The 57,296-nt window shown below is 55.4% G+C and carries 50 protein-coding genes (2 of these 50 running past the window's edge); 26 read left to right on the forward strand and 24 right to left on the reverse strand.

All coding sequences use genetic code 11. The annotated features are described in order from the left end of the window. The 4 genes from LOS15_RS16365 to LOS15_RS16380 form a co-directional block, all read left to right on the forward strand. A protein-coding gene (locus tag LOS15_RS16365) for an aspartate aminotransferase family protein (protein WP_263067117.1) crosses the window boundary here: on the forward strand, positions 1-480 show its end. 897 nt of this gene lie to the left of the window's left edge; the window shows 480 of its 1,377 coding nt (coding positions 898-1,377); its start codon lies beyond the left edge, outside the window; it ends in the stop codon at positions 478-480. After that, a complete protein-coding gene (locus LOS15_RS16370) occupies positions 480-1,979 on the forward strand; it encodes an aldehyde dehydrogenase (protein WP_263067118.1) in 1,500 nt (499 codons plus the stop codon). The genes LOS15_RS16365 and LOS15_RS16370 overlap by 1 nt, the downstream gene beginning before the upstream one ends. A 242-nt stretch (positions 1,980-2,221) precedes the next feature. Further along, positions 2,222-3,673 (forward strand): Na+/H+ antiporter NhaC, encoded by a 1,452-nt coding sequence (gene nhaC / locus LOS15_RS16375; RefSeq protein ID WP_263067120.1) that lies wholly within the window; start codon positions 2,222-2,224, stop codon positions 3,671-3,673. Between the two features lie 166 nt (positions 3,674-3,839). Continuing rightward, complete coding sequence (locus LOS15_RS16380; RefSeq protein ID WP_009722911.1) at positions 3,840-4,391, forward strand: cupin domain-containing protein; 552 nt, start codon at positions 3,840-3,842, stop codon at positions 4,389-4,391. Positions 4,392-4,524: 133 nt separating this feature from the next. On the opposite strand, the gene LOS15_RS16385 is transcribed toward LOS15_RS16380, so the two are convergent. Next, positions 4,525-5,220, reverse strand: a complete 696-nt coding sequence (locus tag LOS15_RS16385; RefSeq protein ID WP_263067122.1) for a lysozyme-like domain containing protein — start codon at positions 5,218-5,220, stop codon at positions 4,525-4,527. 89 nt (positions 5,221-5,309) lie between these two features. After that, a complete protein-coding gene (locus tag LOS15_RS16390) occupies positions 5,310-6,728 on the reverse strand; it encodes a PLP-dependent aminotransferase family protein (RefSeq protein ID WP_263067124.1) in 1,419 nt (472 codons plus the stop codon). A gap of 145 nt (positions 6,729-6,873) precedes the next feature. On the opposite strand from LOS15_RS16390, the gene LOS15_RS16395 reads away from it, so the two are divergent. From LOS15_RS16395 to LOS15_RS16405, 3 genes are all read left to right on the forward strand, one after another. Next, entirely contained in the window at positions 6,874-8,325 is a 1,452-nt protein-coding gene (locus LOS15_RS16395; protein ID WP_263069765.1) for an NAD-dependent succinate-semialdehyde dehydrogenase, read from the forward strand. 11 nt (positions 8,326-8,336) lie between these two features. Continuing rightward, complete coding sequence (gene gabT / locus LOS15_RS16400; RefSeq protein WP_263069766.1) at positions 8,337-9,608, forward strand: 4-aminobutyrate--2-oxoglutarate transaminase; 1,272 nt, start codon at positions 8,337-8,339, stop codon at positions 9,606-9,608. Positions 9,609-10,045: 437 nt separating this feature from the next. Continuing rightward, positions 10,046-10,747 (forward strand): hypothetical protein, encoded by a 702-nt coding sequence (locus tag LOS15_RS16405; protein ID WP_263067125.1) that lies wholly within the window; start codon positions 10,046-10,048, stop codon positions 10,745-10,747. A 301-nt stretch (positions 10,748-11,048) separates the two neighbouring features. On the opposite strand, the gene LOS15_RS16410 is transcribed toward LOS15_RS16405, so the two are convergent. Next, positions 11,049-12,629, reverse strand: a complete 1,581-nt coding sequence (locus LOS15_RS16410) for a cryptochrome/deoxyribodipyrimidine photo-lyase family protein (RefSeq protein WP_263067126.1) — start codon at positions 12,627-12,629, stop codon at positions 11,049-11,051. 112 nt (positions 12,630-12,741) lie between these two features. On the opposite strand from LOS15_RS16410, the gene LOS15_RS16415 reads away from it, so the two are divergent. After that, on the forward strand, positions 12,742-13,044 hold the full coding sequence (locus tag LOS15_RS16415) for an antibiotic biosynthesis monooxygenase family protein (RefSeq protein ID WP_062363117.1): 303 nt from the start codon (positions 12,742-12,744) through the stop codon (positions 13,042-13,044). A gap of 18 nt (positions 13,045-13,062) precedes the next feature. On the opposite strand, the gene menA is transcribed toward LOS15_RS16415, so the two are convergent. Together menA and LOS15_RS16425 are read right to left on the reverse strand one after the other, a co-directional pair. Next, positions 13,063-13,989 carry a 1,4-dihydroxy-2-naphthoate octaprenyltransferase gene (gene menA, locus LOS15_RS16420; protein WP_263067127.1) on the reverse strand — a complete coding sequence of 309 codons (927 nt, stop codon included), beginning with the start codon at positions 13,987-13,989 and terminating at the stop codon, positions 13,063-13,065. Between the two features lie 93 nt (positions 13,990-14,082). Continuing rightward, positions 14,083-15,552, reverse strand: coding sequence for an anion permease (locus LOS15_RS16425; RefSeq protein ID WP_263067129.1), 1,470 nt, complete (start codon positions 15,550-15,552; stop codon positions 14,083-14,085). A gap of 258 nt (positions 15,553-15,810) precedes the next feature. On the opposite strand from LOS15_RS16425, the gene frdA reads away from it, so the two are divergent. From frdA to frdD, 4 genes are read left to right on the forward strand one after another with little or no spacing between them, the layout of a single operon-like run. Then, positions 15,811-17,598: a fumarate reductase (quinol) flavoprotein subunit gene (gene frdA / locus LOS15_RS16430; protein ID WP_263067130.1), complete on the forward strand. Its 1,788-nt coding sequence runs from the start codon at positions 15,811-15,813 to the stop codon at positions 17,596-17,598. Further along, positions 17,595-18,362, forward strand: coding sequence for a succinate dehydrogenase/fumarate reductase iron-sulfur subunit (locus tag LOS15_RS16435; RefSeq protein ID WP_263067131.1), 768 nt, complete (start codon positions 17,595-17,597; stop codon positions 18,360-18,362). Before frdA ends, LOS15_RS16435 begins: the two co-directional genes overlap by 4 nt. Positions 18,363-18,376: 14 nt before the next feature. Continuing rightward, positions 18,377-18,772, forward strand: a complete 396-nt coding sequence (locus tag LOS15_RS16440) for a fumarate reductase subunit C (RefSeq protein WP_263067133.1) — start codon at positions 18,377-18,379, stop codon at positions 18,770-18,772. 2 nt (positions 18,773-18,774) lie between these two features. Next, on the forward strand, positions 18,775-19,170 hold the full coding sequence (gene frdD, locus LOS15_RS16445; RefSeq protein ID WP_263067134.1) for a fumarate reductase subunit FrdD: 396 nt from the start codon (positions 18,775-18,777) through the stop codon (positions 19,168-19,170). Positions 19,171-19,281: 111 nt separating this feature from the next. Here the strand turns inward: frdD and LOS15_RS16450 are convergent, their stop codons facing one another. Beyond that, positions 19,282-20,559, reverse strand: coding sequence for a Zn-dependent hydrolase (locus LOS15_RS16450; RefSeq protein ID WP_263067135.1), 1,278 nt, complete (start codon positions 20,557-20,559; stop codon positions 19,282-19,284). A gap of 194 nt (positions 20,560-20,753) precedes the next feature. Here LOS15_RS16450 and LOS15_RS16455 point away from each other — a divergent pair, with 194 nt between their 5' ends. The 3 genes from LOS15_RS16455 to LOS15_RS16465 all read left to right on the forward strand — a co-directional run bounded on the left by LOS15_RS16455 (position 20,754) and on the right by LOS15_RS16465 (position 24,389). Further along, positions 20,754-22,127, forward strand: a complete 1,374-nt coding sequence (locus tag LOS15_RS16455; RefSeq protein WP_317629616.1) for an aspartate aminotransferase family protein — start codon at positions 20,754-20,756, stop codon at positions 22,125-22,127. A 30-nt stretch (positions 22,128-22,157) separates the two neighbouring features. Next, positions 22,158-23,654: a CoA-acylating methylmalonate-semialdehyde dehydrogenase gene (locus LOS15_RS16460; protein WP_263069769.1), complete on the forward strand. Its 1,497-nt coding sequence runs from the start codon at positions 22,158-22,160 to the stop codon at positions 23,652-23,654. 114 nt (positions 23,655-23,768) lie between these two features. Continuing rightward, positions 23,769-24,389: a TetR/AcrR family transcriptional regulator gene (locus tag LOS15_RS16465; protein WP_263067137.1), complete on the forward strand. Its 621-nt coding sequence runs from the start codon at positions 23,769-23,771 to the stop codon at positions 24,387-24,389. 7 nt (positions 24,390-24,396) lie between these two features. On the opposite strand, the gene LOS15_RS16470 is transcribed toward LOS15_RS16465, so the two are convergent. Beyond that, on the reverse strand, positions 24,397-24,855 hold the full coding sequence (locus LOS15_RS16470) for an Lrp/AsnC family transcriptional regulator (RefSeq protein ID WP_263067138.1): 459 nt from the start codon (positions 24,853-24,855) through the stop codon (positions 24,397-24,399). Between the two features lie 127 nt (positions 24,856-24,982). Here LOS15_RS16470 and LOS15_RS16475 point away from each other — a divergent pair, with 127 nt between their 5' ends. After that, the gene (locus tag LOS15_RS16475; protein ID WP_263067140.1) at positions 24,983-25,951 is read left to right on the forward strand and encodes a hypothetical protein; all 969 of its coding nucleotides are present in this window, start codon (positions 24,983-24,985) and stop codon (positions 25,949-25,951) included. Here LOS15_RS16475 and LOS15_RS16480 read toward each other — a convergent pair. Both LOS15_RS16480 and LOS15_RS16485 read right to left on the reverse strand, forming a co-directional pair. Beyond that, positions 25,936-26,811 carry a PhzF family phenazine biosynthesis protein gene (locus LOS15_RS16480; protein WP_263067142.1) on the reverse strand — a complete coding sequence of 292 codons (876 nt, stop codon included), beginning with the start codon at positions 26,809-26,811 and terminating at the stop codon, positions 25,936-25,938. The genes LOS15_RS16475 and LOS15_RS16480 overlap by 16 nt on opposite strands. Then, a complete protein-coding gene (locus tag LOS15_RS16485) occupies positions 26,798-26,998 on the reverse strand; it encodes a DUF1127 domain-containing protein (RefSeq protein ID WP_263067144.1) in 201 nt (66 codons plus the stop codon). Before LOS15_RS16485 ends, LOS15_RS16480 begins: the two co-directional genes overlap by 14 nt. 214 nt (positions 26,999-27,212) lie before the next feature. Between LOS15_RS16485 and LOS15_RS16490 the strand changes: the two genes are divergently transcribed. Further along, on the forward strand, positions 27,213-28,652 hold the full coding sequence (locus LOS15_RS16490) for a PLP-dependent aminotransferase family protein (RefSeq protein WP_263067145.1): 1,440 nt from the start codon (positions 27,213-27,215) through the stop codon (positions 28,650-28,652). Here LOS15_RS16490 and LOS15_RS16495 read toward each other — a convergent pair. Together LOS15_RS16495 and LOS15_RS16500 are read right to left on the reverse strand one after the other, a co-directional pair. Next, entirely contained in the window at positions 28,642-29,352 is a 711-nt protein-coding gene (locus LOS15_RS16495; protein WP_263067147.1) for an anti-sigma factor domain-containing protein, read from the reverse strand. The two genes, LOS15_RS16490 and LOS15_RS16495, sit on opposite strands and share 11 nt — an antisense overlap. Next, the gene (locus tag LOS15_RS16500) at positions 29,331-29,894 is read right to left on the reverse strand and encodes an RNA polymerase sigma factor (protein WP_263067149.1); all 564 of its coding nucleotides are present in this window, start codon (positions 29,892-29,894) and stop codon (positions 29,331-29,333) included. The genes LOS15_RS16495 and LOS15_RS16500 overlap by 22 nt, the downstream gene beginning before the upstream one ends. Before the next feature lie 180 nt (positions 29,895-30,074). Here LOS15_RS16500 and LOS15_RS16505 point away from each other — a divergent pair, with 180 nt between their 5' ends. Further along, a complete protein-coding gene (locus LOS15_RS16505) occupies positions 30,075-30,626 on the forward strand; it encodes a fasciclin domain-containing protein (RefSeq protein ID WP_263067150.1) in 552 nt (183 codons plus the stop codon). A 292-nt stretch (positions 30,627-30,918) separates the two neighbouring features. On the opposite strand, the gene pcsA is transcribed toward LOS15_RS16505, so the two are convergent. Continuing rightward, positions 30,919-31,572, reverse strand: coding sequence for a phosphatidylcholine synthase (gene pcsA / locus LOS15_RS16510; protein ID WP_263067151.1), 654 nt, complete (start codon positions 31,570-31,572; stop codon positions 30,919-30,921). A gap of 230 nt (positions 31,573-31,802) precedes the next feature. Here pcsA and LOS15_RS16515 point away from each other — a divergent pair, with 230 nt between their 5' ends. Then, entirely contained in the window at positions 31,803-32,252 is a 450-nt protein-coding gene (locus LOS15_RS16515) for a GNAT family N-acetyltransferase (protein WP_263067152.1), read from the forward strand. Between the two features lie 19 nt (positions 32,253-32,271). Here LOS15_RS16515 and codA read toward each other — a convergent pair whose 3' ends face one another. Then, on the reverse strand, positions 32,272-33,519 hold the full coding sequence (gene codA / locus LOS15_RS16520; protein WP_263067153.1) for a cytosine deaminase: 1,248 nt from the start codon (positions 33,517-33,519) through the stop codon (positions 32,272-32,274). A 79-nt stretch (positions 33,520-33,598) separates the two neighbouring features. Then, positions 33,599-34,222, reverse strand: a complete 624-nt coding sequence (locus LOS15_RS16525; RefSeq protein ID WP_263067155.1) for a TetR family transcriptional regulator — start codon at positions 34,220-34,222, stop codon at positions 33,599-33,601. A 147-nt stretch (positions 34,223-34,369) separates the two neighbouring features. Between LOS15_RS16525 and LOS15_RS16530 the strand changes: the two genes are divergently transcribed. Together LOS15_RS16530 and LOS15_RS16535 are read left to right on the forward strand one after the other, a co-directional pair. After that, on the forward strand, positions 34,370-35,467 hold the full coding sequence (locus LOS15_RS16530) for an efflux RND transporter periplasmic adaptor subunit (protein ID WP_263067156.1): 1,098 nt from the start codon (positions 34,370-34,372) through the stop codon (positions 35,465-35,467). Position 35,468: 1 nt separating this feature from the next. Next, complete coding sequence (locus LOS15_RS16535) at positions 35,469-38,513, forward strand: efflux RND transporter permease subunit (RefSeq protein ID WP_263067157.1); 3,045 nt, start codon at positions 35,469-35,471, stop codon at positions 38,511-38,513. Between the two features lie 105 nt (positions 38,514-38,618). On the opposite strand, the gene preA is transcribed toward LOS15_RS16535, so the two are convergent. Genes preA through LOS15_RS16555 form a run of 4 tightly spaced genes read right to left on the reverse strand, consistent with a single transcriptional unit; the run spans position 38,619 to position 43,708 of the window. Next, a complete protein-coding gene (gene preA, locus LOS15_RS16540; RefSeq protein WP_263067158.1) occupies positions 38,619-39,953 on the reverse strand; it encodes an NAD-dependent dihydropyrimidine dehydrogenase subunit PreA in 1,335 nt (444 codons plus the stop codon). Then, positions 39,950-41,329, reverse strand: a complete 1,380-nt coding sequence (locus LOS15_RS16545; protein WP_263067159.1) for an NAD(P)-dependent oxidoreductase — start codon at positions 41,327-41,329, stop codon at positions 39,950-39,952. Before LOS15_RS16545 ends, preA begins: the two co-directional genes overlap by 4 nt. A 39-nt stretch (positions 41,330-41,368) precedes the next feature. Next, positions 41,369-42,808, reverse strand: coding sequence for a dihydropyrimidinase (gene hydA / locus LOS15_RS16550; RefSeq protein WP_009100170.1), 1,440 nt, complete (start codon positions 42,806-42,808; stop codon positions 41,369-41,371). A gap of 33 nt (positions 42,809-42,841) precedes the next feature. Then, complete coding sequence (locus LOS15_RS16555) at positions 42,842-43,708, reverse strand: nitrilase-related carbon-nitrogen hydrolase (protein WP_263067162.1); 867 nt, start codon at positions 43,706-43,708, stop codon at positions 42,842-42,844. Between the two features lie 624 nt (positions 43,709-44,332). On the opposite strand from LOS15_RS16555, the gene LOS15_RS16560 reads away from it, so the two are divergent. Then, on the forward strand, positions 44,333-45,841 hold the full coding sequence (locus LOS15_RS16560) for an NCS1 family nucleobase:cation symporter-1 (RefSeq protein ID WP_263067164.1): 1,509 nt from the start codon (positions 44,333-44,335) through the stop codon (positions 45,839-45,841). 91 nt (positions 45,842-45,932) lie between these two features. On the opposite strand, the gene LOS15_RS16565 is transcribed toward LOS15_RS16560, so the two are convergent. Continuing rightward, positions 45,933-46,850: a LysR family transcriptional regulator gene (locus tag LOS15_RS16565; RefSeq protein ID WP_263067166.1), complete on the reverse strand. Its 918-nt coding sequence runs from the start codon at positions 46,848-46,850 to the stop codon at positions 45,933-45,935. A 303-nt stretch (positions 46,851-47,153) separates the two neighbouring features. Between LOS15_RS16565 and LOS15_RS16570 the strand changes: the two genes are divergently transcribed. Further along, the gene (locus LOS15_RS16570) at positions 47,154-50,147 is read left to right on the forward strand and encodes an EAL domain-containing protein (protein ID WP_263069771.1); all 2,994 of its coding nucleotides are present in this window, start codon (positions 47,154-47,156) and stop codon (positions 50,145-50,147) included. On the opposite strand, the gene LOS15_RS16575 is transcribed toward LOS15_RS16570, so the two are convergent. From LOS15_RS16575 to LOS15_RS16595, 5 genes are read right to left on the reverse strand one after another with little or no spacing between them, the layout of a single operon-like run. Then, positions 50,115-51,125, reverse strand: coding sequence for a CobW family GTP-binding protein (locus tag LOS15_RS16575; RefSeq protein ID WP_263067168.1), 1,011 nt, complete (start codon positions 51,123-51,125; stop codon positions 50,115-50,117). The genes LOS15_RS16570 and LOS15_RS16575 overlap by 33 nt on opposite strands. Positions 51,126-51,128: 3 nt before the next feature. Beyond that, entirely contained in the window at positions 51,129-52,136 is a 1,008-nt protein-coding gene (gene moaA / locus LOS15_RS16580) for a GTP 3',8-cyclase MoaA (RefSeq protein ID WP_263067170.1), read from the reverse strand. Then, the gene (gene glp / locus LOS15_RS16585; RefSeq protein ID WP_263067172.1) at positions 52,133-53,404 is read right to left on the reverse strand and encodes a gephyrin-like molybdotransferase Glp; all 1,272 of its coding nucleotides are present in this window, start codon (positions 53,402-53,404) and stop codon (positions 52,133-52,135) included. The genes moaA and glp overlap by 4 nt, the downstream gene beginning before the upstream one ends. Continuing rightward, complete coding sequence (gene mobA / locus LOS15_RS16590) at positions 53,401-54,024, reverse strand: molybdenum cofactor guanylyltransferase MobA (RefSeq protein WP_263067173.1); 624 nt, start codon at positions 54,022-54,024, stop codon at positions 53,401-53,403. Before mobA ends, glp begins: the two co-directional genes overlap by 4 nt. Then, entirely contained in the window at positions 54,021-54,878 is an 858-nt protein-coding gene (locus LOS15_RS16595) for a formate dehydrogenase accessory sulfurtransferase FdhD (protein WP_263067174.1), read from the reverse strand. Before LOS15_RS16595 ends, mobA begins: the two co-directional genes overlap by 4 nt. Before the next feature lie 197 nt (positions 54,879-55,075). Here LOS15_RS16595 and LOS15_RS16600 point away from each other — a divergent pair, with 197 nt between their 5' ends. The 3 genes from LOS15_RS16600 to LOS15_RS16610 form a co-directional block, all read left to right on the forward strand. Further along, positions 55,076-55,516, forward strand: a complete 441-nt coding sequence (locus LOS15_RS16600; RefSeq protein WP_263067175.1) for a DUF3305 domain-containing protein — start codon at positions 55,076-55,078, stop codon at positions 55,514-55,516. Next, on the forward strand, positions 55,513-56,130 hold the full coding sequence (locus LOS15_RS16605; protein WP_263067176.1) for a DUF3306 domain-containing protein: 618 nt from the start codon (positions 55,513-55,515) through the stop codon (positions 56,128-56,130). The genes LOS15_RS16600 and LOS15_RS16605 overlap by 4 nt, the downstream gene beginning before the upstream one ends. 186 nt (positions 56,131-56,316) lie before the next feature. Then, positions 56,317-57,296, forward strand: the 5' portion of a protein-coding gene (locus tag LOS15_RS16610; RefSeq protein ID WP_263067177.1) for a 4Fe-4S binding protein. The gene runs 745 nt beyond the window's last position; 980 of the gene's 1,725 nt are visible here — the first part of the coding sequence; it begins with the start codon at positions 56,317-56,319; its stop codon lies beyond the right edge, outside the window.

Genomic DNA, 57,296 nt, shown 5'->3' on the forward strand with positions numbered 1-57,296 from the left:
GATCGCATGGCCGATACGCTGATTGAAGACGGCGGTGAGTTCTTCCATGGCTTTACTTACTCTGGTCACCCGGTCTGTGCGGCTGTTGCGCTTAAAAACCTCGAATTGCTGGAAAGTGAACGGGTAGTCGAGAAAGTCCGCGATGAATTGGGGCCCTATCTAGCTAAGCGTTGGCAGGAACTGGCTGAGCATCCGCTGGTGGGTGAAGCCCGTTCGTTGGGCTTGATTGGGGCGCTAGAACTCGTCGCCGACAAGAACACCGGTGAACGCTTCGATAAGTCTCTTTCCGCTGGCAATTTATGTCGTGATTTGTGCTTTGAAAGTGGTCTGGTGATGCGCTCGGTTGGCGACACCATGGTGATGTCTCCGCCGCTAATTATCACCCGCGATGAAATTGATGAATTGGTCAACAAGGCGCGCTTGGCGCTGGATAAAACCGCTGAAAAGCTGGCGATAACACACCCCATGGAGAGTGCATAATGGCGGCAGATACACCGAAAACCCTAGCCGACTGGCAATCAAAAGCAGCGTCACTGAGCTTTGAAACGCGCGCTTTTATTAATGGTGAGTTTGTTACTGCCGCCAATGGCAGCACACTGACTAGCATCAATCCTGCTACCGGCAATGTGCTTGCCGAGGTGGCCAGCTGCGATGCGCAAGATGCAGAGCGCGCAACGCAAGCGGCCCGGGCAACCTTTGAAAGTGGTGTCTGGTCACGTTGTCACCCGAGCAAACGTAAGCGAGTACTGCTGCGCCTAGCTGATTTGGTAGAGACACACCGCGATGAATTAGCGCTACTGGATACGTTGGACATGGGTAAGCCGATTTCCAGCGCGCTAGGTGATTTGGCCGGCACCGTTGCCTGCCTGCGCTATCAGGCGGAATGTATCGACAAGCTTTACGGTGAAGTGGCACCCACTGGCGATCGTGCGTTGGGACTGGTATTGCGCGAACCAATGGGCGTTATCGCTGCCATTGTGCCGTGGAATTTCCCACTAATGATGACGTCGTGGAAGATTGCCCCGGCACTGGCGGCGGGCAACAGCGTCATTCTCAAGCCGTCTGAAAAATCACCTTTGTCAGCGCTGCGCTTGGCACACCTTGCCCAGGAAGCGGGTATTCCCGATGGTGTTTTTCAGGTGCTGCCAGGTTACGGCCATACGGTGGGCAAGGCGCTGGCGCTTTCCATGCAGGTCGATGGTCTGGCGTTTACCGGCTCCACTGGCGTGGGTAAACAGCTGATGCAGTACGCGGGACAATCCAACTTGAAACGCGTGTTTCTGGAGTGTGGCGGCAAAAGCCCCAACATCGTTTTCGCCGACTGCCAGCACCTTGATGCCGTCGCCCAAAGCGCTGCGGAAGCTATTTTCCACAACCAAGGCGAAGTCTGTATTGCTGGTTCGCGTCTGCTGGTGGAAAACAGTATTCGCAAAGATTTTGTGGCCCGCGTGGTGAAAGCGGCTGAGCATATGCAGCCTGGAGACCCGCTCGATCCAGCTAGTTTCATGGGCGCTATGGTGGATGAAGCGCAGTACCAACGCGTACTGGAGTATATCCGCCGAGGTGAGAGCGAAGGTGCCACGTTGGCGCTGGGGGGGGAAGCCAGCAATTCCAATGGGTATTTCCTATCGCCTACGGTCTTCGATGATGTGACGCCTGAGATGCGCATTGGCCGTGAAGAAATATTTGGCCCTGTGCTGAGTGTGTTTGGGTTCGACAGCGAAGAACAGGCAATTTCGCTGGCCAATGACAGCGACTACGGCCTTGCTGCGGGAGTTTGGAGCCACGATATTGATCGCATTATGCGGGTATCACGACGTCTACAATCCGGCCAAGTATATGTGAATAACTGGGCGGGTATCGATCAGACAGTGCCTTTTGGCGGCGTGAAACAATCAGGCAATGGGCGCGATAAATCGCTTCATGCGCAGGAGAAATACTGTGAAGTGAAGACGGTGTGGATGTCGCTTAGCCCTTAAAAAACGCCTGTTTGTGACAATCGCAATACGTTAATTAATTACCACAACGGATTTTTATTCAAAGCGCCAGGCGCCGCTGTAACAGCAGCGGCACCTGGTAACGGCCAACCTGTGCCTGAAAACCGTATCAGAAAGATAATAACCAGCTCTGTAATGGTCTCAGCGATGACCAGTGCAACGGTTTTTGAAACGGTTACATCACTGTTAATACCAACAACAAGCAAACGCTAAGTGAGGACATTATGTCGACCGACGCCATTAATAAAGAAGACCAGGAAACACCGTGGCCAAGTTTAAGCGCGACCATGATACCCATTGTATTTATGGCGGCATCATTGGGCGTATTCATTGGTTACTTCGAAACGGATCCGCACTTGCCGCTTTTTTTGAGTGCGATTGTCGCGACGGTAGTGGCAATTGCGTCGGGCAGCCGCTGGAAACAGCTTGAAGCGGGTATCATGCGCTCTATTGGTCTGACGACTCAGGCGATTGTCATTCTGATCATTATCGGCACCATTATTGGCTATTGGATAGCCGGTGGGATTGTGCCCACGATGATTTATTATGGTCTGAGTATACTGGCGCCGGACTACTTTTTGGTTGCGGCGTGCTTGATTTGCTGTTTGGTATCGTTAGCTGGCGGCAATGCCTGGACCGCAGCAGGTACTATCGGTATCGCCTTGATGGGCGTCGGTGAAGGGTTAGGCCTTAACCCCGCAATGGTCGCGGGAGCCGTAATCTCCGGCGTGTATTTTGGCGACAAAATTTCTCCGCTTTCCGAAACCACCAACATGGCACCCGGTGTGGTTGGTGTTGATCTGTTTGAACACATTCGCTATATGCTCTACACCACGGTGCCTGCGCTTGCGGTGGCACTGGTGCTATACACCATTATTGGCCTGAACATGACGCCTTCCGGTGATGGCGCAGCACAAGTTGCCGAGTTGCAACAAAGCCTAAAAGAGCTGTTCATCATCAGCCCTTGGCTGCTGCTGGTACCAGCGGCGGTTATCGTGATGATGATTAAGAAAATACCCGCCATTCCTGCGCTTTCTGTAGGCTCGCTGATGGGGATTATCTGTGCGATTTTGTTTCAGGGTGTCCCACTAGGCGATAGCTTTACTATTTTCGTGGAAGGCTACGCGGTCGACACTGGAAACGTGACGGTGGACGAGCTGCTGACCAACGGCGGCGTTAGCGCCATGATGTGGACAGTTTCTTTGATCATTATCGCCATGAGTTTTGGCGGAATTCTTGAGTCCGCTGGGTTCTTTCGCACTATCGTGGAAAGCCTGCTCAAATTGGCCAAGACCACGGGCAGCCTCATCGCGACCACAGTGGCAACGGCGATGACAGCTAATGTCGTGGGGTGCGATCAATATCTCAGCATCATTCTGCCTGCCCGTATGTATGCCAAAGAGTACCAGCGTCGTTCGCTGAAACTGAAAAACTTGTCTCGCACGGTAGAAGATGCCGGCACCATGACATCGCCATTGGTGCCCTGGAATACGTGCGGCGCCTTTATGTTTGCAACCTTAGGGGTTAGCGCCTTTAGTTATGCGCCTTATGCTTTCCTGGCACTGCTAAGTCCGATGTTCGCGATTCTTTATGGCTTTACCGGCTTTCGTATTGCCTATGAAGACGAGCCACAGGCGGGCCTAAACACAGAGCTAGCGGTAGCCAGGAGCGCTTGAAAGGAGCAAGAAGACTGGCCTTGATTAAGACGATTACTTTTTTTCAAAACACCGCATTAATTGAGAGATTGCCCCACAGCCGTGGGGTTTTTTTTGCGCTATTATGTGCCCGTCAATAGACCGTCAACGTAATTAAACTCAGTTATTGATAGGGAGTGAAAAAAGGATGTCGGATGACGTGGGTGCGAGCTTGCGCTCTTTGCGCAAGCAGCGAGGGATTTCGCAGCGTGAACTGGCAAAGTTGTGTGGGGTTACCCATTCAAGTCTTTCGCTAATAGAGCAAGGAAAGGTTAGCCCATCAGTCAGTTCTCTGAAGAAAATCCTAAACGCATTCTCTATGAGCGTCGGTGATTTTTTTACGATGGACCTTGATAGTCAGGAGCAAATTTTCTATTCGGCGGATGACTTGGTGGATATCGCATCCGGCGATATTTCCTTCAAGCTTGTTGGGGCAAATCGGCCTAACCGTGCGCTGGCGTTTATGGTTGAGCGTTATTTGCCGGGCGCTGACACGGGGCAAGCCATGATTACTCACTACGGTGAAGAGGCTGGCTTTGTCGTGGAAGGTGAGATCGAAATCATTGTGGGCAGCACTGCCAGACGCTTAGGGCCTGGAGAGTCGTATTATTTCAAGACAAGCGTTCCACATCGATTCCGAAATATTGGGGATGCCCCCTGTAAAATAATTAGTTGCGCTACGCCCGGCAAGGCGTTCTGACATCCTTGGCATGGCTATCGATAGTTGAGCAAAACTAGGCTGCCCGCCATGCCAAACACGCCAGAAAGCATTAATGTTCAACACACGCCGTTCACTAACGCCATGCCGCTCACTCGCGCCATGGTTGGAGCCCTTAGCTACGGCAAAACGGCCAGACCTGATAAAACCTGCGGCACTGAAACTCTGCTTCACAGCTATTGAGCTGTGCTTGATAGCGGTTTGCGCGTGCGGCCACTTGACTGCCTGCGCGTAAAACGTGGGATTTATTGCGATAGGTGCCCCGTTGGTAGCCGCCTGCACCCTCATGATAGGCGTAGTAAAGGTGCTCAGGATTACTCAGCGAAATGCCCGTTTGGGCGCGGGTCCGGGTGTTGTACCAGCCGATAAAATCGGTGGCATGTTTCATATGGGTGCGCCGGGCAAAGGTACTGCCTGCCTGATCGCGATATTCGCCCCAAACCGGGTCTTGGGCCTGGGCGTAGCCTTTCGCCGATGAAGGGCGCGGGCCCGGAATAAAGCCTAAGTAGCGCTTGCGGTCTGGGCGTACATGGCTGCGAAACGAAGACTCCTGCTGAATAAAGGACATTTGTGTAGCAATCGGTGTGCCCCATTTCTCTTCTGATTCTCGGGCATAGTCATACCAGCTCGGCTGTTCACGAAAGATTTCACAAATATTGCTTTGGTCCTGCGGTGGGTTAGGCGCAAAGGTTGCGCAGCCGGAAATAAAGAGTACGGCGCAGAGGGCCACCCATAGGCGAAGTGTCGGGAAAGCGATGGAGGGATTCACCATAAAACGCTTAACGATAAAGTTATCAACAGGGCGACGCATAGTAATGTCCTTGTGAATATTTTTTGGTGAATACGCTGTTCTGACGAACTATAAAGCTTGACGCTTAATGCTCACTTCGCCTATCCCACTTAACGAAGTAGGACCTCTAAGCAGCGGCGAAGCCGCTGTGCCTCATGCACTAATGTTGCTCCCGAGAGCATGCCCACGCCCATCACTAATCCTGTCCGCGGGTCTGTTTCAGTGCACACAGGGCTGAGCGGCCGAACAATTAAGTGCTCTTTGAGCAGTGCCTGAGCAAGCGCCACATCATTAACCCCTGATTCAAACTCAACGCACAAGCTGATCGCGCTCGTCGGAGGTGACACATTCCTTACCTTGGGTAGTGAGCTAAGCTGGCCGTGTAGTACCTGCTGACGGCCTAAATAGTCACGCTGAATGCGCCGACACCAAGCATCTAAGTCACCATCAAAAATAAACTGCGCCAATACGGCTTGGTCAAGCATTCGTCCTTCGCGAAATAATTCGCTGCGCAGGCGGTTCATTGGGCCTGCCAAGTGGCGTGGCACTACCAAATAGCCAAGCCGTAGGCCGGGAAACATCATCTTAGAGAAAGAGCCTACCAGCAAATGGCGTTCTGAGTGTGGATCAAACAGTAGGTTGGCGTGGTCGTCGCGGGTGAATTCGTAATCGTCTTCAACAATGTAGGTGGGCGATAACGCATCACAGAACTGCTGCTTATGAGCTGCGCGTGTGGGTACGCTGAGCGGGTAATGGTGAGAGCCGGTCAAGTAAGCGAATGCAACGTTGTTAGTTAGCGGCGGCAAAACATGTCCGCTATCGGGAAACCAAGGCAGCATCTCGATAGTAAGCCCAGTTGCAGTAAATATGTTGCGCGCCCCCCAATAGCAGGGTGACTCCATCGCGACGGTATCGCCCACATCGGCCAATGCCATGGCACACAGCTCAATACCGTTGTGGGTGCCATCGGTAATAATGATCTGCTCAATATCACAGTTTATGTTGCGCCAACGTGCCAGAAACTCGCGGATGGCACGCTTCAGCGGGCCGTAGCCGCCGGTGGAGTAAGAGAGCAACAAGGCATTTTGCGGCACGGTAACGCTGGCATAAAGCTGGCGCCACTTGCGCATAGGAAACTGGGCGATATCCGGTATGCCGGGCACAAAGGCACCGCTTTGAACGGTGCTCGCCCCTGGCCAGCGGAGCACTTGCTGAGTGCGTTTGGAAAGCTGGATGCTGGGCGATGTGGGCGCAATAGAAGCCTCTGCTTTGCAGCTCCACGTGCCCTTGCCATGAAACGTGGCCAGCAGCCCTTCATCAATAAGCGATGCAATCGCACGGGACAGTGTGTGTCGAGCAACGCCCAGCGTTAACGCCAACTGCCGGTGTGACGGCAGGCGAGTTTGGTTAGGCCACTCCTGGGTGATTGCTTGCCTCAAGGCTTGCTCTAGACGCACTTGTTTACTCAAGCGCTCAGGTTGCTGCGCATAGCGTTTTACGAGCTGTTGTAACACGTCCTGGCAATCCATTCGTATCCTCTTACCGTCACGATGCTCCCCGTTTAGCTAGTAAAACAGAAAAGTGGTCTGGTTGAACGCAAAAGTGGTGCATTCGTCTGTGACCCTATTATTGATAGCGTGGGTGGCATGCTGAATATCAGACAAAGGTGAGATGATGAGCTTTATCGAACAGTGGTTGCACGATGCCGTACCGGCCCTGGTGGGCGGTGAATGGCGCAAAGGCCAGCAGACCTTTGCCATCGATAACCCCGCCACCGGCGAAACCATTGCCCACGTCGCGGATTTAAGCGCCGACGACACCCGCGACGCCGTGGCCGCCGCGTATGAAGCCGGTGCCGCGTGGCGTGCCACCCCGGTCAAACAGCGCTCAGCGCTGCTGCGCCGCTGGTTTGAGCTGATCAATGAGCACGCCGACGACCTAGCCCGCCTGATGACCCTAGAGCAGGGCAAACCGCTGGCAGAAGCCAAAGGTGAAGTGACCTACGGCGCCTCGTTCATCGAATTCTTCGCCGAAGAAGCCAAGCGTATGGCAGGGGAAACCCTGCCCAGCCACGGCGCGGATAAGCGCCTGCTGGTACTGCGCGAACCGGTCGGCGTGGTGGCCGCCATTACCCCGTGGAACTTCCCGCTGGCGATGATTACCCGCAAGTGCGCCCCGGCCCTGGCCGCTGGCTGCACCGTGGTGATTAAACCCGCTGAAGCCACGCCGCTCACCGCGCTGGCCGCCGCTTATTTAGCGCTGGAAGCGGGCCTGCCCGCAGGCACCATTAACGTGGTTACCGCTTCCAAGCCCGCCGCCGTGGGCGAGGTGCTGACCACCGACCCTCGGGTGCGCAAGGTGTCGTTTACCGGTTCTACCCCGGTGGGCAAACACCTACTGGCCCAGTGCGCCAGCACGGTGAAGAAAACCGCCATGGAGCTGGGTGGCAACGCGCCGTTCATCGTGTTTGATGACGCCGATGTAGACGCCGCCGTGAACGGGGCCATCGCCTCCAAATTCCGCAACGCCGGGCAAACCTGCGTGTGCACCAACCGCTTCCTGGTGCAGGACGGCATTTACGATGCCTTCGTCGCCAAGCTCACCGAACGTGTGAACGCATTGAAGGTAGGCGACGGCTTGGCCGACGGCAGCATCATCGGCCCGCTGATCAACCAAGCCGCCGTGGATAAAGTGCAGCGCCACATCGACGACGCGGTGAACAAAGGCGCGCGCCTACTGTGTGGCGGCCAGCCCCACGCGGCGGGTGATCGCTTCTTTACCCCCACGGTGCTGGCGGATGTGACCACCGAAATGGCCGTGGCTGATGAAGAGACTTTCGGCCCGGTCGCGCCGGTGTTCCGCTTCCAGCGCGATGAAGAAGCTATCGCCATGGCCAACGACACTCCGTTTGGCCTGGCCGCCTACTTCTACGCCACGGATTACCGCCGCATCTGGCGCACCATGGAAGCACTTGAATACGGCATGGTCGGCGTGAACGAAGGCTTGATCTCTACCGAGCTTGCGCCGTTTGGCGGTGTGAAAGAGTCCGGGCTGGGCCGCGAAGGTTCCCATCACGGCCTCGATGAATTTACTGAACTGAAATACGTCTGCGTTGGCGGTTTATAAAGAGAACGATGATGACTAACCAAGAATTGAACGACCTGAAAAACCGCTTCGTGGCCAACGGTGCCGCCACGCCGACTACCCAGTTTGCCGAGCGCGCTGAAAACGCCGAACTGTGGGACGCCGACGGCAAACGCTGGATCGACTTTGCGGGCGGCATTGGCGTGCTCAACCTGGGCCACCGCCACCCGAAAATCGTGGCCGCCGTGGAAGCGCAGCTCAAGAAGGTCATGCACACCAGCGCAGCGGTCATTTCCTACGCGCCCTACGTGCAGCTGTGCCAAAAGCTCTGCGAACTCACCCCCGTGCGCGGCCCCGAGCGTAAGGCCATGCTGGTGAACACAGGTGCCGAAGCGCTGGAAAACGCCGTGAAGATCGCCCGCGCCGCCACTGGCCGCACCGGCATCATCACCTTCGACGGTGCCTTCCACGGCCGCACCATGATGACCCTGGCGATGACCGGCAAGGTGCTGCCCTACAAGAACGACTTCGGCCCCATGCCGGGCGACGTGTTCCGCGCCCCGTTCCCCAACCCGCTGCACGGCATTAGTGAAGAAGCCTCGCTGAACGCCATTCGCACGCTGTTCAAAACCGATATCGCCCCGCACCGCACAGCGGCCATCGTGATCGAGCCGGTACAGGGTGAAGGCGGCTTCTACATCGCCTCACCGGATTACCTGAAAGCGCTGCGCGCCCTGTGCGACGAGCACGGCATTCTGCTGATCGCCGACGAAGTGCAGTCCGGCTTTGCCCGTACCGGCAAGCTGTTTGCGCTGGAACATAGCGGCATCGAAGCGGACATCCTCACCACCGCCAAGAGCCTCGCCAACGGCATGCCGCTCTCTGCGGTGGTCGGCACCGCCAAGGTAATGGACGCCTCCGGCCCCAACTCCCTGGGCGGCACCTACAGCGGCAACCCGCTTTCGTGCGCAGCAGCCTTGGCAGTAATCGAAGCCATCGAAGAAGAGAACATCCTGGCCCGCAGCGAGCAGATGGGCAACATGCTCGCCGAACGCTTCGCGGTATGGGAAGAACGCTTCCCCGCCGTCGCCCACGGCCGCCAACTCGGCGCCATGGCCGCGTTCGAACTGCTCAACGGTGAAGGCAAGCCCGACCCACAACTCACCGGCGCGCTCTGCGCCAAAGCCCGCGAGAAAGGCCTGATCCTGCTTTCGTGTGGTTTCTACGGCAACAGCATCCGCATTCTGGTGCCGCTGACGGTATCATCTGCGGTGTTGGAGGAAGGGCTGAGTATTATTGAGGAGTCGTTGGAAGCGCTTAGCTAGTAAAGTCTAGACAGCGCCAATCCCGCCCTCGTCAAACAGCGTAAGCTGATGGCGAGGGCGGGTTTTTTTATGGGCGTTGAAAGCCCATAGCAGAGATATTCAATTGCTTTAAGTACCTTGTGCTAAGCTGGGTTTGGTAGGGTGGATGAGACAAAATAGTAAGATAGGTAACCTCCATACGCGGAGGAGCTGGAAAATACAGCAGATGTGCTATTTGTTAGATTTGATGCCTTTTTTAAATTAATAAGAGTTTTTTCTTTTTAGTTTATATTGGTCGTAATATAGAAAAATATTACGAAGGATTGTGATGGAAGGTTATTGGGGTTGTAAGTAAGCTGGCTGGGGTCTTCAGTAATACGCAGTTTGGCATCTCAATACAAGTGCTGTGTGTTAGTGCTAAGCAATGCCGTAGTTCTATTTGAAAAGATGGGGATGAAATGATTGATAATGTTAGTTCAAAATCACAAGCATTTGCTTTGATTAAGTTCTTCAGCAAAGAAGAGCATTATTTTTCTTTTAAAAAAGGAGTGAGTTTGTTCAGAACTCCTCATTATTATCGGAAGGATAAAAGTGTTGGAAGAGGTGATAGAGGTGAATCATGTATTGGTTATTGGGATAGCAGTTTGGGCGATGTAATGCCAAATGTCATCAATAATGGCGACATGTTGAATTTAAATAATGCTAGGAGTGTTCTTGTTTACCCTGCAGCGGAACAGAAAGATGCATGGCTACAATCATGGGCGGTGATCGGCCCGCATAATAATTTTGAAAATTCATTAGAAAGAATGCTAAATGAATTTGGGTCTTACTTTGTGATTTTGCCCGCCAATAGAATTGAGGAATACAGATGTCTTCTTGCTAAAGCAAGTGGTTGCAAGGTTCGCATGGGGGCGGTTGGGTATTCTGATGAACCATTGAAAAGATCCCTTGTGGTTAAAGGCTCAAGTTTTAGTTATCAAAAAGAATTTCGTTTTTTGCTCGGAGAGTGTTCGAAAGATGAGAGGCGTGATAAAAAGATTCAGTTGCAAGGGGTGGGTAAGTTGCTATCTGATGCTTCTGTTTTAAAGCTTACAAGTCCATTGGGTGAAGTTAGTTATTGTTCTTTGGGGAATAGAGAGGTGGTTAGTGTGTCTAGGTGAAATATGCGGTTAGTGTGCATAACAAGTCCCAGTCACGCGACGCCGACTGCATTGCGGTTTTATTTGAAATTATTAGTTGTGGATGCTGGCGGATGCTAGGAGCTCTCCTTTCTACTGAGTAAGTACATGTGAATCGGTCCTCAAACGCGGCGCAGGAAAGATCAACTGGGTACTTGAACGTTGAGTTAGAGATATTAGAGGGTAGACTACTCAGCAAGAGCTCTTCGCCTATACTATAGTTTCCCCTGTGTTATTACGTTTTCTGGCTAAAGTATTAGTTAGTCTTGGCTAAGCATAACCGCTATCCATTCTCCAACCCGCCCTCGTCAAACAGCGAAAGCTGCTGCCGATTGTCAGCCCTTGTTTTTTTACCACGCCGAGCAGGCGGCCGCCGCTGACTCGCCAGCTTATCCACAATCGCTTGGCTGGCATCCCTCGCCTCCGGCGTACGGCGTAATTCATAAAGCAGCTTCTTCCAATAGCGCGCTTCGGCCTCAAAATCGTTCGGAATGGGGTAATCGACGCCAGGCTGAAAGCCGAATCGCTTTTGCAGGCTTTCCGGCAGTGCCCAGGGTTTGGTGCGCCATTCCTGAGGCAGGGGCGAAAGCTCGGGCACCCAGCGGGCGATGAACTCGCCGGTGGGGTCGTTATCTTCTGCCTGCTTGATGGGGTTGTAGACCCGTATGGCGTTGGTGCCGGTAGCGCCTGCCTGCATTTGCACTTGAGGGTAGTGAATGCCCGGCTCGAAGTCGGTAAATAGCCGCGCCAAGTGCAATGCTGGCTCGTACCAGTGCAGCCCAAGGCCAAAGGTGGCGTGGGAGAGCAGCATGGCGCGCATGCGAAAGTTGATCCAGCCGGTGGCGGTCAGGCTGCGCATGCAGGCATCCACCAGCGGTACGCCGGTTTGGCCGCGCTTCCAGGCGATCAGATGCGGGTGTTCCGGGTCGCGCTCCCGTAGGCCGCGCAGCGCCGGGTGCAGGGTTTGCTGCTCGATGCTGGGTTCGCTCTCCAGCTTCTGAATAAAGTGACAGTGCCAGTAAAGCCGCGAGGTAAAGGCACGCAGCGAGCGTGCCCAGGCGGTGTCGTCGGCGTGCTTTTGGCGTTGGCGGCGCAGGGATTGCACCACTTCCCGCATCGAGAGCGTGCCCCAGGCCAAGTGCGGGGAGAGCCGTGAACCAAACTCCCAGGCCAGTAACGGTTTAGAGAGCGAGCCGCGATAGCGCCGCCCGCGCTGAGTAATAAAGCTCAGCCACAGCGCGCGGCCTTCACTGCGCCCGCCCCGCTGGCGTTGGGGGCAGGGCGTGGTATCGAACCCTAGAGTCAGCGAGGGCAGTTGCGTTACGTCTACGTGATGAAAGGCTTCCCAATCGGGTGCCGCCACCGCTTTTGGCGGAGCGGAGTAGGTGGGGGCGGCCATCAGCGCTTCCCAGTGGCTTTCCCAGCGAGACTGGTGCCCGGTGCGGCTACTCAGCCCGCGAATCACGCCCTGCTGGCGGGCTTCCTGCCAGGGCACTTGGTGGGCGTGGCACCAGGTTTGAACGCGCTGGTCGCGCTCAAAGCTCCAGGCGTTGCCGGTCTCTTGGTGGGAGTGCAGCACCAGTTCGCCGTAGTGCGCTTTTAGCGCGGCTAGGCATTCCACTATATCGCCCTGCCACAGGCAGAGCGGCAGGCTCAGCGTGTTGAGCGCTTGGGCAAGATCAACCAGCGAATCGGCGGCAAACTGCCAGTGGCGCAGTGCGCTGTCGGGCGCTTGCCACTGCTCAGGCTCGATGGCGAATAGCGGCAGCACTGGGCCTGCCGCTGCGGCGTTGGCCAGCGGTGCGTGGTCGTGAATACGTAAATCGCGTTTGAACCAAACGACCTGAAGGGGTGCCTGAGCCATTAGCCGTAACGCCTGTTCGTCACTTATCTATTCGTGATGCAGTGATGACGTTACCATCAAGCGATTGTTTGCGTAACCAACTGAGTCACACCCGCCTCACAGGAGAGCCACTATGTATATCGCCATGAACCGTTTTCGGATTGCCCCAGGCCGCGAAGAGGATTTTCTAGAGGTGTGGCGCAACCGCGATTCCCACTTGGATGAGGTGCCGGGCTTCAAGCAGTTTCAAATGCTGCAGGGCGAAAGCCAGGAAGACCACACCGTGTTCATCTCCCACAGCGTGTGGGAGTCCGAAGAGGCCTTCCGCGCCTGGACGAAGTCAGACGCCTTCCGTAAGGCCCACGCCAATGCCAAAGCGCCAGAAGGCATCTACCTTGGCCCGCCTAAGTTTGAAGGGTTTGAGGTGGTGCTGTAACAGCGCTTTGTCGCCTAATCAGAAAAAGGCCAAGCCAATAGACAGCAGCACGCTATAGAGTAGCGTTGAAACGGCTGTTTTCTTCAGCATGTTAGTCAGCACCTTGCCATCATGAGTATGGCGTAACGTTCTGGCGGCATCCGTTAGCGGCTTGGCCACCAGTAAGCAGCTCCACCCCAGCAGTGGAACGGGCAGTGCCACTAGGTAGATCAAGGTGAGCAGCAGTGCTAACCCTAGCAACGCCCAGTGATAGGTAATTGCGCCTTCGCGGCCTAGCCGCACCGCTAGAGTGATCTTGTCGCAGCGTGCATCGCTTTCAATATCGCGCACGTTGTTCACATTGAGCACGGCGGTGGCCAACAGCCCGCACGTCGCGGCTGGGAGAAAGGGCAGCCAGTTTAGTTGGTGGGTATGCAGGTAATAGGTGCCCAATACCCCCAGCAAGCCGAAAAACATAAACACCGAAATATCCCCTAGCCCACGGTAGCCATAAGGTGCGCCGCCTAGCCCAACGGTGTAGGTCACCGCGGCCAATAGGGCAGCGGCGCCTAACAGGATGAAGACGAGAATTTGCCCCCACTGATTCCCGAAAGCAGCGACCAGTAACAGTAGCCCCAATAACGCGGCAACGGTGGCCACGATGAGCATTCCGCCGCGCATTGTTTTTGGGGTAAGCAACCCCGAAGAAACCGCCCTTGCCGGGCCGGTACGCTTTTCGTCATCCGCTCCTGACGCGGCATCGCCGTAGTCGTTGGCTAAATTAGACAGTACCTGAAGGGCCATGGCGGTGAGTAAGGCAAGCAAAAGCACGCCAGGGTTGAAAGCTTGAGCATGCACCGCCAACCCGCTACCCAGCAAAATAGACGCACACGAAAGCGGTAACGTTCTAGGGCGTGCGGCTAACACCCAGGCGTTGTGCGGGCTGCGTTTAACGAGCTGTTCCATTAAGTCGATATTCCTGTGATTGTTTCTGTGCACTTTTTTGTGGGTGGCGCCGTCTGGGTAAAAAGCGGTTAGTGGGGCAATTGTTAGCCGTCATCAGGTAAATAACAGCAGCCAAGGGAGGCCTATGACTAACCAAGCCACTAGGAAGATGAGCCCGAAAATTGCCCCTAACCGCCAGAAGAGCGCACTAGGCAAGTAGCCGCTGCCGTAGTAAACCGGGCTTGGTCCTGTACCGTAGGGAGTGAGGATGCCCATAAAGCCAAGCGTGGGCAGCAGCAGCAGCACAAACAGCTGCATATCCAGGCCAGCGATGCCTGAAGCCGCTGCCAAAATAACGGGCAATAGGGCCGTTACGTGCGCCGTAATACTAGCAAAGAAGTAGTGCAGGGCATAAAACAGCACCACCAGTGCCACCATGGCGATCATCGGGTTAAGGTGGCTTATTTGCCCGCCTACAACGTTACCAAACCAGCTAACAAAGCCTACCTGACTGAGACCGCCCGCTAGCGCCACCAGGGTGGCAAACCATACAAAGGTGTTCCAGGCGGCATGGTTATTGAGAATGTTGTCCCAGGTGACAATGCCGGTTAGCAGCATGGCGCAGATCACCACCAGCCCGACCAGCGAGGCAGAAATAATGCCGCCGCCAAAAATCCACAGCAGCAGGGCGGTTACCACCATCACGACCAGCACTATTTCTTTACGGGTCAGCGCGCCTAGCTGTTTTAGCTCGTCTCTGGCCCAGTCTGAAATTTCATGGCCCGCTTTCACCTCGGGCGCGCATAGCCAGTAGCAGAGCAGCGGCACTAATAGCAGCAGCAAAATGCCGACCGGGGCAATCGCCATAAACCACTGCCCCCAGTTGATTTGGATGCCGGTTGTGCTTTCGGTTAAAGCAACGGCTAATAAATTGGGGGCCATCGCGGTTAGAAATAGCGAGCTGGTGACGCAGGTTGAGGCCAGCGCTGTCCACATCAAAAAGCTACCCATGCGTTTCATGCTGGGGTCGTTGGGATGCGAGTCATAAAGCGGGGGCAGGTTGCGAATCACCGGATAAATGGTGCCCGCACTGCGCGCCGTGTTGGAGGGCGTAAAGGGGGCCAAAATGGTATCCGAGATCATCACCGCGTAGCCAAGCGTCAACGTGCGCTTGCCCATGGCGTTGACCAACCAGAGAGAAATACGCCTGCCAAGCCCGGTTTTTTCGTACCCCAAGGCAAACATAAAGGCACCGAAGATTAGCCAGACGGTGGAATTAGTAAAGCCCGATACCGCCCAGGAAAACGCTTGGTTAGCGGGATTAAAGCCCTCAGCGGCGAGTTGCTCTGGGGAGAACAGCACCCAGGGCGCGAGCAACGCCGCGAGGGTTACCCCGATAAGCCCGATGACCGCACCGGGTAACGGCTCAAGAATCAAGCCCACCACACAGCCGAGGAATATGGCGAAAAAATACCACGCGTGAGGTGCTAGCCCCTCGGGTGTAGGTATCAGCGCGACGATAATAGCCACCGCTAGCGGCGCTAACAGTTTCCATCGCGGTGTGGTTTGGGCAGTGCTGGCCATGCTGCACCTCTTACGTCAGTTTTTCTATTTTATTGCTTGGTAGATGGGAATCTTCCTAGCAGTGAGTGGCTTGAAGAGTAGGTACTGCGGCACGCAGGTAAAAGTAATACCCGCGCGATTTACACCTTCCTTGATGCACGTCAATAGTCTTTTAAGCTAATGAGCGGAGATTGCTAAGGGCGTGGTAATTTCAAATAAATAAGACGACAGCGAAGAGTGTCGCCACTACCTTTGACTTGGCTAACGGAAGGAAGCGTCATGCAGCAGCTAGATTTCGATATCGTGATTGTGGGAGGCGGCGGCGCAGGCTTACGCGCTGCCATAGGAGCCGCCGAACAGGCCAAGGAACAAAACACACCACAACGCATTGCGCTGCTGTCCAAGGTTTATCCTATGCGCTCCCATACCGTGGCCGCTGAAGGCGGTGCTGCTGCGGTTACCAGCAAAGAGGACTCCCATAAGGCGCACTTTGATGACACGGTATCCGGCGGTGATTGGCTGGTGGAGCAGGGGGTGGCGGATTACTTTGTCCACCATGCCTACCAAGAGCTGGTGCAGATGGAGCGCTGGGGCTGCCCCTGGAGCCGTAAAGACGATGGCCAAGTACAGGTGCGCCGTTTTGGTGGTATGAAAACCGCACGTACCTGGTTCGCGGCCGACAAAACCGGCTTCCACATGCTCCACACGCTGTTTCAAACCTCGCTTAAATACCCTGAGATTGAGCGCTTTGATGAGTTCTTTGTGCTTGATCTGGCCGTTCACGACGGCGCGGTGATTGGCGTGATTGCCCTACAGATTGCCACCGGCGAACTAACCCTGCTGCGTGCCAAAGCCGTTGTACTGGCTACCGGCGGGGCGGGGCGCCTGTTCCGCTTCAATACCAATGCGGGCATTGTTACCGGCGACGGTATGGCCATGGCTTACCGCCACGGCGTGGCGCTGCGGGATATGGAGTTTGTGCAATACCACCCCACGGGTTTACCCGGTTCGGGCATTTTGATTACCGAAGCGTGCCGTGGCGAAGGGGGGATTCTGCTTAATAAAGACGGCCATCGCTACCTGCAGGATTACGGCCTTGGTCCGGAAACCCCACTGGGCAAGCCGGAGAACAAATACATGGAACTGGGGCCGCGGGACAAGCTCTCCCAAGCGTTTTGGCAGGAGCAGCAGGCGGGCCGCACCGGTAAGTTTGGCGACAGCGACGTGGTTTATCTTGATCTGCGCCACTTGGGTGAAAAAACTATCCTAGAGCGCCTGCCGTTTATCTGCGAGCTGGCGAAAGCCTATATCAATGTCGACCCAGTAAAAGAGCCGATCCCCATTCGCCCAGCGGTGCACTACACCATGGGCGGGATTGAAACCAACCCACAGTGCGAAACCTCTATTGCTGGGCTCTATGCGGCTGGGGAGTGCGCCTCGGTGGGCCTGCACGGGGCTAACCGGCTGGGCTCCAATTCACTCACCGAGCTATTGGTGTTTGGCCGCCTGGCCGGAGAGCAGGCAAGTCAACGCGCGGCGCAAACCGAGTGGGCGGATTCACGCCTGCTGGAAGCCCAGGGCGACCGCCAGCAAGCCAAGCTGCTACGGCTATGCGATGGCACCGGCAGTGCGGAGAATTGGGTAGAACTCAAGCACGCCATGGTGCAGGCCATGGAGAGCGGCTGCGGGATTTACCGCACGGAAGAGGGCATGCGCCATTCGCTGGAGACTATGCGCCAGCTACGTGCCCGCTTCAAACAGGTTCGCGTTAACGATACCAGCAAGATTTTTAATACCGAGCTACTGGAGTGTCTGGAACTGGAGTGTGGCCTGGATATTGCCGAAGCCTCTTGTTTGGGCGCGCTTGAACGCCGTGAATCCAGGGGTGCCCACCAGCGTTTGGAAGACGGCATGCAAAAACGCGACGACGTTAACTACCTCAAGCATAGCCAGGTGTTCTACCAAGGCGAAGCACCGGCCGAGCTACGCTGGCAGGACGTCGATGTGCGGTTTTCCGCGCCGGCTGAGCGGGTCTATGGCGATGCGGGCAAAGGGGCAAAGGCATGAACACTCAACAGATCAGCACCAAACAAATCAACACCAAACACGTCAGCGTCAAACGCTACCTGCCCGACAACTCGGCGGAAGCCTATTGGCAGCAGTATGAGCTGCCGGTGGACGACAGCACCTCACTGCTGGATGCCCTCAACCATATTAAGGAGCAGCTTGATAGCACGCTGAGTTACCGCTGGTCGTGCCGCATGGCGATTTGTGGCTCCTGCGGGGTGATGGTTAACGGCATTCCCAAGCTGGGCTGCAAAACGTTCCTGCGCGATTACGAAGGCGATATTCGCATTGAGCCGCTGGCCCACTTTCCTGTGCAGCGGGATCTAGTGGTGGACATGGAGATTTTCCTGGAGCACTTGGCGGCAGTGAAGCCCTACCTGATTGATGACAATCCAGTGAAAGCGTTTGATCCCAAGGCGCCGGAAACTTATCGGCAGTCACCCGAGCAGCTCGCCCGCTACAAACAATTTGCTAACTGCATCAACTGCGGCCTTTGTTACTCGGCCTGCCCGCAGTTTGGGCTGAACCAAGAGTTCCTTGGCCCGGCAGCGCTAGCCTTGGCCCACCGTTACAACCTGGACAGCCGCGACCACGGCAAGAAGCAGCGCATGGCGGAGCTTAACCGCCATGATGGGGTATGGAGCTGTACCTTTGTAGGCTTCTGCTCGCAGGTATGCCCAAAAAACGTGGACCCGGCCGCCGCGGTCAATCAAGGCAAGGTCGAAGCGGCCAAGCACACGCTTATTGCGCTGTTTAAAGGCTAAGGGGAGGAGAGAGTATGGATAAGTCATCATCGCAACGCCTGCCGCCGCTGAAACGTAACTGGTGGCTCAAACACCGCTTTTTTAAGCTCTACATGCTGCGCGAAGCCACGGTGCTGCCGCTGGTGTTTTTTACGCTCTGTTTACTGGCAGGCATGGTCGCCCTATTGCAGGGCGCGGAAAGCTGGCAGGGGTGGATCGCCTTTATGGGTTCCCCCATTGTGCTGCTGCTGAACCTTCTTGCGCTGGCTGCCAGTCTTTTTCACGCCGCCACCTTTTTTGTGCTGTTTCCACGGGTGATGCCGATTCGTATCGCTGGTCATAGCCTGCCTGATCAGGCCATTGTCGCGGGGCAGTGGGTGGGGGTCGTGTCGGTTGTGCTGCTGTTTGTTTGGCTATTCGGAGGGGCATAAGTATGAAAAAACTCGCCATTAATAAACCCGGCACTCAGCACAAACAAGCCTTCGACGAACCGCTCTGGTGGGGGCTGTTTAGCGCGGGGGGCGTTTGCTTTGCGGTTATTCTGCCCGCCGTCATTATATTTATTGCCTTGCTACTGCCTCTTGGGCTGCTGCCCGTTGAGGCACTAAGCCATGAACGGGCATCTGCGCTGCTGTTCAGCGTGCCGGGCGTTCTGTTTGTGGGGGCGGTCGTTTGCTTGCCGCTGTTTCATGCCGCCCACCGCCTGCGCCATGGGCTGTTTGATATCAGCGTGGGCAATGACGCACTCAACAAAAAGCTGATGTACGGCGGCGCCGCGCTGCTGAGCGTTTTCGCACTAGGGCTAGTGATAGCAGGCATGCTGGGTTAAATAATGAGTTAAATAACGCTGAAAATGCCTGCGTTATTGCACGGGATTGAAAGCGCTGGGGATAAACACGAACGCCATGGGCGGTGAACTGCCCCATGGCGTTGAACATGCCTACGCCTCTGAATCGCTAATGCCTGCAGCGTTTAGCATGGCGTGAAGTAGCACGTTACAACCTGCGTGGACGTGTTCTGGCGTGGCGCTCTCTAGCTCGTTATGGCTAATACCATCTTTACAGGGAATAAAGATCATCGCAGCGGGGGCTACGCGACCCACAAACATGGCATCGTGCCCTGCGCCGCTGATGATATCCATATGCGATAGTTCGAGCTTCTCTGCTGCCTGGCGCACATCTTCCACCCGCGCTTGGTTGAAGTGCTCAGGGGCAAAATCCGCCGTGGGCGTTAATTCATACGTTAGCCCGTGGCGCTGGCAAATGTCTTCCACGGCAGCCGCTACGGATTCTCCCATCGCAACCAGGGCTTCAGGCTCCCAGTGGCGCATATCCAGCGTCATTTTGACCTGGCCGGGAATCACATTACGCGACCCAGGATGCAGCGTCATACTGCCGACCGTGCCGCGTCCGTGGGGGTGGTGATCAACGGCGATACGGTTGAGCGCTTGGGTGACTTCTGCCGCGCCCATCATGGCGTCTCGGCGCAGGTGCATGGGGGTGGGTCCCGCGTGGGCTTCGAGTCCGGTCAAGGTTAGGTCAAACCACTTCTGCCCCAGCCCGCCAATCACCACGCCGATGGTGGTGTCGGTATCTTCCAGAATCGGCCCCTGCTCAATGTGCGGCTCAAAATAGGCTTTAATCTCGCTGGGTGAAACGCTATCGCTGCCGCGGTAGTGAATAGCATCTAGCGCATCACTCACCGTCACGCCATCAGCATCGGTGCGCGCCATCATAGTGTCGAATTCAAGCACGCCGCTAAATACCCCAGAGCCCATCATGCAGGGCGGGAATCGGCAGCCCTCTTCATTGGTCCAGGCGGCAACTTCAAGCGGTGCCTGGGTGGTGATGTTGTGTTCGTTTAATGTGCGAATGACTTCTAACCCCGCCAGCACGCCAAAGCAGCCGTCGTACTTACCGCCCGTGGGCTGGCTATCCAAATGGCTGCCTGCCATTACCGTTTTAGCGGTTGGGTCGCGGCCTTCCCGGCGGGCAAAAATATTGCCAACAGTATCAATGCGAATGGTGCAACCCTCGGCACGGCACCACTGAATAAACAGGTCACGCCCCTGGCGGTCTAGCTCGGTAAGCGCCTGACGATTCACCCCGCCCTTAGGGGTAGCGCCTAGTTTGGCCATCTCCATTAGCGATTCCCATAGGCGGTCGCTGTCAGTGCGTAAATCAGCTATGGCGGTTTTCGGTTCAGCAAGCGAGTTCATAAGACTTCCTTTTATTGAGCGCGGATGAGGCTGGCGACTCCCACATTGATTGTTTGGCTCACTGCTAGCGTAGAGATAAAAAAGGCGACGTTACGTATAAATTATCTAACGTGAACAAAAGAAAAGCATAATTTTATAAACGTTTTTGGTGGCGCATGCTGTGGCTATGTCTCATAGGGCCGGAGCTGGACACCATGTTTAGTTTAAAAAGTAATACCATCTCGCAATCCTCAGAGGGGACTATTGAAGACCGCCCCTCCCATTCTGCGCTGAATCAGCACTACTGGATGCCGTTTAGCGCCAACCGCGACTTTCATGCGAACCCGCGTGTTATTACCGGGGCGGAAGGGCGCTATTACATTGATGATCAGGGCCGTAAGTTATTCGATTCGCTTTCCGGGCTATGGACCTGCGGCGCGGGCCATAACCGTGAAGAAATTCAAAAAGCCGTGGCGGCGCAGTTAGGCAGCCTCGACTTTGCCCCTGGCTTCCAAATTGCCCACCCGCTGGCGTTCAAATTGGCGGAAAAGATCGCCAGCTTAACGCCAGCCGGGCTGGACCACGTGTTTTTCACCAACTCCGGTTCAGAAGCCGCCGATACGTCGGTCAAGATGGCTAAGGCGTACTGGCGGTTAAAAGGTAAGCCGGAAAAAACCCGCATGATTGGTCGTGCCAAGGGTTACCACGGGGTGAATATTGGTGGCACCAGCCTGGGCGGCATTGGCGGCAACCGTAAACACTATGGCCAGTTGATGGATGTCACCCATCTGCCGCATACCCTGCAGGCAGGCCATGCTTACACCCGTGGCCAAGCGGAAACTGGGGCGGAACTTGCTGATGCGCTGCTAGAGCAAATCGCGCTGCACGATGCCTCGACGATTGCGGCGGTAATTGTTGAGCCGATGTCGGGCTCTGCCGGGGTGATTGTGCCGCCCAAAGGTTATCTGGATCGGCTGCGGGAAATTTGCACTGCCCACGATATTCTGCTGATTTTTGATGAAGTGATCACCGCCTTTGGGCGTAGCGGCGCCACCACCGGTGCTGAAGCCTTTGGCGTGACGCCGGATATCATGAACGTGGCCAAGCAGATCACCAACGGCGCGATTCCCATGGGCGCAGTGATCGCATCCAGCGAGATTTTCGATACCTTTATGCACGCTGGCGGCCCTCAACACGCCGTTGAGTTTCCCCACGGCTATACCTATAGCGCACACCCCGTGGCCTGCGCGGCGGGGCTCGCGGCGCTGGAGATGATGGAGCGTGAGAACTTCCCAGCCCAAGTCAGTGCCATTGCGCCTACCTTCGAGCAGAAGCTGCACGCTTTAAAAGGCCGCAACCATATTGTTGATATTCGCAACTACGGTTTGGCCGGTGCCATCCAGCTCACGCCGCGCAACGGCGACCCCACGGTGCGGCCCCGCGATGCGCATATGGCGCTTTGGGAAGCCGGCTTTTACGTGCGTTATGGCGGCGATACCCTGCAATTTGGCCCTCCCTTTGGCACCACGGAAGCCGAGCTTGAGCGTTTGTTCGATGCCGTCGCGAGCACCCTGGATTCACTGGCATAACGTTGGCCAACCCTGTTTCGGAGTTTAATGATGAGTACTGTTTCCCACCTGATTAACGGCGAGTTAGTTGAAAGTAAGCGCACGCTGGAGGTTACCAATCCTTCCACGGGCAAAGTGATTCGCCATGTGGCCGATGCCAGCGCGGCGGATGTAGAGCGTGCCATTGCCGCCGCCCAGGTTGCTTTTCCTGCCTGGCGTGATACGCCGCCCGCCAAGCGTGCCCAGGTGATGTACCGCTTTAAGCAGCTGCTAGAAGAGCACGCAGACCGCCTAGTGCAGCTGGTCAGCGAAGAGCATGGCAAAACGGTAGAAGATGCCATGGGCGAGCTGAAGCGCGGCATCGAGAACGTCGAGTACGCCTGCGGCGTGCCAGAGCTTTTAAAAGGCGAGTATTCCCATAACGTGGGGCCGGGTATCGATGCCTGGTCTAACTTCCAGCCCTTGGGCGTGGTCGCGGGTATTACCCCGTTTAACTTCCCAGCCATGGTGCCGCTGTGGATGTACCCGATGGCGATTGCCTGCGGTAACACCTTCATTCTCAAGCCTTCAGAGAAAGATCCTTCCGCCGCTATGGCGGTGGCCGAACTGCTGCAAGAAGCGGGACTGCCTAAAGGCGTTATGAGTGTGGTGCACGGCGGTCGCGAAGCGGTAGAAACCCTGCTGGATGCCAAGGCCGTTAAAGCTATTTCGTTTGTGGGTTCAACGCCGGTGGCGGAAGCAATTTATACCCGTGGTTCAGCGGCGGGCAAGCGCGTTCAGGCACTCGGTGGGGCGAAGAACCATGCCGTAGTGCTACCGGACGCCGATTTAGAGAACGCCGCCAATACGCTCATGGGCGCGGCTTATGGTAGCTGCGGCGAGCGCTGCATGGCGATCTCGGTGGCGGTGTGCGTGGGTGATGAAACGGCAGATCGTTTGGTCGAAACCATGCTACCAAAGATTGCCGAACTCAAAGTAGGCCCAGGTACCGATAAAGGCCTGGATATGGGGCCGCTAGTGACGGCAGAGCACCGTGAAAAGGTACTCGGCTTTATTGAGGATGGCGTAAACGCCGGCGCCACGCTGGTAGCAGATGGCCGCGGCCTAACCGTTGCTGGCCATGAAGAGGGCTACTTTGTCGGTGGCTGCCTGTTCGATAACGTCACCGCTGAGATGCGCATTTACCAGGAAGAGATTTTTGGGCCAGTGCTGTGCATCGTGCGGGTCGGCAGCCTGGATGATGCCATGCAGCTGATTAACGACCACGAATACGGTAACGGCACCTGCCTGTTTACCCGCGATGGCGAGGCCGCTCGCCGCTTCACCGATGGTATCGAAGTAGGCATGGTGGGGGTGAATGTACCGCTGCCCGTGCCGGTGGCTTATCACAGCTTTGGCGGCTGGAAGCGTTCGCTGTTTGGCGACCTTCACGCCTACGGCCCCGACTCGGTACGCTTCTATACCCGCCGCAAAGCCGTTTCCCAGCGCTGGCCTTCGGTAAGTGAAGCCACACGGGCGGAGTTCTCGTTCCCCACTAACCAGCGTTGACGCCGTGCGCTAACTGCGCCATCTTCTCTGCACCACCGCCTGCACTATTGTTGGGCGGTGGTGCATTTTTTTGTGCGTAATTTTTAGCCGTTAGGGTCGCAAAGGGATAACAGCGTGGCGAGAACACAGGATGAGATTCGGCAAACCAACGTCAAAAAGATTCTGCAGGCAGCAGAGCAGCTATTTGCCGAGAAAGGCTACGCCGGTGCCTCCATGGGGGAGATTGCCCAGTTAGCCGATCTGCCGAAGTCCAACGTGCACTACTACTTCGCGACCAAAAAAGCGCTTTACCAAGAAGTGCTGCTGGCGCTGTTAGAAGTGTGGAAGCAAGACGCGCTCTGCTTTGAGCTGTATGACGACCCCCGGGTGGTACTCTCCACCTACATTCGCGCCAAGATGAATCACTCCCGCTACCGCGCCCACGGCTCCAAAATTTGGGCCGCAGAAGTGATGCAGGGTGCGCCGATTCTCAAGGAGCGGCTGCGCGATAACCTCTATGAATGGGCCAAGCTGAAAGAGTCGAAAATCCGCGAATGGATCGATTCCGGGCAGATTACGCCCGTCGAGCCGTCTTATCTGCTTTACATGATCTGGGCCTCCACCCAGCACTACGCCGACTTCGACTACCAAATTGCACTGCTGAATGACGACAAGCCACTGAATGATCTACAGTTTGAAAAAGCCGTGCAGTCGGTGACCTCGGTGATTTTGCGAGGCATTGGGCTGACGGCGTGAGCAGTACTCAACGACTTAGCTGCACAGACGTATCGAACTTATGCCGCTTTCGTGACAGTAACGTGCGGAACTTGCGGAGGTTGTCGTGGGCATAGAGCACGCTGTCGCAAAAGCGGTCGTACTCATCTAGGTTAGCGACGGCCACGATCAACACAAAATCACACTCACCCGTTACTTGATAGCACTGCTTCACTTCAGGGGCGTTGACCGCTGACGTCAAGAACCGCTGGTAGAGCAACTTGTTATCCCGCTCCATGGTGACTTCCACCACCATATGAAGGCACTGGCCTAGGGCGTCAGGGTTGAGTAGCGCAACCTCGCGCGCAATGATTCCAGCATCGCGCAATCGATTAACTCGCTTTAAACAGGCAGAGGGTGAAAGCCCTATCTCATCTGCTAATGCTTGATTGGTCAGGCTGGAATCGCGCTGAAGTTGGTCAAGAATTCGTCGATCAATGGCGTCCATGAAATAAAATGCTCTTTCAGTTCGTATAAAGAACGAATAGTGATTGTTAGGGCTGTATTGGAAAGAAGGTTCTGCGGTGCTCCCATTATCATAGCGTTTGTTCAAACGATGGCAATGGAGGGCTCTAATGCGGACGAAAACCTACCAGTGGTTAGCTGGGGTAAGTTGCGTGTTGCAAGACGCACTGCGCGTGTATGTGACGTTACTCAAAATCCTGATACCTGTTTTGCTCATCGTCAAAGGGTTAGAGCTGCTCGGTATGATCGAATGGTTGGGGGCGGTGTTAGCCCCTTTAATGAACATACTCGGGTTGCCTGAACAAATGGGCGTTGTGTGGGCGGCGGCGCTCTTCACCAATTTGTACACCGCCATTGCGGTATTTTTCCAAGTCGCCGGGGAAACGCCTTTAAGTGTTGAGCAGGTAACGGTACTAGGGGCATTGATGCTGGTAGGGCATTCGCTTCCCGTTGAGGGAGCAGTAGCCAAGCGCGCTGGCGTACCTTGGTGGGGCACGCTGGTTCTGCGTGTGGGTGGGGCTTTACTGCTTGCTTGGCTGCTACACTGCTTCTATTCGTATTTTGGTTTGTTGCAAGCACCCGTTGACTTGGTATGGCAGCCAAGTTTTTCACCAGCACCAACGCTCAGCAGCTGGGCGTTGGCACAGTTGGAAACGTTAGCGCTTATTTTTGTGATTATTTTAGCGCTGATTGTGCTCTTAAAACTTTTAAAAAGGCTGGGTCTAGAGCGTTGGATTCATCTTGGCTTGCTACCCTTGCTCCAGCTACTAGGCATTGGCCGTTCGGCAGCGAATGTGACGGTCATTGGTTTCACGCTGGGGTTAAGCTATGGCGCAGGGCTGCTGATTCGTGACGTGAAAAATGGAGTGCTAAGCAAGCGCGACAGCACGTTAGCACTTTGTTTTCTCGGTCTCTGCCATAGCGTTATAGAAGATACGCTGCTGATCTTAATGCTTGGAGCCGATATAACGGGCATCTTATGGGCGCGGTTCCTCTTTGCGGTTATTGTCACCGCGATAATTGCCCGTTGGCCCAAAGCTACGGTGAAGAATAAATCACCTCATCATCGACCCAGATGATTAAATTTACCCCTACCCACGATGATTGCCTTACCGCCCACATTGACATAGCCAGACTTAATCTCACCATTGGCGGTGGTGTGGATGACACTGGGTCGCCCCATTTCAACACCTTGGTGAATCTTACAGTGCAGGGGATCGGGGTTGAGTGACGCTAAATAGCCGGTTAACGCTGCTGCAGCGCTGCCAGTGGCGGGGTCTTCGCAGAGACTGGCGTGCATGCAGAACATACGGCTCCGTACAATCGTCTCTTCGTTATCGCGTTGCTCCACCACGTACAGGTATATCTGTCCAGCGCTGCTGGGTGTAACAGCATCGGTCCATACTGCACCGGCGATTTGAATCTGCTCCAGGGCTGCTAGGTCCGCTAGCTCAATAAGATGAAAGGGCAGCCCGAAAGAGGCAATGATGGGATCGCCAATGACTTGGTGAATGTCCAGCCCCAGAAGTTCAACGGCAGTAAGGCGATCAATTGTGCTGCTCATGATCATGACGGGCTGGGCGGTCTTAAACGCTGCTCCCTCTTTTTTATAATTAACCGCTAATTCGCCGACAGGTGGCTGTAGCACAATGCCTTGCTCGCGGTTGACGAGGCTTAACTCTGCCAGTAGATGCGCGGTGCCTACGGTGGGGTGGCCAGCAAATGGCAGCTCAGTCGTCGGTGTGAAAATCCGCATAGGGTAGTGATTAGCCTTTGTCGCCGCGCCTAAAAATACCGTTTCAGCCAAGTTAAGCTCATTGGCAATTGCCTGCATGGTGCTGGTTTCAAGCCCATCGGTATTTAAAAAAACCGCCAACTGATTGCCCGAAAAAGGCTTATCGGTAAACACATCCAATAGGTAATACTCAGCAGTTTTCATATGGGCCTCTTTTGAATAACGAGTGCTTCCAAAACGGTTTATGACCCTCTTTGCGTGCTTGAGCGCGGGTAATACCGATATCTTCCAACAGTCGGTCATCGAGGGTTAATAACTGAAGGCGGCTGCGACGGCGTTGATGGAATTGACGTAATTGACAGCGAAACTGGGTGAGGCTGAAGCGTGGCATGGCGGCTCTCCTTGGTGGCGGTGTGCTCATCCAGATTACGCAGCCGTGCTTAAGCAATACAGATATAGACTTTTCTATTTTAAAGATACAGATGGCCTGTGTTATACCTCTGTATGCGTGCTAGTGAAGTAATCTGTATTGTTTGGGAGCTTTTCTTTAAAACTGTATTGTAGATCGTTTTGAAGACCGTCTTTAAGCAACAGGAGGCAGGGGAATGACGCGTTACGAGGAAGTTGCTGGCATTTTGCGGGAGCGGATTGAGCACGGGATTTATCGCGTGGGCGACCGGCTACCTTCCATTCGCGCGGTCTGCCAAGAGCTGAAGGTGAGTATCTCAACGGCGCAAGAAGCTTACCGCCAGCTCATGGACGCCGCGCTGATTGAGTCGCGGCCAAAGTCGGGCTACTTTGTGCTGCCTTGCCGTATTCCCTCTGTTCTGCCTTCTGTCTCCAGGCCTGCCCAGTGCCCGCTGGATGTCTCCCAGTGGGACCAAGTGCTGGAGCTCGTCGCTACCCAACGAGACGATAAACGGCTGCTGCTGGGGCGCGGCGTGCCCAATCTTGAGGTGGCATCGTTAAAGCCGCTGTCGAAAATCCTTGCCGGGCTGCACCGTAGTAACGATCTGCACGGCTTCAACTACGACAAACTCAGCGGCAGCCCTGAACTGCGCCAACAGGTGGCGCGCTTGGCGGTGGCGTCTGGTTGCCTGCTGCACCCGGATGATGTGCTGATTACCACCGGCTGCCAGGAAGCGCTCTCCATTGCACTGCGTACGCTCACCCAACCTGGCGATGTGGTGGCGGTAGATTCGCCCAGCTTCTACGGCACCATGCAGATTCTGAAAGCCAACGGTTTAAAGGCGCTGGAGATTCCCACCGACCCGCAAACCGGCATCAGCCTGGAAGCGTTAGAACTGGCGCTAGAGCAGTGGCCTATTCGTGCTATTCAGGTAACGCCCACCTATAACAACCCCTTGGGCTATACCATGCCGGAAGCGCGTAAGCGGGCGCTCTATCAGCTTGCCCAACGGTTTGATGTGGCCATTATTGAAGATGATATTTATGGGGATTTGACCTACACCCAACCCAGGCCGCTCACGATAAAATCCTTTGATACCGATGGGCGCGTACTGCTGTGTAGCGGTTTCTCGAAAACCTTGGGACCTGGCTTGCGCGTGGGCTGGCTGGCCCCTGGCTGCTACCGGGAAAAGGCACTGCATATGAAGTACGTCTCCACCGGCGCTTCCGCCACGTTGCCGCAATTGGCCGTGGCGGAGTTTGTCGCCAAGGGCCATTTTGAGCGTCATCTACGCGCTGTTTCGCGCCAGTATCAGCGCCAGCGGGATGTGATGATCAGTTGGGTGCAGCGCTATTTTCCAAAAGGGTCAGGCATTAGCTATCCGCAAGGGGGCTTTTTACTCTGGGTAGAGCTACCTGCAGATGTCGACTGCGTGCGCCTTAACGAGCGCTTAGCGCAGCACGCTATCCATGTGGCGCCGGGGTCGCTGTTCTCTGCGTCCGGGAAGTTTCGCCAGTGCCTGCGGTTGAACTATGCGTTTACCTTAACGCCAGCGATGGAAGAGGCGGTGCGCACGGTGGGTGAGCTAGCCAAGGAGATGGTGGAGAGAACACAAAGGGCCAGTGCTACAAATTGAACGTGCTGCCCCTTACCGGCGTCAGGCGGCCATGGTCGATAATAGGGCCAGTCGGCTGTCCTGCTGGTGCGCCGCCTTGAGGCTCAACGCTAACGGCTAAATCAGCATTGAATAATTGGTTGCGTAACGCATCGCTAGGCAGTAAGCGTTGGTTACCTTGCGACGGTAGTAGACCCAGTGAAACAGGCGTGCCATCGGCAATTAGCCATAGCTCGCCCGTCTGATTCTGGCCAACTTGGGAGGGTTGAATCGTCTGTACAATCAATTCACCCTGCTCAGTTGCGCTGATAATCCAACTGGGTGTGCGTGATTCATCCTGCACGACAAAGACGGCCTCTCCTGAAGGAAGCGTAGTGAGCTCTGCTTGTTGCCAAAGAAGGCCCAATGCCAGAGCCATTGCGCCAAAGCTGGCGGTCATGGCTTGCCAAGTACCCAAGCGTTGCCACCAGGGAAGAGTAAATGCCCCCGTTGCTTGTTTGACACCTTGCCATACCTGTTTGGGTGGTGACTTAGGATCAAGCTGCTCGTTCAGTATTTGTAGGTGCTCTCGCCAAGCATCGACATCATTTTGCAGATCATGGCTGACGGCCAGAAGAGCTTCAAAGCGCACTTTTTGTTCGCTATCAAGTACCCCTAACACATACTCTCCAGCCGCAAGATGACGCTCCTCAGAGCTGGCTAAATCCCACTGGTCAGGCATGCCTTTAACCTCTCAAGTCCGCGTCGAATCAAGCTTTTCACGCTCCCCAGCGGCTGGGTAAGCGTGTGGGCGAGTTCACTGTGTGTCAGCCCCTGGAAAAAGGCCATTTCCATTAACTGTCGTTGATGGCTGCTGAGCGTATTTAAACAGGTTTGCAGTTTGCCATGCTGTTGGGCGTTAATACTGTCGTCCTCAGGGTCGTCATTACTGAGCAGCGCCTCTAATAGCGGTTCATCTGCTGTTGAGTCTTGTGGCTTTTGGCGCCGTATCCAATCAATGCCGATATTTCTGGCCAGTGTAGATAGCCAGGTCATGGGTTTAGCCTTCGTGGCGTCATACTGGTCAGCAACGTGCCACACTCTTATAAACACATGCTGAAGACAGTCTTGTGCAGCCCTCTCATCTCTTACTATACGCAGCAACTGGGCATATAGATGCGCACAGGAGGCTCGATAGAGACGCTCAAAAGCTCGCCTATCACCTTGGGCACAGTTATTGAGTTGTTCAATAAGATACTGCTGTTGTTGTGTGGGGTCGGTCATTCAGGCATCTCTGCGCGTTAAAGCGGTACGTCAGTCTTGGTGAGTGTGGCGTTGAAGGCAATAGAGAGAATGAGCACCAAAAAAAATCACACAATAATGCATCCACTGGGCGCGACAGTGCGTATGTATGAATGAGCTTACATTGTTGAGCCATTTTAACGATAACCAGGAGATGCCCCAATGAAACTCAAACTTTTGGCTGCCAGCCTTTGTGCCGCTGCTCTTTGGACAGGTACTGCGTTTGCCGCTCACGGCCCGACCATGGTCGGCGGTGCAAATATGTTGCCAGAGCGTAATATCATTGAAAATGCTGTCAATTCTGGTGACCATGCAACGCTAGTAGCGGCGGTGCAGGCAGCAGATCTCGTGAATGTTTTGCAGGGCGAGGGTCCTTTTACTGTCTTTGCCCCGGTGGATGCGGCTTTTGCTAAATTGCCTGAAGGCACAGTAGATACGTTATTGATGCCAGAGAATCAGGAGCAGTTGCAAACTGTCCTAACCTACCACGTGGTGCCCGGCAATCTGACACGCGATGTGTTGTTGGAGCAGGTCATGGAAAATGACGGTACGGTAGCCTTTAAAACCGTACAAGGTGGGCATCTAACGGTGATGCGTAACGGCAACAATCTGATGGTCATGGATGCCCAAGGCAATAGTGCCAACATTACAGTGGTGGATGTGGCGCAGTCGAATGGCGTTATTCACGTGATAGATAGCGTACTGCTGCCATAAACTCTGCTGTATAAGCCTTAGCCCGCTAGTTGGCTAAGTTGTTGTTAAAGCTGCCGCTTTGAAAACAAAGTGGCAGTTTTTGTCTACAAAATCCGCTGCAGATGCTGACGGGCAGCATTAGACGCGATGGCATAGGGACTGAATATGCCCCTAAGTAATCACCGTGCCTTTCAACGTACGATAGAAGTAATCCGCGAACTAATGACCCAAGATTATTCAAGCCCATCACTATCTAAAGCTAGGTACGCGAAAATAAGATCAAGCCATTGATTTAATAAGTTTTTTAACGCCATTATTGTGCGGTTCGCCAAACGCACATTCCCGCGAAGTAAACAGAGGTCAAGCCTACGCCCCACAGCGCCCAGGCGGTATAATCAGGGCTTGAGAGAATTAACGCGGTCGTGCACACACACCACAACAGCGTGACGGCGATATTGAGCGGCATAAACAGGCGCACGCGAAACGGATGCAGAAACTTCATTTTGGTCACGGTCAGCACCGCCAGGACGAGGATCGCGGCAAACGTGATGAAGGGGGGGAAATCGAGAATATAAAAATAGGCTGCGGCAATGTTCCAAGCAGCAGGAAAGCCAACAAAGTAATTATCCTGGCTTTTCATATCGACGTTGCAGAAGCAGAACATCGACGATAGAAGAATAATAAAGACGGAGATCAGCCCTAAATAGGGTGGCAACTCAATGAAGTAGTAAATAAACAGAGCGGGAATAAACGCCCAGGTGAGGTAATCAATCACCATATCCAGCGTCGACCCATCGAAGTGGGGCAGTACGGACTTCACCTCATATTTGCGTGCCAGGGTGCCATCAATCCCGTCGATCATCATCGCCGCCCCTAGCCAGAGAAGGCAGGCTACCGGGTTATTATCAACCAGCGCGAGCAGTGCCATCGTGCCAAGCAGTACGCCGCTGGCGGTAAAGATATGCACGCTCCACGCCTTATATATTGAGGCGCGGGATTCGGTATGCGAAGAGAGCGATTGGACCACGGTAACCCCAGTGGGAACGCGTCGTCCCCTTGCTGTTAGATGGATTAATAAGCGTTTAAAAGACGATACACTACTATAGTTAAATCGTCAGGAAATACACGGTGCAGCTACTAAGTACCGCGTCAAAACATTGTCGCGGTAAGTTAGTACAAAAACAGGAGAGTCAGCGCATGACCCATGTCCGCTCTGCCACGATTCATGATCTCGATGCTTTAACCGAACTGCTGGATGGCTATCGGCAGTTCTATCATCAGCCAAGTGACATCGACGCAGTGCGGGACTTCTTGCGTCAGCGTTTTGGGCAGGCGGACTCGCGTATTTTAGTTAGCGAAAATAGCGACGGTCATCTCACTGGTTTTGTGCAGCTTTATCCTGGGGTATCCACGGTGGGCTTGAATGCCCGTTGGACGCTAAATGACCTGTTCGTGTTGCCAGCGTGTCGCGAGCAAGGCACGGGTAGGGCGCTGATGGACGCTGCCACCCATCTGGCTCGTGAGCATGGCGTCGCGCGTTTAATGCTCATGACGCAAGTAGAAAACGAGCGCGCGCAGCGACTTTATGAGTCATTGGGCTGGCAGCGAAATACCGCGTTTTATGGCTATCTGCTGGATGTGACATAAGCGGGTGTTATCTGCCTGTTCAGCCAAGCCACTGAGGGGTGACGATCTTGGCCGGCTCGCGCTGCATGATGATCTCGCCCTGGCGTACGGAAAGCAGCACCTCACCCTGGTTGCGCAGCACGCTGTAATCATCTTCGCCATCAAGTAGGTTGAAGCTGGCGGGCTTGCCAACCTCGATGCCATAACGTGCTTCGATATTCAGCGTGCGGGCGCTGTTATCAGTAATCAGAGAAAGCGCTTGGCTAAAGTCCTGATAACCCATCATTTGGCAGATGTGCAGTCCAAAATCCAGCGTTCGCAGTAGCTTGCCGTTACCGAGCGAGTACCAGGGGTCGAAGATGGAGTCCTCGGCAAAGCAGACGTTAATACCTGCTTCGTTTAGTTCTTTTACGCGGGTAAGGCCACGCCGTTTTGGGTAAGTGTCAAAGCGCCCCTGTAGGTGAATGCTTTCGGTAGGGCAGGAGACAAAGTTGATGCCCGAACGCTTGAGCAGCAGAAACAGCTTAGAGCAGTAGGCGTTATCGTAAGAGTGCATGGCTGTGGTGTGGCTGGCGGTTACGCGGCCGCCCAGATCATTAAACAGCGCTTCGCAGGCCAACACTTCAAGAAAGCGTGAGTTGGGGTCGTCGATTTCATCGCAATGCACATCCACCAAACGGTCATACTTGATGGCTAGCTCAATCACTCGCTTCATGGAAGCCACCCCTAGCTCGCGAGTGTATTCAAAGTGGGGAATGCCGCCGACAACATCTGCGCCGATCTCCAGCGCTTCTTCCAGCAGCTTATCGCCGCCTGGATAGGAAAGCAGGCCATCTTGGGGAAAAGCGACTACCTGAAGCTCAATCTTGTCTTTTAATTCATCGCGTAAGGCGCATAGGGTTTTAATGCCGATTAAGCTGGGATCGCTGGTGTCGGCGTGGGTACGTACACATTGCACGCCGTTGCCGATCAATAAGTTAAGCGTTTTTAGCGCGCGCTCGCGAATGTCTGCTTCGGTGAGCATAGGTTTACGCTCGCCCCAGCGCTCAATGCCTTCAAACAGTGTGCCGCTTTGGTTACAGCTGGGCTCGCCTGCGGTTAGCGCGGCATCCAGGTGAATATGTGGCTCAATAAACGGCGCGCAAAGTAGCTTACCGCCTGCATCAATTTGCCCTTCCCCCGCCGTTTGCGGCGCGTCCTGAGCCGTGATCGCGGAGAAGGTGCCGCTCTCAATCTCAAGTCGGTAAAGCTCAGGGCGCTGGCGAAGACGGGCGTTAATGATCTGCATGTGTGCTCCCTCATCAAGTGAATAGCAATCGTCTAGTGATGGAAGCAGCCGGTGTGCCACGCTTAACGACCTTTAGCACTTAGCGCGTGCTTTCCACCAACAGCCCCCGCATTAACGTTGTGACCATGCTCTCGTACTCATCTGCCAATGAAAATTGCTGCGGGTCTTGTAGCCATTCAAAGCAAATGCCGATTAAAAAGCCATGAAATTGAAGCCGGGCACTGGCAGGGCTAAGCCCCTGGCGTAACTGCCCGTTTAACTTCGCCTGCTCAAACAACTGCTCTACTCGCGCTTTTGAATGCTCTGACAGCTGAGTAATCATACTCATACGGGGATGGTCATCGTCTAATTTTTCGCAGCGGTGTAGCACAATGGTCGCGGCACGTTGTAGGGGTACGTTATAGCAGATAGCGCTGAGCGCGCTTAGGGCTATTCCTTGTAAGCACTGGGTGGGAGCGTGGCCTAAACGGAGCACCGCCTCGTCAACAATTTCATCGAGCGGCACGCGAACACGTTCTAGCAGAGCATCGAATACCGCCGCTTTATCCTCAAAATGCCAGTAAATCGCACCGCGGGTAACGCCAGCCGCTGTGGCAATGTGGGCCAAGGTGGTGCGCGACACGCCTTGAGCGAGAAACTGGGTTTCTGCAGCATCAAGAATGGACTCGCGGGTGCGTTCAGCCTCAGCTTTGCGGCGTGACATAGTAGCTCCTAAAAAAGTGCCCATATATTGGCATTACTGAATGGCAAAGTCGCCACGAGGCGATTAGTATACATTTTAACTGACATTCATGAATGTCAGTTAAAATTCTCATGACTGCGTATTGATAACACCGCCGAGGAGTCCGCTGTGCGTAACCCTGTGATTCGATTGCTTCCAGCAGTGCTGGCCTTGCTGCTGACAGCCGGTGATGCTTATGCTGAAAGCCAGAATGAACCTCCTCCTCGGCCGGTGAAGCTGATCACACTGGAAGCATCGAGTGCTTCACTACAGCGCCAGTTTCCTGCGCGTGTAGAGGCCACTACGCGCAGCAATCTTTCGTTTCGCATGGCGGGTGAACTTTTAGAGCTAAATGTTAGCCCGGGCCAGCGGGTGACAGAAGGCACCTTGATAGCGCGTATTGACGATCGTAACGTGCGTAGCGAGTTAGATAGCGCCAGTTCTCGCCTGGAGCTGGCGCGGGCAACCCACGAACGCATGCGTTATACCCTAGAGCGCGGAGCGATTAGCCAGGCGCGGTTTGATGAGTCAGAGGCGGAGCTGCGTGCCGCTCGGGCGACCTTTGAACAGGCTGAAGAGCAGCTAGAAAATACCCAGCTACGTGCCCCTTACGATGGCGTGATTGCCCAGGTGCCGGTGAATAACCGACAGATTGTTCAGGTGCAGGAAACCGTGGCGGTGATTCAGCAGCCGGGTCAGCTTGATGTGATCTTCCATTTGCCGCAGCAGATCGTTCAGCAAATACCACGCAATGATGAGGTGACACCGTTTGAAACGGCAATGGCCTTTGAGGTGCGGTTTGGCAACAGCGAAAAACCTTACCTTGCGCAACTCGCGTCTTATACCACCCAGGCCAGTGCCCAGAGCCTTGCTTATGAAGTAACACTTCGGCTACCGCAGCCCGACGATATCACGCTGCTCGATGGCATGAGCGCCACCGTGCGACTTGATTTAGGCCAACTTTTACCCGCGTCTGAGAGCGCTGTCTGGCATTTGCCCCCCGAGGCGATTAGCTACCGTGGTGACAGCCCAGAGCAAGCGGTGGTGTGGCGTTTTCAGGCACCTGATCGTTTAGAAGCGGTGCCCGTCGAGGTGGGGCGCTTAACGTCTAGGGGGTTAGAGGTAAGCGGCGAGTTAGACGCGGGTGATCGTGTCGTCGCAGCGGGCGCTCATCGCATCAGTGCTGATATGCGGGTAACGCCATGGGAAAAGGAACAGGGGCTATAAGATGGTTGATTACTTCCTACGCCATCGGGCTGCTAGTTACTTAATGACCGTGGTGCTGCTAGTGGGTGGGTCGCTCGCTTTCACCGGCATGGGGCAGCTTGAGTTCCCTGAATTTACCATCCGCAATGCGCTGGTCACCACCCAGTACCCCGGTGCTACGCCAGAAGAGGTGGAGCAGGAAGTCACCTCGACACTGGAAGAAGCTATTCAAGAAATGCCCGCGATTAAGCGCATCAGCTCGGTAAGTTCTGATGGTTTTTCGCAGATCACCGTCGAGCTGCAAAGCACGGTGCAAAACGAAGAGCTACAACAGCTGTGGGATTCATTACGCCGCAAAGTAGGCGATGCTCAGGCGGCCCTGCCGCCAGGGGCCAGCCAGTCACGGGTTAACGATGATTTCGGCGATGTCTTCGGTCTGATGATTAACCTGACCGGTGACGGCTACGCCATGCCGGACTTAAAAGGCCATGCCGAGTTTCTTAAGCGTGAGCTTGCGCTGGTAGATGGCGTTGAAAAGGTATCGCTGGCGGGCGTAAGGGAAGAGCGCATTTTTATAGAGGTTGACCGAGAGCGACTGCGTGCGCTGAACATTCCGTTAAGCTCACTTCAGCAGCTGCTTGATACGCAGAATGCCGTCGTGGACTCGGGGCACCTGAAGCAGGGTGGCCAGCGCTTCCGGATAACGCCTTCAGGTAGTTCCGCCAACATCGACGACTTGCGCGCATTAATTGTTAGTGAGGGTAACGGCGAGCTGGTGAGGCTGAGCGATATCGCAGAGGTATCCCGTGGCTTGACCGAGCAACCCCAGCAGCTCTATCGCGATATGGGGCGCCCGGCTATTTCCCTGGGCATCTCGTTTGAAAGCGGCGTTAACGTGGTCGAAGTAGGCGCCCGCCTTGATCAGCGGCTTGAGGAGTTAGACGCGCGCACCCCGTTAGGCATGGAGCTTAACGTGGTCTATGACCAGCCGAGCGTGGTGGATGAGGCGGTCTCCGGTTTCCTCGTCAGCCTGATTCAGGCGGTTGCTATCGTGATTGTGGTGCTCATGCTGTTTATGGGCTGGCGCAGCGGCCTGCTGATGGGCTTTATTCTGCTGATCACTATCATCGGCACTTTTATGCTGATGCGCATTCACGGCTTGCAGTTGGAAAAAATCTCGCTGGGCGCGCTGATTATTGCGCTGGGTATGCTGGTCGATAATGCCATTGTGGTGACGGAAGGTATGCTGGTGGGCCTAAAACGTGGCCAAAGCATACGAGAATCGGCACATCAGGTGGTGCGGCAAAACGCATGGCCGCTACTGGCCGCGACGCTGATTGCGGTGGCCGCCTTTGCACCGATTGGATTGTCGCCGGATACCACGGGTGAGTTTATTGGCTCGCTGTTCTATGTGTTGTTGTATTCACTGCTGTTGAGCTGGCTGACGGCACTGACGTTAACGCCTTTCTATTTCAAGCTGCTGTTTCGCAATGTGGCCCCCAGCAGCAAAGACGAAGACCCTTATAAAGGCGCTGTGTACCGCGTGTTTAGCCGCGTGATTGTGGCGGGTATCCGGCTGCGTTGGCTAACGCTTGGGCTGGTGATGGTTATCTTGGCAGGCGCGGTTTTCGGTTTTGGGTCCGTCAAGAATGCCTTTTTCCCTGCCTCGAATACGCCCATCTTCTTTGTCGATTACCGCACACCGGAAGGCACCGATATTCTGGAAACCCAGCGGCGGGTGGCTGAGTTGGAGGGGGTAGTCATGGACATGGAGGGTGTTCGCCATCTCACCACCGTTATAGGCGGCGGTGCCCAGCGCTTTACCTTGACCTATGCGCCGGAAGACCGCTATGCCAGCTATTCGCAGCTCATTGTCGAAACCGACAACAAAGCGACGCAGCAAGCGCGCATGGCGGATGTCGAGGCGGTACTTGAGCGCGATCATAGCGATATCGATTATAAAATTGCCCCGTTGGAAGTGGGGCCTGCCCCGAAAGCCAAGATTGAAGCCAGGCTGTACGGCAGCGACCCCGCTGTATTGCGCCAGCTCGGTGAGCAAGTCGAAGCCCTGTTTAACGATACATCCAATATGGTCAGCGTGCGCACTAACTGGCGCAATCGTGTTCAGGCCGTGGTGCCAATTTTTGCCGAAGACACCGCACGTCGCCTGGGCGTTACGCGTGAGAATTTGGCAGCAACACTGGCGCTGAGCACCAGTGGTAGCCAAGTGGGGATCTATCGTGACGGCAGCGACCTGATTCCGATTGTTGCCAGAGCGATACCGGAGCAGCGTAATGATATCGACAACTTGGGGTCGCTAAACGTATGGAGCGCTGAACAGGGGCGTTACATTACGGCGGATCAAGTGATGCGCGATGTAACGACCCTGGTTGCTGACCCGCTGATAATGCGCCGCGACCGTGAACGCATGCTGGCGGTATATGGCGAGCCTGATCCGCTCAGCGGTGTGACAGCGGCGAGCGTATTGGCTCAGGTTCGGCCGCAGGTAGAGGGGCTTGAGCTACCGGCCGGTTACCGGCTTGAGTGGGGCGGTGAATTTGAGACCGCCGGTGAGGCGCAGAGCGGCCTGTTTTCGTCGCTGCCGCTTGGCTTGGTGATGATGTTTATTATCACGGTGGTGCTGTTTAACAACTTCCGTCAGCCGCTGGCGATCTGGTTTTTGGTGCCGCTAACCATTGTCGGTGTTGTGGCTGCGCTCCTGATAACGGGGATGCCTTTCTCGTTTATGGCGCTGCTGGGTACGTTGAGCTTAATCGGGATGGTGATTAAGAATGCCATCGTTTTGGTAGAGGAGATCAATGTGCAGCTGCCGCAGCACAAAGACCGTTATCATGCCGTGGTGCGCGCTGCCATTAGCCGTGTTCGCCCTGTCTCCATGGCTGCGCTAACCACCATGCTGGGGCTGATTCCACTGATTAGTGATGCCTTCTTTGCCAGCATGGCCGTCGCGCTGATTGGTGGGCTCGGGGTGGCCACGCTGCTCACCCTTATCGTGCTGCCGGTGATTTACTGCGTGCTTTATCAGATCAAGATTCATGAGGATTAAGGCAGTATTTGCCGATCATGAGTGACACTAGCTGAATGCATAATGACAGCCGCCCTCTTTGAAGAGGGCGGTGTCATTATCGAATAGTGGAGGGTGGTGAAGGGTTTACGAGGCCACGCGGAAGGGGTTGCGTGGGTCGTTGTCCCAGGCTAGGAACGGTTTGCCGGTCTCTTGAGGCACCATGGTGATGCAGTTTTCCACTGGGCAGGTGATTTGGCATAAGTTGCAGCCAACACACTCGTCTTCGATTACCTCGTAACGGCGTGCGCCGTCCTGCTCGGTGAGTTTGGCAATCGACTGGTGGGAGGTATCCTCGCAGGCGATATAGCAGCGGCCGCACTCAATGCACAGATCCTGGTCGATGTGGGCAATAGTCTTGAAGTTGATATCCAGGTGTTTCCAGTCGGTGGTTTGGGGTACCGCCTTGCGGGAGAACGCTTCGATGGAATCGTAGCCTTTCTCCGCCATCCAGCGGGAGAGGCCGTCCTTCATCTCCTCTACAATCCTAAAGCCGTTGAGCATGGCCGCCGTGCACACCTGCACGCTGCCTGAACCGAGGGAGATAAACTCCGCCGCATCGCGCCAGGTGGAAATGCCGCCGATGCCGGAAATAGGCAGCGTTGCGGTGGCTGGGTCGCGGGCGATTTCCGCTACCATATTCATCGCAATGGGCTTAACGGCGCTGCCGCAGTAGCCGCCGTGGGTGCTCTGGTGACCCACGGTAGGCATAGCGACCATATTATCCAGGTCAATGCTGGTGATGGAGTTGATGGTGTTGATCAGCGAGACTGCATCCGCGCCTCCCCGCAGCGCCGCCTGTGCACCCACACGAATATCGGTGATATTGGGGGTGAGTTTCACAATCACCGGTTTGGAGTAGTGCTTTTTACACCAGTAGGTGACTTTTTCGATCAGGTCCGGGTTTTGGCCCACCGCCGCGCCCATGCCGCGCTCCGGCATGCCGTGGGGGCAGCCTAGGTTGAGCTCGATGCCATCCGCACCGGTAGCTTCCACCAGCGGCAAGATATACGCCCAGGCTTCCTCGTTGCAGGGCACCATGATGGAGACGATCAGCGCGCGATCTGGCCAATCCTTCTTCACCTGGGTGATCTCTTTAAGATTGATCTCCAGTGAGCGGTCGGTAATCAGCTCGATATTGTTAAAACCGATGACTTCACGGTTCTTGCCGTAGTGGGCGGAGTAGCGTGATGACACATTGACGGCCGGTGGCTCTTCGCCAAGGGTTTTCCATACCACGCCGCCCCAGCCCGCTTCATAGGCGCGCACCACGTTATAGGCTTTATCCGTTGGCGGGGCCGAGGCCAGCCAGAACGGGTTGGGGGCTTTGATGCCGGCAAAATTTACCGAAAGATCGACGCCATTAACCACGCTGTCGCCGCTGTTTTTCTTGCCGGGTGGGGAAAACGGTAAGGTGCTCATGCGGCCTCCTGCTTGGCGGTAAGCGCTTGATGAATGGCGTGGGCCGCCAGTTTGCCGTGCTGCACGGCCTGTACGGTGAGGTCTTGGCCGGGTTGAACGCAGTCGCCCCCGGCGTAAACGTTGGGCATGGAGGTTTGGAACATCTCATTAACGTGAATGCGTTCGCCGTCGCGGGCGAGTTCTGCCGCCGTGGCATCATGCAGGCTAGCCGCGTCAAAGCCCTGGCCAATGGCCTTGAAGATCGCATCCGCAGCAATCTCAAACGTCTCACCCGTGGGTGCTAAGCGCCCGGCTTGCTCAGAGGTGTTGGCAAAACGCATGCCGGCGACGCGGCCTTGGGCGTCCAGCAGAATCTCATCGGGCTGTGCCCAGGTGACCATGCGCACGCCGTTGGCTTTGGCGATCTCTTGTTCGTGATCGGTGGCGGACATGGCTTCGACACCGCGTCGGTAAACCAGCGTTACTTCGCTGGCGCCTAAACGGGCCATTTGAGTGGCCATATCAATCGCGGTGTTACCTGCGCCAATCACGATGCAGCGCTTAGCGACCGCAAGAGTGCCCAAGTCATCGGCCTGGCGCAGGGCTTTGATGTAGTCCACCGCCGGCATCAGGCCAGGGGCGTCTTCCCCGGTGAGCCCTAACGCTCGGCTGGCACCAAGACCCAGGCCTAGGAAAACGCTGTCATACTGCTGGTGCAGGGTGTCGAGGGTCAGGTTATCGCCCAGACGCTGGCCGTACTGGATGTCGATGCCACCGATTTCGAGCAAAAACTCGACTTCCTTACGGGCGAAGTCGTCGGTCATTTTGTAGCGGGCAATGCCGTATTCGTTGAGGCCACCGGGCTTTTGCTCGGCTTCAAATATTGTCACTTGGTGGCCCAGCATGGCGAGGCGATGAGCGCAGGAGAGCCCCGCTGGCCCAGCACCGACAACCGCAATATGGCGACCAGTGGTGGCGGCGCGCTTGAACGGGTGGCCCTCAAACTGCATGTTGTCGGTGGCGTGGCGCTGTAATAAACCGATGAGCACCGGCTGACACTCGGCATCATGGTTACGCACACAGCTGCGTTCGCAGAGGATTTCGGTGGGGCACACGCGGGCACAGCTGCCGCCCAGAATGTTGGCTTCCAGAATGGTTTCAGCCGCGCCGTTGATGTTGCTTTCGCTGATCTGGCGGATAAAACTGGGAATGTCGATTTCCGACGGGCATGCCTCGATGCAGGGCGCATCATAGCAGTAGAGGCAGCGCTGGCTTTCGATGATGGCTTGGCGCGGTGTCAGCGGTGGATGCAGGTCGCTAAAGTTATCGTTCAGCGCCGCTGGGTCGTAGGTGCCGACCTCTTTTGCGCTGGGTAAATGATCAAGTGAATGGGTCACGGTCGTTTCTCCATTGCTCTGTACTTTAGTGAGGGCGAGTTAGCGTGTTACCGCGACGGGCGCGTTTAGCTCAGCGCGTTTGGCGAGCAGTTCAAATACGCCGGGGTAGGCGGGGCGCTCTAAATAGCGGCCTGCACCGCGCTCGGCATGTAGCTCGCCGTCGCGCCATGTCCACTTGCCTTGGCTGATGGTGTGGCGGGCGATGCCGCGCACCGTTTTGCCCTCAAAGATATTGAAGTCGACGTTCTGGTGGTGGGTTTTGGCAGAAATCGTCCGCGTACCGTTCGGGTCCCAGACCACAATATCCGCATCGGAGCCGACTTGAATCGCGCCTTTGCGCGGGTAGAGATTAAAAATTTTGGCGGTATTGGTGGAGGTCACAGCGACAAACTCCTGGGGCGAGAGCTTGCCGGTGTTCACGCCTTCATCCCAGAGCACGGCGAGACGGTCTTCAACACCTGCGGTTCCGTTAGGAATCTTGGTGAAATCATCTTTACCGGCGGCTTTTTGCTCTTCGCAGAAGCAGCAGTGGTCGGTGGCGGTGGTTTGCAAGTTGCCAGATTGCAGGCCGTGCCAGAGCGCTTCTTGATGGCCTTTAGGGCGGAAGGGCGGGCTCATCACGTGAGCGGCGGCGGTTGCCCAGTCGGGGTGCTGATAAACGCTGTCGTCGATCACCAAGTGGCCCGCTAAGCATTCGCCAAACACCGGGTGGCCCTGTTGGCGGGCGTAGGCGATTTCATCTACGGCGTCTTTAGTAGAAACGTGCACCAAGTAGACCGGCGCGCCTAAGGTGCTGGCAATGCGAATGGCCCGGCTGGCGGCTTCGCCTTCCACTTGGGGCGGGCGAGAAAGCGGGTGGGCTTCCGGGCCGGTAATGCCCTGGGCCAATAACTTCTGCTGCATGTGGTAGACCAGCTCGCCATTTTCCGCGTGAACGGTGGGCACGGCCCCCAGTTCCAGGCAGCGCGAAAAGCTCTCCACCAGAATGTCATCGGTGGCCATAATCGCGCCTTTGTAGGCCATAAAGTGCTTAAAGCTGTTGACGCCGTGTTCGCGCACTAGCGTACCCATCTCCTCTTTAACGCTCTCGTCCCACCAGGTGATGGCTACGTGGAAAGCGAAATCGGTGGCCGCTTTTTCTGCCCAGCCTTGCCAGGTTTCAAACGCTTCCAGCAGCGACTGGCCGGGGCTTGGAATCACAAAATCAATAATAGTGGTGGTGCCGCCCGCCATCGCGGCGGCGGTGCCGGTGTAGAAATCCTCGCTGGCGACGGCGCCCATAAACGGCATCTGCATATGGGTGTGGGGGTCAATGCCGCCGGGCATGACCAGCTGGTCGCTGGCATCGACAATTTCGCAGCCTTCAGGGATGTCTAGGTCGGTGCCAATGGCGTGGATTTTGCCGTCAACACACAGCACATCGGCGCGGTAGGTATCAGCGTGGGTGACGACGGTGCCGCCTTTGATCAATAGGCTCATGGTTTGCTCCTGCGTAACGTTGACTGAGAGGGCTTATTCGCCGTCGGTGAGACGGGTGTAGGTCTCGGGGCGACGGTCGCGGAAGAACTGCCAGTTGTTGCGTACTTCCCGCACCATGTCTAAGTCGATCTCGTGCACCAGCAGCTCGTCTTCGGTTTCGCTGGCCTGGGCCTCGATTTTGCCGCGGGGGTTAACGATGTAGCTGGAGCCGTAGAAGTCGCCGATGTTCCAAGGCGCTTCAGTACCCACGCGGTTGATCGCGGCGATAAAGCAGCCGTTGGCGGCGGCGGAGGCGGGCTGTTCAAGCTCCCATAGGTATTGGGAAAGACCGGCCACGGTGGCGGAAGGGTTGAAAATCACTTCAGCACCGTTGAGTGCCAGCGCTCGCCAGCCCTCGGGGAAGTGACGGTCGTAGCAGATGTAGACGCCGATTTTGCCGTAGGCAGTATCAAACACAGGCCAGTTGGATTTGCCCGGCTTAAAGAAGAATTTTTCCCAAAAGCCCGCCACTTGAGGAATGTGGGTTTTATGGTATTTACCGAGGTAGCTGCCATCGGCATCAAACACCGCAGCGGTGTTGTAGTAAACGCCGGTCTCGGTCTCTTCATAGATGGGCACGATGATGACCATGCGGTGCTTGGCCGCCATCTTCTGCATCATTTGGCAGGTGGGGCCTTCCGGCACCCGCTCGGCGGCGGCGTACCACTTTGCATCTTGGCTAGGGCAGAAATAGGGTTGGTTAAACACTTCTTGAAAACAGAGCACCTGCACGCCTTGCTCGGCGGCCTGCTCAACCAATGGCAAATGCGCTTCGTTCATGGCGTCGCGAATGGCGGCAGGTTCTAAATCAGTGGTGGTTTTAAGGCCCATCTGAATTAAGCCAATCTTCATTTTTTGCATCTTACAGCCCTCTCTTCTCATACGCGCCAACCGCATGCGGTCGCATGTCGGTTCGTTTCCGGTCATGTGAGGAGTTGTGGATTAACTCCTCTCAAACGATGGCTGCGTGGCGTGCAGTGGTGCTCTCCTTTGCTTTTTGTAAAGCATAAGGTGGAAGCGATTGTTGTTGTTTTATAAAAGTTGTCATATTCGACAGCTTTTTGAACATAGACCTTTATGGTGTGCTATTTCAAGATTTTTTTGAAATTACCTTAACTCTTTGATTTGTTAAATATTTTATAATTTTTATGGCTTTTTTTACTAAATTGGTGACTGCCTGCACTGTAATGGTGTTTTTATTTTAATTATATAAAACAATGTATTGGTAAGTTTTTTGCATTTTTTTTGAGATTTTGAAGCATTGTTTTGGTGCGAATTTTTATCAAGGAACTACGCTAATTAGTGGTTTGTAAAACCATAAGGCGAATAATAACAATCACGCTAACAGTGTCTGTATGTCTGTCAGATAAGTCAGCTTCTTGATCAATAAGTTAATAGCTTAGTGGCTGGTTTAGGCACGCTTATTGCTGCACATATAGCGATACCGTGAATACAACGGGCAACAGCACTGCTGAGGAGAACACTATGACTGAGCGAACCTCCCAAATGGTGGATAGAGAGGGGCTAATTGAACTTGATGTCGCAAACGATGTTCGTGATAGCCCGCGCTTTAATGAGGATATTGCCCCCACAAAAGCGAGTGAGCGTACCTGGAGTAAATGGAACATTGGCGCGCTATGGGTAGGGATGTCGATCTGTGTACCGACCTATACGCTGGGGGGTGTACTCACCGCCTATTTTGGCTTAAGCGTAGGGGAGGCGCTATTTGCCATTCTCTTGGCCAATATCATCGTGCTGATTCCGCTCACCTTAAACGCCTTTCCTGGCACCAAATTTGGTATTCCCTTTCCCGTCGTCCTCCGCTCATCGTTTGGTATTTTAGGCTCTAACGTGCCGTGTCTCGTACGGGCATTGGTAGGCTGCGGCTGGTTTGGTATCCAAACCATGTTTGGTGGCTTAGCGATCCACCTGCTGCTCTCCGCATTGATTCCTGCCTGGGCGGCCTTGGGTGGCGTTGGTGAAGTCATCGGCTTTTTTGTCTTTGGGGCGATGAATCTGTATGTGGTAATTCGTGGCGCTGAGTCGATCAAATGGCTGGAAACGCTTGCCGCGCCGTTGCTGTTGGCCGTTGGTATTGGGCTTATGGTGTGGGCATGGCCGCATATGTCGATGACAGAGCTGCTGGCTCAGCCGCCATCGCGCCCTGAAGGCGCGTCGGTTTATGGTTACTTCTTTGCGGGCTTAACCGCCATGGTGGGCTTCTGGGCTACGTTGTCGCTGAATATTCCCGACTTCAGCCGGTTTGCGAAAAGCCAGAAAGATCAAATTGTTGGCCAGGTGATGGGCTTGCCGCTGACAATGTTCTTTTTTGCCTCTTTGGGTGTTGTGCTCACCGCAGCTTCCGAGACGCTAGTGGGTCAAACCGTTGCTGACCCCGTGCGCCTGATCGGCTATATCGACAGTCCCTTCTGGGTGGTGTTAGCCATGCTATTTATCATCATCGCCACCATTTCCACGAATACGGCCTCGAATATTGTGTCACCGACGAATGACTTTCAGAACATAGCGCCTAAATTTATTAATCAGACGCGCGGTGTGCTGATGACCGGGGCGGTTGGTGTGGTGCTTATGGGATATGACTTACTGCAAAAAGCGGGAATCATTGCGCAAGGCGTATCCTTAGAGCAGATGTACTCCAACTGGTTGCTGGGCTACTCCAGTCTGCTTGGGCCGATTGCGGGCATTATGGCGGTGGACTACTTTTTGATTAAAAAGCAGCGCTTGGATGTACCTAGTCTTTATATGGATAACCATGCGTACCCAGCGGTGAATATGGCAGGGTTTATCGCGTTTGGTGTGCCCGTCGCGCTAACGCTGCTGTCGCTGCTAACCGGCACCATGAATTGGTTTTATGACTACGGTTGGTTCACAGGTTCGGCATTAGGGGCCATTGTGTACTATGTAGCGAGCCAGGCATTGGCTAGCTCACCTCAGGTGGGGCCAGAGCCGCTCGGGAGTGAAGCAGTTAAGTAGTTGCTAGGTAATTGCTAAGCAGTGGCGATGCGGGTTAGCGCCCACTTATAAACATAACGCTCGGCCGCTGGTCGGGCGTTAGTGTTTTGACTCATAAAGAGTGTTCGCCAGGATGTTTGAGAAAGCTTAAAAAGGCATCGACCACCCGGTTGGGGCGGCGATCACAACGGGTGATTAACACAAAGGGGGTACGGTAATACTGAGTGGCTGCGCGGAGCGCGCGCATCTTCCCAGCGGCCACCCACTGGGCAGCAACGTGCTCTGGCAGAAAGCCAATAAAACGCCCGGTAAGAATCAAAAAAGCAGCCCCTTCACGGTCAGAGGCTGATGCCTGAGGAGTGAGCATCTCATGCGCTTTTCGCGCTGCGCTTGGGAGTGGGTAGCGCGGGGTAATCGCGGGGAGTGTTGCAAGCTGTGCATCGCTGATTGACGTGTCGGCCTGGTCAAAAAGGGGATGGCCAACCGCGCAGTAAAGATAGGAGGGCTCATCGTAAAGTAGGCGCGTTTCCAAACTGGTCGGTAGGTTGACCGCAGGGACGACGCCCACCTGTAAGTGGCCATCCATTACCCCCCGGATGACCGCATCGGAAGGCTCCATGTGAATATTGACCGAGACGCTGTGATGGGGGGCCGTCAGCTCAGCCAGTGCATGGGTAACGTGCATGTCGGGCAGCGTCACCAAGTTATCGGTAATGCCGATATTTAGCTCGCCTTTGATGCTATGATGCAGCGCATTGACGTCGCTTTTAAAGGTCTCCAGCGCCGTGAGCAGCGTCAGGCCTGCTTGATAAATTTCTTTGCCCTCTTCGGTTAAGCTAAAGCCACCGCGCCCGCGTTGGCAGAGTGAAAATCCTAAGCGCCCTTCCAAGTCGTTCATGTGCTGGCTAATTGCTGAACGGCTAATGCCTAACGCGGTTTCTGCGGCGGTGAAGCCCCCGCACTCGACGACCGTTTTAAAGATGCGTACCAAACGTATTTCGTAGTCGCTCATTTGACCTAGGGTGGGCATGTGGTGGTTCCATCCTTAAATGTCGGGGGCTACCAAACAAAAATAGTGCGCTAATAACGCGATGACGTTGTAAATCAATTTTATATCCAATCTAATTGTCGATAACACTGACACTATAACGCCATAGCATACGCCACCGTCTTGGTACGAAACATGGCGTTTGTTGACGTTAAAACATAAATATAAGGATTTAAGGGCACCATGCCGCAGAGCCGTTTGCCAACGCCACCCTCTTTGCTTTCCAAGACGTCTCCTGTATATCGCCGTCAGCGCTGGGGCAGCATCGTACTGTATAACGCTGCTATGGTGGGGTTGCTGGTGCTTTTTACGTGGGTATTAAGTGATCAATACCGTCAAGAGGTCAACGCTTCCCGGGATCGCAGTGCGACCCGTGCGGAGCTGGTCGGGGAGTGGGTAAGCACCACGTTTGCGCTAAGCGATCAGGTGTTAATGGATGTCTCTCAGTTGCTAGAGCCACCCATGATCCCCTTTTCTACTGAACACCGCCATTTTGAGTCGCTGCTTCAAAAGCGCCGCGATAGCCTGCCGATGGTCGAAGAGATAAGCATCATCGATGAGCATGGGCAGCTACTGGTTAGTTCTAGCCTGAGCCATCCTCCCGGCTTTGATACCCGAGGCACGGCATTTTTCCAGGCGTTTCAACAATCGCCGCGACTTGAACAACTGGTGACACCTCTCTTTTGGTCAGCTTTTTCACGCGACTACCACATTTTTCACGTTCGGCGTCTGCGGGGGTTAGAGGGACACTTCAGCGGATTAGCGGTGGTGCAAATTGCTCCCCGTGTTCTGGATAGCGCTCTGCAGCGCTTGAGTATGGGAGCGGGTGAGAGCATTGCCATCATTGACACACAGGGGCAATTAGTCGCGCGCCGTCCTGGATTAGACGACCAGACTGCGCTGGGGACGCCCATTGATCACGCGCGTATTACCCAGTTTTTAAACAGCGCTATGCCTAGCGAAAGCATGCGCATTGTCTCGCCGCTGGAAGGTGATGAACGCCTATTTTGGCTACACCGCGTTGAAGAGCTGCCGTTTGCCGTGGTGGTGGGTGAGAGCATGCAGCAGGTGCTGGCGGGCTGGTGGCAACGCTTCTGGATTCTCTGCGCCATTTGGGTCTTGATCGGGTTGTTGGGGGGCTGGGGGTTACGCCACTACCTCAACCGTTTAACGCTTGAAATGCAGCTTTACCAACGTATGCAGGAGCGCGAGCAGGCGCGCGCAGAAGCGCAGCAGCGAGAAGCGCGGCTACAGGCACTGGTGTCCTCCATCCAGGATATGATCTTTGTGTTTGATGGGCAGGGGTGCTTGAGCTACGTTCACGCGATTCATCAGCAGCGTTTGCTTAAGGATGCCCATGACATCATAGGCAAACACTACCGTGACGTACTGCCTGATGAAGTGGCGCAGGCTTTTTCCAGCGTCTTTTATCGTGTACGGCGCCATCGGCATGCCGAGGAGCTTGAGTATTCGCTGACGTTTGAGGCAGAAGTGAGATATTTCTCTGCTACCGTCAGCCCGTTGAGCGACGCCAGCGGTGACTTTGATGGCGTGCTGGCGCTGGTGCGGGATATTACCCAGGCGAAGCTGGATGATGCGCAGTTACGCATTGCCGCGACGGCCTTTCAAACCCACCTGGGGATGCTGATTACGGATACGCGAGGGCGTATTTTAAAAGTTAACCGAACCTTTACACGTATTACCGGTTATGAAGAGAGCGATGTGCTGGGGCAAAACCCGCGCATGTTTAGTTCGGGCCGTCACGATGCTGATTTTTACCGCACGCTGTGGGGCAATGTCGCTAAATCAGGCAGCTGGGAAGGGGAAGTGTGGAATCGGCGCAAAAATGGCGAAGTCTTCCCTGAGTGGCTAACTATCAGCGCCGTCAAAGATAGCGACGGTGTGCTCACCCATTATGTTGCGACGTTAAGTGATATCACCGAGCGTAAAGCAGCGGAAAAAGAGATTCATCAGCTGGCGTTTTACGATCCGCTGACCGGGCTGGCGAATCGTCGTCTGTTCATGGATCGTTTGGAAGCCACCATGAGATCCCGCGCGCAGAATTCTCATCATGGCGCGCTGCTGTTTATTGATTTAGATAACTTTAAGCAGGTCAACGACACCTTGGGGCACTATGCCGGCGACCAGCTGCTGCAACAGATGGCGAGTCAGCTCCAAGCGGTGCTGCGAGAAACCGACACCCTGGCCCGCCTGGGAGGCGATGAATTCGCAGTGGTGATTGATACGCTTAATGAAGATGCTGAGCAGACGGCGCTGTTGGCGGAAGCGATTGCCCAAAAGTTACTGGTCGCGATTCGTCGCCCTGTGCTGCTGCGTGATGAAACCGTGATAGTGACCGGAAGCATTGGTATTACCGTGTTGGACGGCAGCGTACCAAGCGTGGATGATTATCTTCAGCAGGCGGATATGGCGCTGTTCCAAGCGAAAGAGGCAGGGCGCGATACGCTGAGTTTCTTTGACCCCGCCATGCAGTCAGAGCTTGTGCAACGTGCCCGGATTGAGGCGGACCTTCGGCATGCATTGCCTGACCAGCAGTGGCAGCTGCACTATCAGCCCCAGGTTGACCGCCTGGGTGTGGCAACCGGCGTCGAGGCGCTGCTGCGTTGGCAGCACCCTGAGCGTGGCATGGTATCGCCCGGGGTGTTTATTTCACTGTTGGAGAGCACGCGTTTAATTAACGACGTAGGCGATTGGGTGCTGGAAGAGGCGTGCCGCCAGCTAGCTGAATGGGCGAAACAGCCGCAATACGCGCACTTGGAAATGGCGGTGAATGTGAGTCCGCTACAATTCCGTGAGCCTGACTTTCTCGCCCGCACTCAAGCGATTTTGCTGCGCACCGGCGCGCCGCTGTCAAAGCTCAAACTTGAAGTCACGGAAAGCCTATTTGTGGAAGCGCGCGATGATGCTCGTGCTAAAATGGAAGCGTTAAGAGCGCTCGGCGTGCGCTTTTCCCTGGATGATTTTGGCACCGGCTACTCATCGTTGGCGTACCTCGCACAGCTGCCGCTAGATCAGCTGAAAATTGACCAGAGCTTTGTGCGCGAAATTCTCCAAAGCCCTGCCAATGCCGCAATTGTAGAGAGTACCATTGCGCTGGCCAAAAGCCTGGGGCTAGAGGTGATTGCCGAGGGCGTTGAGACCCCTGAACAGCAGCGTTGGCTGGCTGAACACGGCTGCTACTGTTATCAGGGGTATCTATTTGCTAAGCCAATGGCGCTGGTAGCACTAGGCCACTGGATGAGTCAGCAGGGGCGGTAGCGAAACGCTGGCGGCCTGTTCATCGGGGATAATCACTTCTAGGCGTGAGTCCTGCCGCCAGGCACTGTTTTCGGCACTTAGCGTGCCGTCGGCACGGTTGAGGCGTTTCCAGCCGTTGTCAGTATGAAACACCCCTTTTACCCGAGCCGCCGCCGGCAGTTCTCCCAGCCAAGCCGCTAAGCGGTCAAGGTCGAAGCGCTCACTTGGGTGCCAGCGCACACCTGTGCTGGTATAGCCAAGGGCGCTGGCAGTTTGCTGTTGAGGTTGGTCGGGTAGCGGCGGAAAATCGAAAAAAGCGCCCTCTAGGCTGGGGCTTGCTGCCAGCGCTTGGTGTTCGGCAGGCATTGCGGGCTGCCCTTCTTGCTGCGCTTGGCCGCTCTCTAGCAGCAGTGCCACGGGCAGTGTTCCTTGCTTAAGAGTATGCGTCCACTTTCGGGGTGGCCATAGCTCGCCGATAAACTGCTCTGCTTGCTGATGCTGTGCGGTGCTTGCCTGATCGCCCATGGTGATGGCAATGGCGTCGGCCATATTGAGCTGGTCTAGAAACGTTTCGTGCTCGCGTACGCGGGCTTCATCCAGACGCCTAGGGTCTAGCGTGGCGATAATATCCTGCACGACCACCACGCCTTCAAACGCCTCACCGCGCAGTAAGTCCAGCAGCCCGGCGGGGTGGCCAAGCCCTGATGGCTCGATAATGACCCGGTCGGGTTTGCTGCGCGCGAGCAAGTTAACGAGCGCTGCTTGCAGTATAAACGCCAGTTGGCAGCATAGGCAGCCGCCGGGCAAGCCTTTTACGACCACATCATCGCGCTGGTCGAACATGGCTTGGTCGATGCCTATTTGACCGAATTCGTTGACCAAAATCGCCCATTTTTCATCCACAGGCTTTTGCTCAATCAGGCTGTGGATAAGCGTGGTTTTACCGCTGCCTAAAAAGCCGGTGACGATGTGAACGGGAACGCGTGAAGCGGTTGCCAACGGTTAGCCTCCGGTCATATTCATAAAGCGCACCACCTGAACATCGCCATCGGTAGTGAAGTGGTGGCGTTCAGGCTTTAGCGGCAGCGCATTGATAATGGCGGTTTTCAGGGCATGCATGTCGCCTGGGTAGCGGCGCAGAACGGCGCGCAGGTCCACCGAGTGCTCGTTGCCTAAACAGAGCAGCAGACGCCCCTCCACCGTCACGCGAACGCGGTTGCAGGTGTCGCAAAAGTTGTGGCTGTGGGGTGAGATAAACCCTACCCGGCTATCGCTATCGGCCATCTTAAAATAGCGCGATGGGCCAGGCGTGCTCTCCGTGGTGGGGGTGAGCGGGTAGCGGGTTTCTATCAGCGCCTGCACATCGTCGCTAGAGTAAAAGGTCTCGGCCCGGGAGTGGTCAGACACATCGCCCAGGGGCATCTCTTCGATAAAGCTAATATCGAGACCTTCCTCACGGGCGAAGGTGACGAGGTCGAGCACTTCATCGTCGTTGCGGCCTTTCAAGATTACCGCGTTGAGTTTAATACGCTGAAAACCGGCTTCTTTGGCGGCGCGGATGCCGTCAATCACCTTCGCTAAGTCACCGGTGCGGGTGAGCTGCTTAAAGCGTTCCGGGTCGAGGGAGTCCAGGCTGATGTTCAATCTACGCAGCCCACCCGCGTACAGCTGTTGAGCGTGTTTGCGTAGGCTGGCACCGTTGGTGGTCATGGTGAAGTCGTTAAGCCCTGGCAGCGTGCCTATTTCATCCACTAGCTGCTCAATGCCTTTTCGCACCAACGGCTCGCCGCCGGTGAGGCGGATTTTTTCAACGCCTAATTCGGTGAACGCCCGGGCAACCATGGCGAGTTCTTCTAGGGTGAGCACTTGCGCGCGAGGCAGGAACACCATCTCTTCGCTCATGCAGTAGACACAGCGGAAGTCGCAGCGATCGGTGACCGAGATACGCACGTAGCTAACACGACGCCCAAAGTTGTCGATCAGCTGTTGGGCAATTGGTGGTTGAGTCATTGCCACTCCGTCAGTGGTTGAATGGTGACCGTATCGCCAGGTCGGGCGCCCGCCAAATCATCGCCTAGTTCAATCAGGCAGTTGGCCGCGACCATCGAGGTTAAAATCCCCGACCCCTGAGCACCGGTCGTGCGCACGTGAAGAACTCCGTGCGCGTCGCAGTGGTAAACGCCGCGTAAAAAATCGGTGCGCTGCAAGCGGCTTTTCAGCGGCGTTTCCGCGATGGCGGTTAAGCGCAACGGCGGCGAGGGCGCCTGCTCTTGCAGGCGTTGCAGTATTGGCACCACAAACTGGCTAAAGGTTACCATGACCGCCACTGGGTTGCCGGGCAAACCCAGGAAAGGCGTGTGCGACTGGCCAAGCCATCCGCAGGCCATCGGCCGTCCTGGGCGCAGCGCCACTCGCCAGAACGCTAGCTGGCCGAGCTGTTCTAATGCTTGCCGCGTGAAGTCAGCATGGCCGACGGAAACGCCGCCGCTGGTGATGACTAAATCGCTGTGTTCAGCGGCGTCTGCTAGGGCGTGCATAATCGCCGCTGGGTCGTCGGGAAGAATGCCCAGGTCCAGCACCTCGGCGCCTTGCTCGGCGAGTAGGCCCATCAGGCTAAACCGGTTGGTATCGTAAATGCCGGCGTGGGGCAGTGCTTCGCCGGGCGGCGTGACTTCATTGCCGGTGGAAAAAATCGCCACCTTAGGGCGCTGATAAACCGCCACATCGGCGTAACCCAGCGATGCAATAAGTCCTAGGCAGGCGGCATCTAGTCGAGTGCCGGCGGGTAGCGCGATATCGCCCAGAGCAATATCTTCACCTGCTTGGCGAACATGTTGGCCGTGCTTTAGGCGTTCAGGCGACTCAATGATCACATGCTCAGTTTGTTCATCTATCGGTTCGCGCAGCTGCTCACTTATCACCACGGTATCGGTGCCCGGCGGCAATGGGGCGCCGGTGGTGATGCGCACACAGTGACCGGCAGGGACTAATTCGCTGCGATACTGTCCGGCCAACACCTCTCCGGCCAGCGGCCAATTCGTTTGTTTGGCCCCTACCCCTTCCCTAGCTAACGCGAGCGCTACGCCATCCATGGCCGCATTGGTGTTTTGCGGCACGTTAATCGGCGCCTGCACGGCTTTGGCCAAGCGACGTCCGTAAGCCTGTGCCAAAGGGATCTGCTCGCTGCCGAGTGGGCGTTCAATCAACGTGGCCAGCGCTTCGCGCGCTTCGTCGACGCTGAGCATTTGCTCGCCAAGGTCAAAGCAGGAAAGCGTCATTTGCCCTCCTTGCTCGAAGAGGCCATTAACGCTAGCTCCAGGCGATGCTTCTCTTCCTCGGTATTCAAGTTGGCAAACGCCTCAGGGCAGTCGGACATATCTACCTTGCACCACGCGTGGCGGGCGAACCAGCGGTCGATTTTGCGCTCGCCCTGGGCAAGGGCGTCGGCCAAATCATCGGCGAGCGAGGTGCGTAAGAGAACCACAACCGGGTGAAGCCGCTCACCGTCAAAGGCAACGGCGATATCCTGCTCGCCGCGCTCCGTCATGATGCCCGCGAGCATGCGTGGCACTAGATCGTGGGGAAGCGCTGGGGAGTCGCAGGGGGCGACCAGTAGCCAAGGTGTTTTCGCCGCCCGTAGGCCGCTATAAATCCCCATTAACGGGCCTTTAAAGCCGCCCTCCGCATCTTCTATTACCCGGTTGGCGAATGGCGCGTAGCCATCCAAATTACGGTTGGCGTTAATCAGTAGCTCGGCCACGTGGCCTTCAAGGCGTTTGACGGTATGCGCCACGAGCGGTAGGCCCGCAAAGGGCTCAAGGCCTTTGTCGCGGCCCCCCATACGGCGACCTTCGCCGCCTGCCAAAATCATGCCGGTGATGTCGTGTATTGCGATCATACGCCAGCCTCCTTGGATGTGCGGGCAGCCGGAGGCTTGGCGGGAATAGCGTCAAGTGTTAAACGGCCATTAGCATTGATTGCCTGAAAATTTTTGCCCTTGGCGCGGCCAATCAGCATTACGCCGAAGCGTTCGGCCAGCTCAACGCCTTTTTGGGTAACGCCAGAGCGTGAGACCAGCACGCTAATGCCCATTTGGGCAACTTTTAGCACCATTTCGGAGGTTAAGCGCCCCGTTGTGTAGAAAATATCCGCACTGGCACTGTTAGATTGCTGCAACCACTGGCGGCCTGCCAGGGTGTCGACTGCGTTGTGTCGGCCGACGTCCTCCACAAAGTCGAGCACCTCTGTTTGGCGGCACAGTGCACAACCGTGCACGGCGCCTGCGCTCCGGTAGGTCTCGTTATACGCGTTGAGATTACTCAGTAACTGGTAAAGCGTCGATTGCATGAGCGATGTTTCAGGCAGCGCGGTTAATGAGGTGTGAGCGAGGAGGTTGCCAAATACGGTTCCTTGGCCGCATCCGGTCGTCACCGTGCGCGTACTTAGCCGTGCTTCCAGGTCGTCTGGCAGGTGGCGTGTCACGATAGACGCCGCTTCTACGTCCCAATCGACCTGAACCGCCGTTAAATCCTCGGCTGAACGGAGCAGCCCTTGGTTGCGCAAATAGCCCACGACCAGAGCTTCAGGGTCATCGCCTAGGGTCATGAGCGTCACAATCTCGCGCTTATTCAGGTAAACCGTAAGCGCACGTTCAGCGGCAATGGCCTGAGCGCGGGTGTCGCCGTAGGCATCCATTATCTCAATGGTGGTCGTTGCCGGTAACCGGGCTTGGCTTAATTGAAGGGCGGGCATCCGCAATCCTCGCTGGTACCTCAACGGGTACCTGAAACAGTGCTAAAAACAATAATAGTTGAGTAAAACGCTATGAGTTGACGATGATGGCGCTCGGGGGGCTTACTTGTCTACCCATTCTATGTTTACTCATTCTATGTCTATCCATTTACGTCTTGGGCAATCGTCTTAGGCAATCAGTGAAAGGGCCTCCCGCTATGACGGATAATTTACGTGCATTGAGTATTACCCTGGTGGCAGAACCTAAGCAGGTGAAGGGGTTCACCCTGACCCAATGGCGTATTGCGAGCCTGGCGCCGGGCGATCAAGGTGAGTACGTGTTAGGGCTTCAGCTTTCGATGACAGAGCGAGCAGCCTACCGCTTTAATCTAACATCGGCGTCCCCACGGCTGTTCGTGCGGGCAGGGTTTACCGGCCAAACGCCCAAACCCGATGCCATTACCGCCAGCCAAGATGTGGCGGCCGGCTGGCTAGATGGCGAGCAGCAGGTGTTAGAAGCGCCAATGCCGATGGCCATTCAGGTCTGGCTGGAGAACTATCTTGCTCGCCATGGCGAAGCACCACTGGAAATGCGCAAGAAAAAACGTAAAGGGGCTGGGCGCGCAAAAGAGTTGCCCACCAAGGAGCAGCCACAGTGAGTCGGTTAGAGCGCTGGTCGCGCAAAAAGCGCGGCGAAGAAGGTGACGAGCAACCGCTGGAAAGTGGGGCGAATGCGCCGCTGCAAGAGCCGTATTCCGTCACGGCAGCAGAGGAAGAGCCGGGAGCGTCTAGCGAGCAGCCCATATCGCAATCGTCGGGCGCTGAAGAGGCGCCCGCGCCGGGCAGTGTCGATCACACCCTGCCGGACCCCGATACACTGCCTCCTGGTAGCGACTTCAGCGCGTTTATGGCCGCTGGCGTCAGTGCTGCACTGCGACGTCGTGCGCTCAAGCGGCTATGGGCCACGGGGAACTATAACGTACGCGATGGCCTGGATGATTATGATGCCGATTACCGGCAGCAGCTTAAGCCGATGGCGAGTGAGCTGGCGGGTAAGTTGCGTCGCTGGGCAGATAAAGCAGAGAAGAGCGTTGCCTCTGATGAGAGCGTTGATGAGGAAGCACATACTCAAGCGAGCCAGACGGATAGCGAAGAGCATTCAGTTGCGTTGAATCGTCGTGAAGGTGCTTCGCTTTCGGCACAAAATAGCGGGCTAGACGACCAGTCTGATAGTGGTGAAGCGCTTTCAGATAAAGTGTCAAAAAAGATATAAAATACTTTAATTACAAAGGGTTATCGATGTAGGGTCGGTGGAGCGTTGATATTTTGGTGGTTAAGACATTGGCAAAAAAGACCATAGGCTCATACGCTCAAAGAAGATAAAGCGTTACTATAAGCATTAGAAACTTAAAAACTAAATCTACTTATAATAAGAATGACTATCTGACCGTGAGCATGCATGAATCAACGTATCCAACTGGCGTCTTTAGACGACCAGCGCAATGCCGCCGCCCGTGAGGCGGTGCGCCAGCGCATCTCTTGGCCGGCGAATTTAACGCCGGCTAATGTTACCTACCATAGTCGCGGTCATGTGCTATTGCTCGGGAGCGCACATACTGCGTACGCCGCTGCCCGCCTTTTGCAAGGCCGCGGGCTTGCTTCGCTGACGCTGCTGCTAACGGATGAGCCTGCACAGCAGGATGCCCTTTCAAGCGGCAGCGAGCCGCTGATTGAGCGCTGTTTCTCCGCTGAGCAGTTTCAGCAGCTTCATATCTCCGGCCACTTAGGAGCCTTTCACGTTGAGCTGCGCCCTGATGATGGTGACGTACTCAATGTGGCACAAGCACTGCTTGAGCGAAGTGGTTTCGATGTCGTGCTGGATATGACCGGGGCTGATCGTCTCTTCAATACCCCCACCTGGGAGCTGCCTCCGCCTGGCTACGTATTGCTTGACTGGGCAACGCAACGCAACCCCGGTGACGTGTTGGATAGCGTGGCTGAGTTAATCGGCGAATTTGATAAGCCGCGTTATTTTCAGGTCAATAGCGACCTCTGTGCCCACTCCTCCAGCGGTAATATCGGCTGTACGCGCTGCCTGGATGTTTGCCCCGCAGACGCCATTTCCAGCTTTAAAGGTCGGATTGAGTCGCGCATTGAAATTGATCCCTTTCTTTGTCAGGGCGTGGGCAGCTGTACCAGCGCCTGTCCCACCGGCGCCATCGAATTTCGCTTACCCGAAACCCGCCGACAGCAGGACACTTTGTCAACGTGGCTAGCGGCGTACCGCGAAGCCGGTGGCCAGGTGCCAGTCATGCGCTTTATCACCCAAGATGCCCTTGACGCTGAGCGCCAAGCGGGCGTCGTCACGCCAGGCTTTTTGCTGGATGCGCCTCTGGAAGAGCTTGGCGCAGCTGGACATGACCAGTGGCTCACGGCGCT

Source organism: Halomonas sp. 7T (assembly GCF_025643255.1).
GTDB lineage: Bacteria > Pseudomonadota > Gammaproteobacteria > Pseudomonadales > Halomonadaceae > Vreelandella.

Bases quoted from the DNA above. Each gene is read 5' to 3' on its own strand.
- LOS15_RS16370 (WP_263067118.1), top strand. From the start codon at position 480: ATGGCGGCAGATACACCGAAAACCCTAGCCGACTGGCAATCAAAAGCA.
- nhaC (WP_263067120.1), top strand. From the start codon at position 2,222: ATGTCGACCGACGCCATTAATAAAGAAGACCAGGAAACACCGTGGCCA.
- LOS15_RS16380 (WP_009722911.1), top strand. From the start codon at position 3,840: ATGTCGGATGACGTGGGTGCGAGCTTGCGCTCTTTGCGCAAGCAGCGA.
- LOS15_RS16385 (WP_263067122.1), bottom strand. From the start codon at position 5,220: ATGCGTCGCCCTGTTGATAACTTTATCGTTAAGCGTTTTATGGTGAAT.
- LOS15_RS16390 (WP_263067124.1), bottom strand. From the start codon at position 6,728: ATGGATTGCCAGGACGTGTTACAACAGCTCGTAAAACGCTATGCGCAG.
- LOS15_RS16395 (WP_263069765.1), top strand. From the start codon at position 6,874: ATGAGCTTTATCGAACAGTGGTTGCACGATGCCGTACCGGCCCTGGTG.
- gabT (WP_263069766.1), top strand. From the start codon at position 8,337: ATGACTAACCAAGAATTGAACGACCTGAAAAACCGCTTCGTGGCCAAC.
- LOS15_RS16405 (WP_263067125.1), top strand. From the start codon at position 10,046: ATGATTGATAATGTTAGTTCAAAATCACAAGCATTTGCTTTGATTAAG.
- LOS15_RS16410 (WP_263067126.1), bottom strand. From the start codon at position 12,629: ATGGCTCAGGCACCCCTTCAGGTCGTTTGGTTCAAACGCGATTTACGT.
- LOS15_RS16415 (WP_062363117.1), top strand. From the start codon at position 12,742: ATGTATATCGCCATGAACCGTTTTCGGATTGCCCCAGGCCGCGAAGAG.
- menA (WP_263067127.1), bottom strand. From the start codon at position 13,989: ATGGAACAGCTCGTTAAACGCAGCCCGCACAACGCCTGGGTGTTAGCC.
- LOS15_RS16425 (WP_263067129.1), bottom strand. From the start codon at position 15,552: ATGGCCAGCACTGCCCAAACCACACCGCGATGGAAACTGTTAGCGCCG.
- frdA (WP_263067130.1), top strand. From the start codon at position 15,811: ATGCAGCAGCTAGATTTCGATATCGTGATTGTGGGAGGCGGCGGCGCA.
- LOS15_RS16435 (WP_263067131.1), top strand. From the start codon at position 17,595: ATGAACACTCAACAGATCAGCACCAAACAAATCAACACCAAACACGTC.
- LOS15_RS16440 (WP_263067133.1), top strand. From the start codon at position 18,377: ATGGATAAGTCATCATCGCAACGCCTGCCGCCGCTGAAACGTAACTGG.
- frdD (WP_263067134.1), top strand. From the start codon at position 18,775: ATGAAAAAACTCGCCATTAATAAACCCGGCACTCAGCACAAACAAGCC.
- LOS15_RS16450 (WP_263067135.1), bottom strand. From the start codon at position 20,559: ATGAACTCGCTTGCTGAACCGAAAACCGCCATAGCTGATTTACGCACT.
- LOS15_RS16455 (WP_317629616.1), top strand. From the start codon at position 20,754: ATGTTTAGTTTAAAAAGTAATACCATCTCGCAATCCTCAGAGGGGACT.
- LOS15_RS16460 (WP_263069769.1), top strand. From the start codon at position 22,158: ATGAGTACTGTTTCCCACCTGATTAACGGCGAGTTAGTTGAAAGTAAG.
- LOS15_RS16470 (WP_263067138.1), bottom strand. From the start codon at position 24,855: ATGGACGCCATTGATCGACGAATTCTTGACCAACTTCAGCGCGATTCC.
- LOS15_RS16475 (WP_263067140.1), top strand. From the start codon at position 24,983: ATGCGGACGAAAACCTACCAGTGGTTAGCTGGGGTAAGTTGCGTGTTG.
- LOS15_RS16480 (WP_263067142.1), bottom strand. From the start codon at position 26,811: ATGAAAACTGCTGAGTATTACCTATTGGATGTGTTTACCGATAAGCCT.
- LOS15_RS16485 (WP_263067144.1), bottom strand. From the start codon at position 26,998: ATGCCACGCTTCAGCCTCACCCAGTTTCGCTGTCAATTACGTCAATTC.
- LOS15_RS16490 (WP_263067145.1), top strand. From the start codon at position 27,213: ATGACGCGTTACGAGGAAGTTGCTGGCATTTTGCGGGAGCGGATTGAG.
- LOS15_RS16495 (WP_263067147.1), bottom strand. From the start codon at position 29,352: ATGCCTGACCAGTGGGATTTAGCCAGCTCTGAGGAGCGTCATCTTGCG.
- LOS15_RS16500 (WP_263067149.1), bottom strand. From the start codon at position 29,894: ATGACCGACCCCACACAACAACAGCAGTATCTTATTGAACAACTCAAT.
- LOS15_RS16505 (WP_263067150.1), top strand. From the start codon at position 30,075: ATGAAACTCAAACTTTTGGCTGCCAGCCTTTGTGCCGCTGCTCTTTGG.
- LOS15_RS16515 (WP_263067152.1), top strand. From the start codon at position 31,803: ATGACCCATGTCCGCTCTGCCACGATTCATGATCTCGATGCTTTAACC.
- codA (WP_263067153.1), bottom strand. From the start codon at position 33,519: ATGCAGATCATTAACGCCCGTCTTCGCCAGCGCCCTGAGCTTTACCGA.
- LOS15_RS16525 (WP_263067155.1), bottom strand. From the start codon at position 34,222: ATGTCACGCCGCAAAGCTGAGGCTGAACGCACCCGCGAGTCCATTCTT.
- LOS15_RS16535 (WP_263067157.1), top strand. From the start codon at position 35,469: ATGGTTGATTACTTCCTACGCCATCGGGCTGCTAGTTACTTAATGACC.
- preA (WP_263067158.1), bottom strand. From the start codon at position 39,953: ATGAGCACCTTACCGTTTTCCCCACCCGGCAAGAAAAACAGCGGCGAC.
- hydA (WP_009100170.1), bottom strand. From the start codon at position 42,808: ATGAGCCTATTGATCAAAGGCGGCACCGTCGTCACCCACGCTGATACC.
- LOS15_RS16555 (WP_263067162.1), bottom strand. From the start codon at position 43,708: ATGCAAAAAATGAAGATTGGCTTAATTCAGATGGGCCTTAAAACCACC.
- LOS15_RS16560 (WP_263067164.1), top strand. From the start codon at position 44,333: ATGACTGAGCGAACCTCCCAAATGGTGGATAGAGAGGGGCTAATTGAA.
- LOS15_RS16565 (WP_263067166.1), bottom strand. From the start codon at position 46,850: ATGCCCACCCTAGGTCAAATGAGCGACTACGAAATACGTTTGGTACGC.
- LOS15_RS16570 (WP_263069771.1), top strand. From the start codon at position 47,154: ATGGTGGGGTTGCTGGTGCTTTTTACGTGGGTATTAAGTGATCAATAC.
- moaA (WP_263067170.1), bottom strand. From the start codon at position 52,136: ATGACTCAACCACCAATTGCCCAACAGCTGATCGACAACTTTGGGCGT.
- glp (WP_263067172.1), bottom strand. From the start codon at position 53,404: ATGACGCTTTCCTGCTTTGACCTTGGCGAGCAAATGCTCAGCGTCGAC.
- mobA (WP_263067173.1), bottom strand. From the start codon at position 54,024: ATGATCGCAATACACGACATCACCGGCATGATTTTGGCAGGCGGCGAA.
- LOS15_RS16595 (WP_263067174.1), bottom strand. From the start codon at position 54,878: ATGCCCGCCCTTCAATTAAGCCAAGCCCGGTTACCGGCAACGACCACC.
- LOS15_RS16600 (WP_263067175.1), top strand. From the start codon at position 55,076: ATGACGGATAATTTACGTGCATTGAGTATTACCCTGGTGGCAGAACCT.